Here is a 57,671-nt window from a genome sequence, read left to right as displayed (position 1 = left end):
TATTGTGTTTCTTATTGGATCCTCTTTTGTGAAACCCTCAGCAAGCAATCCTGAATCGTGCATTGTTCTGGCTGAATCATCTTCCGTAGATGAATTTCGCGAAGCAGGTGACGAGTTTATTTCAGCTGAAAAACCCACTGAATTTGGTGACGAAGAAGAATTTAAAGATTCTGCCGATGTGTTTACTCCGGTAAGTACTTCTGAAGAATTTAATAATACGGATGAGCTTTCTTCTGTAGGTGATGAGTTCTCAGCCAATGATATGAACGAATTTTCCGAAGACTTTGGTGAGTTGGCAGAGGCTAATGTTAGTTCGAACGAAGATTGGATAGGTAAAAACAAAACCCACTTAACAGAATTGGGGATTTTGCTGGCCTTGTTGATTGTAATCGGCTTTTTTATTAACAATCCCACCTTTCGTAAACTTCGTCCGCTGTTTTTGCTAGCCATGTTAGTGTGGCTTGGGTTTATGCGAGGAGGATGTCCTTGTATGATTTCATCTTTTCATAATGTGATATTGATAATATTAGGAAACGATGTTTCCTGGGTATCCATGTTATGGTTTTTGGGACTTATCCCAATCACCTATTTTCTAGGGAAGATATGGTGCGGATGGCTCTGTCATTTAGGGGGATTGCAGGAATTCCTGTTCTCAGCTACAAAAATAGAGTTCTTGAAAAGTGCCAAGCACCAAAAAATAATCAAGGGTATTCAAATAACCGTATTTGTAGTTCTGTTGTTACAACTGGCTATTACCCACAGTAATGTTTTTATCCATTATGATCCATTTAAAGTTGCTTTCAATTTATTCTCAGCTACTGTAACTGGATATGTTTTACTGGCCTTACTTTTGGTATCATCGGTGCTTGTTTACCGTCCGTTTTGTCGTGCCTTTTGTCCGGTTGGATTGGCTTTAGGTTTGGTGGCATTATTGCCCAAAGCAAAAAGAATAGTCAAGAACGAGGATTGTGTAGATTGTATCCGATGCAGTAAATCGTGTAAATCAAGGGCTATTATTTACGAAAACAAAACAAGTCAAATAAATATTCAGGATTGCATAGCATGTGGCGATTGTTTCAGCAGCTGCCATAAAAACGCACTGAAAATTTCAACTCAAAAGAGCATGATGTAAATTAGTTAAGCTACAATGGTCTCTTATCTAATATCTCTTAGTCTCTAATCTATTTTTAAAACAAATGAGAATATATTTAATCATATCACTATTAATAATTACAAGCAACAGCCTATTTGCCCAATGGGAATGCCGAAGTAAAATGGGTGCTTCTCTAAAACCGATAGGAGAATCAAACTTGATGTGGGCAGGAGAATTGGTGGGTTCAACAGGATACCTCAGCAATAGTACAATATCCAATACTATGGGGTTTCTGGGTCTGGATTATACAGGTGGGAACTCTACCCTGTATTTTGAAGGTGGTTTTAAATACTGGAATCAATACGATTTTGATACCAATTTTGAATTTGATAATTTCCGCTGGGGACTGCGCGAATTGTTTTATAGTTACCGTTGCGATTATGGGAAACTGACAGTTGGCCTGCAATCCAGCAAGCTCGGCGATCAGTATTTGCTCAACGAAAGGATATTGGGGCTCAGTTATCAGCGCAACAGCGACAATTGGAAAATAAATATTACCGCAGGAAGTGTTTCTGATGATTTTTCCAGGAACGGCACTTTTTGCAGCACCTGCTATCTCTACGATATTATTCCGGGAAGATCAATTAATAATATAGGCTCCGGTATAGGTGAAACCAATATGTTAGGTTTTACCCTGGGTTTTAACCCGGGTAAAAAGAGCAGCCAATCTCCTAATGATGAATTTGGTTCAATGGACGAATTTGAGACACCCAGTTTAATATCAGTCGATGAAGTTGGCTTGGCTATTTACTCGGAATTTGGAAGTGAGGTGAACACTTCATTCTTTACTAGTGGCTTGTATGCTAACATAAAACTACCTGGTGAAATAAATTTTAAACCGGAAGTTCTGTTCCAGTCTGCCGAAGGCAACAATGGACTTATATCCGTTTTAACATTGGATAAAAATCTACTGTGGAACAACGGACATAAAACCTCTTTAATGGCCTCACATTATGGCTTTACTGAAATTGACGATGAAGCTATTGTCTTAAACCGATTCAGTAATATTTTGGCCGGGGAAGTATTAAGACTAGATGCCACTGAAATGCCACTTTTCTTGTTGTCAGCAAAACATACCATCCCTAAGATTAAAACACATTTTAAATGTCAATACGCTTTCTCTAATCCAACCACATCCATGCAAGAATTCGATATTCAAGCGGGAAAAACATTCTTTAAACGCCTGCAAGCCAATGCAATTTTCGGTTATGTAAAGAGCGATTTAATACCTGTTGATGATTCTGCTTTATTGGGAAGGTTAGAATTAAGATTAAACTTTTAATGGTGTATTATGAATAGAAGAGAATTTTTGAATAAGATATTAATATCAGCATGTTCCGTCAGTGTGTTTGCAATGGGTATTTCATGCCACAAAGACGATCCCTATAGTATCGACCAAAGCAAGTGCACCGGATGCGGTGATTGCGTCTCTTCGTGCCCCAATGATGCCATTACTCTTTATGGTGGTAAAGCAAGTATTTCCAGCTCAGATTGTGTTGGCTGCGGTAAATGTGTGAGTCATTGTAAAGAGGGCGCTATCTCATCCTAATTATTAAAGACCATGGAATCGAATAAATTTAATCGGAGAAATTTCTTATTAACCCTGGGAAAAGCGACCAGCCTCATAGCCATACCTCCTTTGTTAAAATCGTGTAGTAACAGCATGTACAATGAATATAAGGTAGATATGGAAAGGTGTACAGGTTGTTCGATATGTGTTGGTGTATGTTATTACGATGCCATTTCTATAGCCGAACCATCGGCCTATTCTATTGATGAAGATAATTGTATCCAATGTAAATTGTGTTCTGATGTTTGTTCAGATAACGCTATTCAGGTAGCTCCGGTTACATTTAATATCAACGAAGAAAAATGTAACGAATGTAGCATGTGCAGTTCAGCCTGCACTTATGATGCTACCATGGTTGCGGTTAAACAATATAGTATTATAGACGAGAATTGTACCGATTGTGGTAATTGTGTTAGTGTTTGTGAGCAAGACGCCATCACCTTGAGTGTTTCAAATGTTTCGTACTCCGTCAATGGCAATTGTGTAGGCTGTGGCGATTGCATCGACAAGTGTGTCAACGAAGGCAACGCCATCAGTTATACTGTGGAAAGCTATTCTGTTAATACCAGTCGCTGCCATGGGTGTACCAATAAATGTTCCAGTGCTTGTTCTTACGGAGCCATTTCAAGCGTTAACGGAAAGGCGTACATCGATACTTCAAAGTGCACCAAATGTGGAAAATGCCTTGACAAATGCGACCATAGCGCCATCACCAATGCCAAGGTCAGTATAACCCAGGATAAGTGTACACAATGTGGTGAATGTTATGCGGTTTGCGATGAGAATGCCATTACTAAAAGTGGTGAATCGGGAAGTTCCGCCTCTAATATTGATGTTTCGAAATGTAACAGTTGCGGACTTTGCTTGCCTGTTTGTAACGACGATGCCATCTCTGTGGAACAGGCAGCTACTCCGGAAACACCGTATATCGATCAGGACTCATGCGTAAGTTGCGGCGACTGCTTTGATGTATGTACTTTCGACGCTGTGGACAAAGAAGTACCCGACGAAACACCATACATCGATGAAAGCCTGTGTACCAATTGCGGTGATTGTTATCCCGTGTGTAACGACGATGCGATAATCAGGGAATTGAACACGGCTGATATTATTCAGGGTAATTGTTCAAAATGCGGAAAATGTCAGGAGGCATGTCCCGAGAATGCGATTCTTAATTCATAATCTGGCTAATTGCGCTTAATTCTTTTATAATCATATGATAAAATTATTTGTTATTGGTTGTTTATTATCGGTGTGCTTAAACATAGCTACTGCCCAAAACGCACAAGCAACAATTAATTTTTGGGGAGTTAAAAAAAGTAATTATGCTATTGGCGACACGTTACGAATCAAAATTCAGGTTAATATTCCCCCTGAAATTTGTAGCGATGGCATGCAAAAAACTAAAATCTATTTATCAGGATTAGATATTATCGAACAAAGTCAATGGAACGCAATGGATAATCGTAATTGGGCAAAAGAAATGACCTTAAAGGTGAGGCCTAATAAAAAAGGCATGGGAAAGATAACTGCATTTAGAAAAGCAGATAAGGGAGAGTTTTTTATTCAGGAAAAAATAAGTATTGCAGAATGAATTCGGTTGTAAGCAATAAACTAAACCGGGGCTTTGATAAGGAGACGACATCCAAAATAATAGTATTGTCTACAATTGTATTAATGGTGGCCGACACTATTTACATGAACATCTCCGGCATACAGTACGGGCACAAAGAAAAGTGTATTTTATACCAATTTTTACCCCGTTGGGCTTTCTTTATCTACGAGCATTTCATGGAGCTGTTTATGGTGGTCATTCTGGGCATTTTCGGTGGTGTGTTAATCGAACAGCATACCAAAAAGGTAAAACGCTTTTTTCCCAAAAATCAATTTCTGGCTTTTCTTTATGCTTCCTTTCTTCCTATTTGTTCCTGCGGGGTGATTCCTGTTGTGGAATCTATGAAACAAAGGGTGAGTTTAAAAACCCTGGTGACCTTTATTATTGCAGCTCCTTTACTAAACCCATATATCGTATTTATGTCCGTTTCAGTATTGGGCGTTAGGTATGCTGTTTTTAGGATTGTGGCTTCTTTGGTATTGGCAATTTCCGTTGGTGTTATGGTAGAAATGGTAGCCCGAATATTTAAAATGGATATTAAAGGAGTATATGACAACTGCAATACCGGTTGTTCAACCTCCGGCAATAGCCCTTTTTTAAAGACAATGGAATATCTAAAAAAACTAATCCCTTATATTTTATTGGCCGGAGGATTAACGCTTGTTTTTGAATACATTCAGCCACAACGATATCTGGAAACACTAAGCTTCAGCAACCAAACCCAAGCCACTTCTCTTATGATGCTAGTTGGTATTCCTATTTACGTATGCAACGGAGCTGATGTATTGTTTCTAAAACCTCTCCTGGATTTTACCGATTTATCCTTGGCATCAGCTATGACCTTTTCATTGACCTCTTCGGCCGTTTGTATTTCTTCCATCGTAATGCTGATAAAATTCTTTGGAAAGAAAATAACCGCTGTATTGCTGCTCTCAATAGTTATAGCAATAGTACTTATAGCTATGGGCATTTCCGGTATTTTGGGATTGTCTTACTAAAAACTTAAACACAACAACGATAAGAATTATACCTGCCGGAGTTATACAGGCATATGGGCCTGCATAAATCGCATACCTCCCATACCATCATCATGAAAATGCCCGGAACCAATTGGATCACCTTAATCCCCATTTTATTTTCAGGAAAGTATACTGGCGCTCCATTTTCTTATACGTAAAAGGAGCATTCACCATGATAGCGCGACCGTTTTTTTGGAATTAATTAACCCGTATAAAGGAAAACGACTGTACTTTTCTGTTGAATGCCCGCTAAATATGCACAAAAAACGAATCTTTGAAATGAACCAATTACAGATCCTTATCGATAAATATGTTCTCTTCTCTTTTCTGCTTTCTATTGGAATACAGCTGAATGGCTTTCTTATAGTTTTTTGAACCGTGTGGCGTTATATCCCTGGTAAAACCGTTTAATTCAGGATGATGTATGCTCACCCAGTTGGTTATGTTTTTAAGTCGGCCGCTCCATTTAGTCATATCAAACCTTGCTTATTCTGTAGCATCAAGTAGCTTTATTTGTACATTCGAAACCATCGGTTTATCACGCAAATATTTAACTATTTTACCACTCTTGGCAACCACCGTCTATCTTGTTTCCCCAACCTTTTTTAGGCTACTTACCTCATACTTGAAAATAAATACGGAATCTCATTGTAAAACGGTATAAAATTGCTGACGGTTACTGCCAATTTTTAAATCGCCTTCCCTCATCACAACATCATCCGTAATGTATTCGTTTAACCCGCAATATGCATTAGAAATTCTATTACACATTGAAATTACTTTAAAACAAGACACTTCGTTGCATCACTTCAACTCACCAGAACGATGCTATGCCTCGTTTCAGTAATACCTTGTTTTATTGTACTTGCAATGCTCATGACGAACCTCCAATACATAATCCGGGTTTAAAAATGCATAATCCGAATTAGAAAATGCTTTGAAATATTCCCGGACCAATTGTTCGGGAGTATGATGGGCAATTGTTGAAGGACAGATTTGAAGCGCAACAAACGGGGCGAGATTAAATTGTAATCATTTGTTCATGACACGAGGGTTTTATTCAAATATCACATAAGACTTTAAGCTTCTTTTTTTTTCTTGCATGATAAAAACTCCATGCTGCACATGCCATAAAATGTTGAATGCAGATTGATATAGCAATTGACTGTTAATATATTATGATATATATGATAACCTGCTTACCCCTTTAAAAAATACACCCTTTCCATTTTTACCCATTCCAGTTTATGTCCTGGAATGGCTTGTTGAAAGTTAGACATCAGCTCCCCCCACTCACTTTGTCTGGGATAGGTTCCCATCTTTTTCCAGCATTCATCAAAGTCGGTAGTAGCGTCAATCTCGCAAATCATAAACATACGGTTATCCACGAGATAAATATCCATCAATTCGATGCCCGCATCATAAATGCCCTGGTTTATTTCGGGCCAATTATTCTCGGGTTTATGGTAATACTTATATTTTTCGATTAATTCCGGGTTATCTTTCAAATCGCAGGTCAGGCAAATTCTTTTTCTGCTCTTCGTACTATTTATAACAATGTGTTCCGTTTCTCTCATATTTTAAAATTGAATTGTTTTATCAAACTAATTGGCATATCCCAACACCATCCCAAAAATAACCAAGATAGCATTACAAACGTTTAAATTATAATATAAAAGTATCTCCATTAAATTCGCGCACTGCATTTACCATGGCGATAACATTTTCGGGGGGTACATCAGGAATAATATTATGCACGGCGTTAAAAACAAAACCACCATCCTTCGAAAATATTTCCAGACGTTCCAACGAATGCTTACGAACCTCATCCGGGGTTGCTTTATTTAAAACTGTTGTGGTATCAGCACCTCCACCCCAAAAGGTAACGTCCCTACCAAACTCCTTTTTTAACCTTTCCGGCTGCATATCTGTGCAATTGGTCTGCACAGGATTTAAAATGTCAAAACCGGCTTCTGCCAAATCAGGAATTAACTGGTAAATCGATCCGCATGAATGAAGGAATGTTTTCATTTCACTATGTTTCTTCACATAATCGTTTAATTGTTTATGGCGTGGTTTATAGAACTCCTGATATAATTCCTTGGGCATAAATGGCCCGCTGGTCATACCTAGATCATCCCCAAAACGAATAATATCTACCACATCCCCCACTGCCGCAACCACTTTCTCCAATGTTTTCATATGACTTTCCAACAAAGCATCCAGCAGCCCATGTACTTCGGCAGGGTACAAATAAGGGTCCATCAAAAAGTTATCCATACGTCGCAAAAAAGATCCCCATTCAAACAAGTTGCATCCCACAACTATCATTAAAGCTTTATCTGTTGTTGCTCGAAGATGTAACGCATTTTTTCTCAAAGTATCCCAAAATCCGGGATCGCTGGCATGATCCCATGGGCTGTGTGCAAATGCACTCCACAAAACCTTATCCATAGCCGGTTTTAGTCCTGAATAATCTGAAGGGAAACCATCTTGCCAGGGATAAATCGTTTGGTCGAAGAAAGTGGCACCTTGCGGCATTTTGGCAATAACTTCACCTTGTGCATCTTTAGCCACATATTCACCAGTTGGCATTAACGCTGGTTTAAACCATTTGGGGTAATATCCGATGGCACCGTTGGCCATGGTAATCGGATACCAATCTGAATCCGAAGCATTAAAGGTTCTTCCTACATCGATGATATCTATACCCAACAAATCAATAATTTCATCGTCGGGTTGCGCCAATTGCTGAACCACATCATAAATCCGGGTGTGCAAATCCGGTTTATTTAAATAATGCAACAAGTTTGAATAAGCAATGGCCGATATACCCGAACTGGGATTACTCCCTATGTCAAAGGGCACTTTATCCGGTTGTTTATGGTTAATAGCGCTTAATACTCTTTCTCTGGGTGTCATGATACATTAGCTTGTTAGTTTATAAGACTCGATATTATGATATCTTACACTCTATATTAAAATTAATTATCTCGCAAAGTTATAGCCTACGGCTTGTCATTCAATGGTAAAAAATTTAATTTTGATGGACTATTTTGTATTTTTATGAACTCAAACCAAATCAAAGATGGTTTTGCCGGACAACGATTGACATACACCCCTGGTAAAACGAAAAAAAGTATTCAAGCGGAAAGTAGGATTAATGATTTATATATTACCCATATCGGGCATTTTCCAAATGCCAAGGGACATTACAGAAACAGACCATTCGGGTGTAGTCAATACATACTCATTTATTGCAGAAGTGGTGAAGGATGGATTATATTGGATGATCAAAAATATATTTTACAACAAAATCAATATTTTATCATTCCTCCTAAAACCAAATGTTCCTATGGCGCTAACGATTCTAATCCATGGGACAATTATTGGATTCACTACACCGGAAAAAATGCGATCAACTATTCACCAACTTGTTCAAAACCAATAACTATTCCAGAGAGTAAATATTCTCGTTTGGAAGACAGGTTGATCGTGTTTGAAGAAATGCTTCAGAACATGGAACAATTCAGCAATTTTGAAAGTGTAGTGTTTGCCAATGTATCGCTTAAATACTTTCTAACTACCTTAAAACATATCGATTGTTATCGAATCTCGCAGGAGGTTTCAATAAAAGATCATGTAAATACGGCTGTTACTTATATGAAAAACAATTTAACAAAACGATTGACTTTAAAAGCATTATCAGAAGTATGTCAGTGTTCTGAATCTAATCTTTACAAAGTATTTATGAAAAAGATGCGTTGCTCCCCTATTGAATATTTTTTGCAACAAAAGATGCAACGCGCTTGCCGTTATTTATCAAGCACTCATTTAAAAATTAAAGATATTGCCTACGAACTAGGATATGATGATCCTTACTATTTTTCACGCCTGTTTACCAAGCACATAGGAAAATCGCCAACGCAATATAGAAATGATGAGGTAGGAGACTAATACTAATAATCCCCAGGTATGGATATCCTGTATTTATAATTCATTAAACCAATCACGCCTTGGGGCTCAAAGGTATTTTCTTAACAACAGAAGATATCTGACTTTCATCCCTAATGGAATATGTATACGGCCAAAGTGGATAAAACAGCCAATGCTTTTATCGATTTTCAAAATACCTCCTGCAAATAGCAAGCAAAGGTTCGGCCTGAAATGGCACCCCCCTATGTACGCGCGGCTGTAAAAAAAAGCAAGGACTGTACAGATATGGTTTCGTCAGATACAACTTTATTTCCGTTAATGTTCTTGGTACTCCCAATGTGTCTGGTTCTCTTATTGCCATTAAAAAACTTGTTTTTGAAGACAAAAAATACTCCTTGGCTGAGATGCAAATGGCCATGGAAAAAGTTTGGGAAGGAGAAGAAGTAATGCGCCAGTATTTCTTTAACTTTTCGAAGTTTGGAAATGATAAAGACGAAAGTGACAACATGACCTTCCGTGCTTCATAAAATGTTAGAGAAATATTGGAAAACAAACAAAATATCAAGGGTTCATTGTTCCGACCGTCTTTGTTCCATTATTGGTGTAACTGTAAAATCTTTTTGTAAATTGTGGACTTTAGTAAATGCCAGGGTGGTTCGTTCCAAATTGAGCTAACACCAAACTTTTTTAAAGCAGGTAGCAATTCGGCGCTATTGATGGATGCTTTCTCAAGAAATTTCTTTGTGAAAGGCGGGGTTCAGATCAATTTTAATTTAACAGATTTAAAATTGTTGGAAGATTCCGTGGAGGATAGCCGGAATCCAGCTTATCATGACATTAATGTTAAGGTTACCCGATATTCGAGCCTCTTTGTTACCATGGATAAAAAATTCCAGAAAGAATTTATTGAAAAGGAATATTATTAAAATATATTAGAGGTTATTAGATTATAGACTAGAAGCATATGACGCTTGAATGAAATCTTTCGATAAAATAATTTTTAATTATTATATTATTTAAGCATGAACTATAGACTATTGACAGCCTTGCTAATACCATTAGCTTTAATGAATTGCGGTCGTACAGATATAAAAAAGGATAACACCAGTATTCATCAAAAACGACTTGAAGATTTTGTTGACATGCGCTTTGGAATGTTTATTTGTTACAACATCATGTCGTATGGAGCTGAGTGGGGCGAAGCTAACTACGACATTAGTAGGTTCAACCCGCAAAAATTGGACTGTAACCAATGGGCAGAGTTGGCTGCCGAGGCCGGAATGAAATTTGGCTTGCTCACCACAAAGCACCACGAGGGTTTTTGCTTGTGGGATAGTAAATATACCGATTACGATGTGGCATCAACACCTTACAAAAAGGATATTGTGAAACAATATGTGGATGCGTTTAGGGCTAAAGGTTTAGAACCCGGATTATATTATTCTATTTGGGATTCGAGCAATCAGATTGATAAAGGTAAGGTTAACGAAAAGGAATTAGAATTTATAAAAGGCCAGTTAACAGAACTGCTCACCAATTATGGAGAAATAAAATATTTAGTATTTGACGGATGGTTTTGGCGCTTTGGGCACAATGAGGTTCCATATAAAGAAATAAGGGAACTGGTTCGCTCGTTGCAACCCGAATGTCTGATTACCGACCACACCCATATGCAATCAACATTTCATGTTGATATTCCTTATTTTGAAGGCCCTTTTGGTGCTTTTCCGAAACAAACGAACACAATGGCCTCCGCATTGGGACATTGCAGTGTAAAGGGCAACGGATGGTTTTGGAGTCCCAAAACACCCAATGGTTTAAAGATGGGAGAATCAGCTCCAAACATTACGCATAAACTGGAAACTTTGGAAAGCAGATACTGTAATTTTTTGCTAAACTGTATGCCTAACAGAGATGGTTTATTGGATACCATATACATAGACTTCTTGTCGGAAATAGGCACCTTATGGAAACCCGATTTTAACCGACCTAAATTACCAAAACAACACCCTCCTGTATTATTCGAGATACGCCCCGTTTCAGCCTCAGCAACCAGCGGTGAAGCAAACCACACTTTTGATGCATCAAAAATCGCAGGCAAAAACTATTACGACTGGATTCCTCATGGTTCTAATCCACAATCAGTAACTTTTGATTTAGGAAGTGTTTATAACGGAATCGAATTAATGCAGATAACTCCCAAACATCGATGTAAACCTGCTCCGGAGACCAGCTTAACAGATGGTAATATTAAACATTGCAAACTATGGGTTAGTAAAGATGGAAATAAATTTAAGCTCATTAAGGAAGAAAAATGGTTAGCCGATGGCGATATGAAAAGCATCCAATTCGAATCAAAAAACACCCGTTTCCTTAAGCTGGAAATATTAGAACACGAAGGTGCAAATCCTATTATAAATGAAGTCGTTATTGGTGCCCATTCAAAAGCGCCCGTTATCCAAATCAATGAATGAACAAAACGCTAATATACAATATACATAATATAAACACCCATATCGGTCCGGTTTTCCGCATTGTTATCTATTATAATAAAACTAGACGTATCACTAACATGCTTCAACTCACCAGAGCGTTGCCATGTCTAATTTTATCAACTCTTTGTTTTACAATTCCTTAAACACTCATTACATACCTCTAGGGTGAAAACTATAAAAAAGTCAATTCCCTAAACTAAAAATAGAGATACGGACACCATTGATTCCTGGTGTAACAGACAGCCTTGAAAACTTGCATCAAATTGCCTTATATATTTCAGTTAATTTTCCTGGTTCCGACTGGGAACTTTGCCTTTTCAATGACCTGTGTGCCGGCAAAAATCTTAAAATGATCAAAATATGGCTTCATTCGAATAAAAAGCACTCACATAAAGATTACGAAGTTTTTCGGCAAATTCAAGATGATTATCCTGGTATTAACTTGTTGATATCGGGATTTGTGGAGAGTAATACTTTTTTGATTATGGAATTAACGACAGCTATTTCCTTAATACTGCGCAACTGGTTGTCCTGAATATGTTTTGGCAATTAATAACATCGTTAAATGAACCTGTTTCGAATATTTCGGGAAAGTAAGTTTAACCTTAAACTCATTAACCAATAGGTAATAGAAGCTGCCATGGGACAGCTTCTATTACGACTAATTATTTTTCCGGAATATTAACCAACACATCGAGCAGGTGAAGCCAGAATTTATTTACCGTTTCAATGTTAATCCTTTCATCGGGCGAATGGGCGCCACGGATGGTTGGTCCGAACGAGATCATATCTAACTTTGGATATTTTTCCAGGAAAAGACCGCACTCCAAGCCAGCATGTATCGCTCTAACCACGGGAGCTTCTCCAAACAGTCGCTCATATGATTCCCTGGTGATGTTCAAAATTTCCGAATCGGTATTGGGTGCCCATCCCGGGTATCCTTCTCCATGCTTAACTTCTGCACCCGCCAATTCAAACACACTGCGCACCATGGCGGCAATATCTTCTTTGGCCGATTCTACAGAGCTTCGCTGGCTGGTGGTGATAATCATTTTATCGTCTTCCTGCTTAATTGCAGCCAGGTTAGTCGAAGTCTCCACCATTCCTTCTATTTTTCGGCTCATCTCTATTACCCCGTGCGGGCAAGCATAAACTGAGTTTAACAAGCTTTCCTGAAAGCCTTTTTCAAATACACTATCCGGGATATCACACGATTCCAGGTGCATCCTTAAATCAGGCTCCGTGACTTCAAGCTCAGAACACAATTCATCGTAAAAAATATTGAATGCTACTCTAATGGGTTCTTTTTGAGATGTGGGAACCACAGCTAAAGCGGAAGCTTCACGTGCGATGGCATTCCTCAGGTTTCCGCCACTAAACTTGTTCAACCTTAATCCGTATTCCCGGGAAGCGTTCCATAAAAAACGATTCAGTATTTTGTTGGCATTCCCAAGACCTTTATGTATATCATCGCCAGAATGCCCTCCTTTTAAACCAGAAACATCCATCTTAAAAGCAAAGCAATTAAGCGGTGTTTCTTCCATTTGGATTTCAAAAGTGGCCACCGTGTCAACACCCCCTGCGCACCCAATAAATAATTCACCATCATCCTCAGAATCCAGGTTCAGGAGTATTTTACTTTTGAAGAAGCCTTTTTTTAAGCTAAATGCTCCGGTCAGCCCCGTTTCCTCATCAACGGTAAACAAACACTCCAGATCGCCGTGTTTGATGTCATTACTTGCCAGCAAAGCCAACTGGGCAGCCATACCGATTCCATCGTCGGCACCCAATGTGGTATCGGTAGCTTTAACCCATTCACCGTCAATTTTCGGGACTATCGGGTCTTTATCGAAGTTGTGTTTTACGTGGGAATGCTTTTCGCATACCATATCCACATGCGATTGCAATACCACGGATTCCAAGTCCTCGCATCCCTTGGTGGCAGGTTTGAGAATCAGTATATTCCCTATTTCGTCCTGTTTATATTCCAACCTGTGTTCCTCGGCAAAAGATACCAGGTACGCTAATATCTTCTCTTCTTTTTTCGATGGCCTGGGGATTTGACATATCTTTTCGAAATATTTCCATACTACAGCCGGTTCTAACGATTCTAAAATATTCATTTCATTATTATTTTAACTTTTAAACACACTTGATGAAAATCAACAAGTTAACCACACCCTTCAAAGCGAAGCAGCACCACTGGCTCGTTTCATCGGTTATTTTTTTGAAGCTATAAAAATAAAACGTAAAATTAGCATATGAGATGAGCATTCTCAGCTATACTTACACCAGGAAGTCTTTGGTATATCCGAGAAAAAAAACTGACCTTAATCCGTTAAATTACATCCGATCCGCTATCAAGAGAATATGAGACTTGTTCCCTGATTATTTGAACAATTCCAATAGAAGCATAATCTCCTCCTTTTTATGTTCATTACCTTGGTTTTCGTATGCATACGATAAATTGAACAGCACTCTTTTAATAATATCCAAGTTAGCGCAAGGATTAAAGTAAGACGATATATTGTTTAATTTTTGTTGTTTAATGAAGTATTCTATTTCTTTTCTTCCCAAGATCGCCCCTTTATTTACAGGGTTAATGTAAAACATCACATTATCCTTATGCCCGGCAGACGTAAAAGGATGAATATTTTCATCCAAAAAACAAAGGATAAAATTCTTCGGTAGGTTAACACCGTATATCGGTAAACCTAATCGTTGTGCCACTACCGAGTATATGATAGACAAGGATATCGGATTACCTTTTTTAGTATCAACCACCTCATTGATATATGAGTTTTGCGGAGCAAAAAAGTTGGCACTATTCCTTACATACTTATGGATATCAAACATAACATGATTAATAATCCTAACTTTTTCCAGTGAGGTAAGGTGATCGTTCAGTTCCAGCCAAACATCTTTACGCAATTTGTTTACCTTTTCGTTTAATTCATCGTAGTTCAGTTCGGGATATTGATATTTGGCAACCAAAAACGCCCCATAAAACAAATCTTTTCCGCCCTCATTCACCCACTTGGCCATAAGACTTTTTACGTCATTCAACTGAAGTGTATGAATAATGTTTTCAACCCTTTTTTGAAAAACGTCGTCATGAGATATTTCCCAGGCTTTTTCCAACTCATCGACTACTTCAATCTCTTCTTGAAGCAACTGCTCCTCTACCGTACTAAATACCACCTCGTTAGGATCATCCAATAAAGATATTAATGCGTGTACTTTTGTCTTATCCATGGCTCCCACTTTTAATGTTGTTAAACCAAACTATCCAGTACCTTCTCTATCAAATCCTTCATAACTGGCTTATAATCGTTACTGTATTCCCCTGCTTTTCGATTTGCGATAATGGCACAAACTGTGGCTGCATTGTGCCCTAACAACTTCGACAATCCATAAATTGCCGAACACTCCATTTCGTAATTAGTTATTCTGTGCTGGTCATGTCTAAAATTACTGATTTTTTCGTTAATATCCACATCTTGAATACCTAAACGTATTATTCTTCCTTGTGGACCATAAAAACCGGGAGCCGAGATAGTAACACCCTGATGAAATCCATTTACCGAGAGTTTGTCCAACAATTCCGATGAAGCATCTACTACATAAGGGGATGCAAGCAGTGGATTCCAATTCAAACCTTCTTTAAACTGTTGCTCAAAATCCAAATCCACTACCTCATCTCTTCCTGCATAAAAATTTAGCAAACCATCGAATCCTATTGCCTTTTTGCTTAACAAACAGCTGTCCACCGGCAGGTCTTTTTGCAAAGAACCAGAAGTACCTATTCGCACCAAATTAAGGGATTTCAAAACCTGTTTGACCGTTCGCGTTTTAAAGTCTACATTGACCAAGGCATCCAATTCATTAACCACAATATCGATATTATCGGTACCAATTCCTGTTGCCACAACCGAAAATCGCTTCCTTTTATAGGTACCTGTAACAGATACAAACTCGCGGTTCCTGCGCTCAAGTTCAACCGTATCGAAAAAGGATACAACAGTTTCTACCCTGCCCGGGTCTCCGACCAAAATAATATTGTCGGCCAGTTCGCCGGGTTTTAGCTGAAGATGGAAAATACTTCCATCCTTGTTTATTATTAATTCTGATTCTTCTATTCTTCGTGCCATGCTATATTGTGATAATTTAAAGCAAGGTATATTTTTTTTGTAAAACATGTAATCTTTTATCATAAAAAAACTTTTAAAAACTTTTTATATGTTGTACCCCAAAGCCACAACCGATATAAACTTACTTTTAAATTATCTAAGGCACAAGGGTTAACCCTGTTTTGGCAAATCACTCATTGGGGTGCAGTACGAGACCAATTGAGTGATGCACTGCATCGAATCCACAACGCATACAACATCGTACCCGAGATATTGCTTCCGGATGTTGGGCCTAATAAAACCTTTTATCATCTAGGAAGAATACGACAAAAATTCATTTTTTCTTTCTATTTTTGCCCAAAATTATTGACTATGATACAAAGAATCCAGACTATTTATTTATTGATAGCATTGGCTTTTGGTGCTTCCATGTTTTTTGCACCTCAGATAACGTTTGCTGCGGATACTGAATATATATTAAACTATACTGGAATTAAAGCAGCAGCGGCAACTGAAAACACTAAAAGCATCCCCACCATTGCTTTAACCATACTATTGGTGCTTACTCCAATGGTATCGTTAATGGCAATATTTCTTTTTAAGAAAAGGATGATTCAAATTAGACTTTGTGCGGCAAATATCGGTTTGTTGTTGGGGACAACCGCTCTGATTTACTATTTCGGAACCGTTGGGTTGAAACAACTTTCTGCAACCCACTTAACTTATGGAATCAGCACGGTATTTCCTATTGCTGGTGCCATCCTTAATTTTCTGGCATTAAGAGCTATTGGCAAAGATGAGGCCTTGGTAAGATCAATGGATAGAATCAGGTAAACGTGTCTTTTAGCCGTTCCACCCATAATGTACTAGAATCCGGTTACGCAATTAAACTACTGCAAAACACGGTGTTTCACTGAGTTGCTGCAACTCTCCAGAGGGGTGCTATGCCTTATTTCAGCAACGCCTTGTTTTATGGTATTTTAAATGCTCATTACCTGCCTATAATACATATCCGGGTTTAAGGAAAATATTTTAAGCTGCAGAGATGCGGCTTTTTTTATGTGAATATTTTATAATCAGAAGAACATGTTTCTACGCACCAAAAAACTTATTCAACTTTATTTGCTTTGGCTCATCTACCTTTTAAAAACAAAACGCCCCTTCAATGCGACTGCAAAGAAGGGACGTCCTTATTTCGGTGACTAACTAGTTTTTAGTTTTTGGTCTCTTTTACAATAACGTCATGTGCACCACCTTCAATAATACTTGTTGAGGACACCAAGGTAAGTTTAGTATCCGTTTGCAATTCGCTCAACGAACCAACTCCGCTACTACACATGGTAGCTTTTATTTTACCTACGGTCACTTCTACATTATCTTTTAGTTTACCCGCATAAGGAACGTAACTATCCACCCCTTCTTCAAATTTAAGATTGCTGTTACCTCCCATATCGTAACGCTGCCAGTTGCGTGCCCTGTTAGAACCTTCGCCCCAGTATTCCTTCACGTAATTACCACCGATCAACAACTTTCGGGTTGGGCTTTCGTCGAAACGGGCAAAATACCTACCCATCATCAAAAAATCGGCACCCATGGCCAATGCCAGTGTCATATGATAGTCCTGCACGATACCACCGTCTGAACAAATTGGGATATACACCCCTGTTTTTTGGTAATACATATCTCTTGCTGCTGCTACTTCAATCAAAGCCGTGGCCTGCCCTCTACCAATTCCTTTTTGCTCACGCGTAATACAGATAGAGCCTCCGCCAACACCAACCTTAATAAAATCGGCACCTGCTTCGGCCAAATACATAAATCCATCTGTATCCACCACATTTCCAGCTCCCACTAAAACCTCCCCAAAATTACCTTTTATATACTGAATAGTTTCCTTTTGCCATTCTGAAAACCCATCTGACGAATCAATACAAACCACATCAACCCCAGCCTCTACCAAAGCGGGAACCCTTTCCTGATAATCACGGGTGTTAATACCTGCACCCACCAAAAGTCGCTTGTGCTTATCCAGCAACTCATTAGGATGTTCCTTATGGCTATCGTAATCTTTGCGAAAAACAAAATATTGCAAATTTTTATCCTCATCCAGGATGGGCAAGGTATTTAACTTATGCTCCCAGATCACATCATTCGCTTCTTTTAACGAGATACCACCTTCTCCATAAATTAAATCTTTTAATGGTGTCATAAATTCTTTCACCTTTCTACTGTGATCGTCTCTGCTCGGTCTATAATCCCTGCCTGTAACAAGTCCTTTGAAAGCACCTGTGGCAGATCCGTCCTCGGTAACACCAATGGTTGAAAACCCGGTTCTTTCCTTTAAAGCGATAACATCTTTTAGAGTGTGCTCTGGTGTCAGGTTAGCCCTGCTCTCCACAAACCCTGCCTTATGTTCCTTAACCCGTTTAACCATTTTGCATTGTTCCTCAATACCCTGCGAACCAAAAATAAATGATAATCCACCTTCCTTGGCCAAAGCTTTTGCCATTCCATCATCTGATACAGACTGCATGATAGATGATACAAATGGAATATTTAATGAAATTGCCGGTTCCTCACCTTTTTTAAACTTTACCAATGGTGTCCTCAAATTAATTTTATCGGGCGTGTGTTCCTTTGTGGTTAAACCCGGAATAATGAGGTACTCATTAAAGGTTCTTGATACTTCGTTGATGATATTTGCCATAGTAGTTCGAATGAAAAATTGCGCAAAAATATACATTTTTTTTCTATTAACCGCGTAATGACAAAAATTCACAATTTAATGAAGAAATTTGACCTTCTCCCTTTAATACAAATTATAAGTTATTTTTTAAACTTTCCGAACGTAATTCAATTGTGCCACAGCATAATTAGACCAACCAGGCAACGTATCCTAGACCCAATTCTGTATTTCTTCCTCATTAAAATAGTCACCATCAAAAATTGTATGATTAAAGTCTTATTCAAAGCACTTCGCAAAGAATTGTATTAGTGGATCTGTAACCAATGTTTCACCATAGTCGCCAATCGCATTATTTATTCCGGCATGGTCGTAAATACTTCCGTCCACCTCTGACACAGATACACCTTTTGATTTTAACGTATCAATGAATTCATCGGCATATGCTATTCGTCCGGCAGCACCTCTTTTGGCTATAAAAAATCCAGGGTATGTATTGCCGTTAGCAATATTGAACAAAGGTGATGCTTCTTTATTTATGGTTTCACCAAATCCAAATGCATTGATATACATTTCCTGATTGGTACCATTTTTTACCTGTTCGTCTACATCGTAGCTTTCGGTATCTATACAAGCTACACCTTTAATATCAAATAAGGATAACCCTACGTCATTTAAAAACATTGGGTTAGTACCTGTAAGAGCCACCAAATGCGCTCCTGCACTATGCCCTAACAGTGCAATTTTGTTTTTATCACCTCCCAACGAACCAATATGGGTGTAAATCCACAGCAATGCATCAGCAACATCAATATTGTGATCGGGATATTTTATCCTGCTTGTATTATCAATTTCAAAAGAAAAAGGGCTCAACCTGTAGTTTATACTTACAAAAACATAGTTTAAGAAGCGAAACAAATCTATTTTATTGTCTAACTGGGAAGCTTTATCGCCAATACTCCAACCACCTCCGTGCACATAGACAACTATAGGTTTTTTGTTGGATATATCGCTTGTATAATAAACATCCAAACTTAATAGATTTTTAGAAACACCGTCAATATTCTTGTATTGATAGGTATCGAACTTAATTATTACAGGTTCTACATCATCACCTTCACCTTTAGTGGTACAACTCATATTCCACCATATCAATATAAATAGTAGGTAACGCATAACTTTTTTATGCTTAGACGGATTCTTTTAGTAAAAGTTTAACCGGGCATAAGATTTATCATTTTATAGAAAATAATTCCGGAACAGGGCACTGGCTCAACGCTACGGCCAGCCATTAAATCATCATCAACATACTGCATAATAGAACTTTGAACCAACACCAACAAAAAAACAGCAAGTAAAAAACTTTGAACTTTCTACTTTTAACTCAAAACAATAAGTTTGTATTTTGTAAATTCGCAGCAAACTACATGTTACATGAGCAATTTTAAAGAGGACTTAATGAAGGTAAAGGCTTTTGCCTTTGATGTAGACGGTGTTTTGTCTGCTCAGATTATACCTATGGATTCTGAAGGTGTTCCTATGCGAACAATCAATATTAAAGATGGTTATGCCCTGCAATTGGCCGTTAAACTGGAATATCCAGTCGCAATAATTACAGGAGGTAATACCGAAGCTGTGAGAAAACGATACGAGTTATTGGGTATTGAAGATATTTACATGCGTGCCTCGGTAAAAGTTCCTCATTTTGAGAATTGGTTAAACAAAAGAAACCTAAAACCGGAGGATGTGATGTACATGGGCGACGATTTACCGGACTACCCTGTAATGGATGCGGTTGGTGTCCCTGTTTGTCCGGCCGATGCGGTTGAAGAAGTAAAGTCACTATGCAAATATATCAGCCATAAAAACGGAGGAGAGGGATGTGCACGCGATGTTATTGAACAGGTATTAAGGGCACACGGAAAGTGGGGATTGGATCATTCTTGGTAAAAAAAATACTATGATATCATTATTGCGTTTAGTTCGCCTTCCCAATCTACTGATAATAGTGTTATTGCAATGCTTGATCAGGTATGGGTTAATCATACCAATTTTAAACCATTTTGGTTATGAACCTGTTCTGTCCGATTTTCGATTTGGGTTGTTGGTATTGGCATCGGTTTGTTTGGCCGCATCGGGTTATGTGATTAACGATTATTTCGACATTAAAATCGACCGTTTAAATCGTCCTGATAAAATGATAATCGACAATGGCCTGCAAAGACGGCAAGCCATGTTTTTTCATGTTATCCTATCGTTTATTGGGGTATTTATTGGCCTGTTTATTTCCTATATCGCGCGCAAGGAAACCTGGGCGCTTATGTTTTTGTTAATACCCGTCTTTCTTTGGTATTATTCCACTACATTTAAAAAACAAGGATTTATTGGTAACTTGATTGTAGCGGGTTTAACCGCCTTGGTTACCATTGTTGTAGTTTCGTTGGAATTTGCCATGTTGGTGCGTGTTCACGGCAATGCGATTGTAAATACCGAAGCTTGTTCAACCGCATGGTTCTGGACGTTAGGTTTTGCTTTTTTTGCGTTTGTGACCACCCTTATCCGCGAGATCGTAAAAGACATGGAAGATGTTTTTGGGGACGAACAAGGTGGGTGCAGAACCTTGCCCATTGAAATAGGAATGAAATTCTCGAAAATTTTTGTGGTTATACTTACCTGCAGTACATTATTGTCCATATGGGGTTTGTATTTTACCTTCGATATTTTAAACAGCTCTATAATTACGCTTTGGTATATTGCTGTTTTAATAACAGCCCCCCTTATTTTATCCATTTATTTTTTATATAAAAGTAAAACACCAAAGGCATACCATCGTTTAAACACATTTTACAAACTGATTATGTTGTTTGGAATTTTATATATCCTGGTAGCAGGGCAACTGTTTTAATGCAATATAGCGTATGCTTCAGCAACATCTAAAAAATTATCAAATCATATTGGCGTCTAAATCTCCCCGGCGTTCGCAACTGTTGCGGGAAATAGGGGTTGATTTTTCCGTTGAAAGTAAAAGTATTGAAGAAGTATACCCGGATGGCCTAAACAAAGAAGAAATTGCCACCTATCTTTCCGAACTAAAAGCCGCACCGTTCAAACAAGAAATTCAGCATACCAATAAATTGGTGATTACATCGGATACCATCGTTTGTTTAGGGCAAGAGACTCTGGGTAAACCAAAGGATAGGACCGATGCTATTGAGATGCTCAGAAAACTTTCGGCCAATACACATGAAGTAATAACAGGCGTGACCTTGTTGAGTGCCCACAAAATGCAATCTTTTGCTGTTTCTTCAAAAGTATTTTTTAAAGCACTGAATGATGAAGAAATAGCGTTTTACGTAGATGAGTACAAACCATTTGATAAAGCCGGTGCTTATGGCATTCAGGAATGGATTGGAATGATTGGCATTGAAAAAATAGAAGGTTCGTACTTTAATGTGGTAGGATTACCCATACAAAAATTATATACTGAACTAATGAAATTTTAACTCAATAAAAATACAGATAGCTATAAAATTAAACACATGAGGAAAATTCTTACTTTACTGATTGTATCAGTTGTTTTTTGCCTTTCGTCACAAGCCAGGGAAGGTATGTGGATTCCTATCCTGCTTGAAAAATATAATATTGAAGAAATGCGGCAAATGGGCTTTAAGCTTACTGCAGAAGACATATATAGTGTAAACCAAGCTTGCATGAAGGATGCCGTGGTAATATTTGGTGGCGGATGTACGGGAGAGCTTATCTCTGATCAAGGACTCATCATCACCAACCACCATTGCGGTTTTGATGCCATTCAAAAACACAGTAGCGTAGAGCACGATTATCTCACTGAAGGATTCTGGGCCAAAGATCGCGCACATGAGCTCATCAACGATAATTTATCCGTTACCTTTCTTAAAAGAATCGAAGATGTTACCGATCGGGTTTTAAGAGGTGTAACAGAGGGTATGGAAGGCAAAACCGATACCATCCAAAAAAACATTACGACGATCATTAAAGAGGCCACCGAGGGTACGCATTACAAAGCAAACATTAAGCCATTCTTCCAAGGCAACCAATATTTCCTCTCGGTAAACGAAGTGTACAACGACGTTCGCCTGGTGGGCGCCCCACCTTCCGCCATCGGAAAGTTCGGCGGAGATACCGATAACTGGATGTGGCCTCGCCATACCGGCGATTTTTCTCTGTTTAGGATATATGCAGATAAGAACAACAGACCCGCCGATTATTCAAAAGAAAATGTACCGTATAAACCGCTCAAGCACTTTCCTATCTCGTTAAAGGGAGTCGAAGAAGGTGATTTCACCATGGTGTTTGGCTATCCAGGTTCAACGGAACAGTACGTCCCTTCTTATCACCTTAAGATGATTACCGAAAAAGTAAATCCTGAATTGATAGACCTACGTACAAAGAAACTTGATATTATTAAAAAATATCAGGAAAAAGATCCAGCTGTCCGAATCCAATATGCTACAAAGGCGGCCCGAATTTCCAACTCATGGAAAAGGTGGATTGGTGAAATCAAAGGTTTGGAAAAACTAAATGCCATTGACAAGAAGGAAAAATTCGAAGCTGATTTTCAATTCTGGGCAGATAAAAATGCCGAACAATATTCCGGTTTGTTAAAAGAATACCAATCGATTTATACAACTTATGGTGATTATCGCCTGGCAAACAATTACTTCTTGGAAGCCATATTCCGAAACGGAATGGAGGCAGTTCAAACGTCGAGCCTTTTTAATCGGTTAAAAACAGCCTATCAAAAAGATTCACTGGATCAGGAGCAAATAAAATTGATTAAATCGGACTTAAACAAGAAGCTTACTGCATTTTTTAAAGATTATTATAAACCTATTGACAAAGAAATAACGGTTGCCATTTTATCCATGTTCAGGGAAAGTGTAGACGCTAAGTTTCATCCCGAAATTTACAGTTGGATTGACAAAAAGTACAAAGGCAATATTTCGGAGTTTGTAAATCAGTTATTTGCCAAAACTCTGTTTGTTAACAAAGAATCCACAATGTCGTTTGCTGAAAACTTTACGGCCAAAGACCTGAAAAAACTCGAAAAAGATCCTGCTTATAAACTATTTAGCAGTTTTTATAACGCTTATAGGCAAAAAAATTCTGAATCCTACAGTCAGTTGACTTCCGAAATAAAAGACCTCGATCAAAAATATATGGCGGCTCAAATGGCTTTTCAATCAGACTCTGTTTTCTATCCTGACGCCAATTTTACATTAAGGGTATCTTATGGGAAAGTGAAAGGCTACAAACCAAAAGACGGTGTCGTATTTAACAACCATACTACGCTAGAGGGTATTATTGAAAAAGATAATCCGGACATTTACGATTACCGCGTTCCGGAAAAGTTAAAAAAACTTTACGAAAAAAAGGACTTTGGACAGTACACACGTAACGGTACAGTACCCGTTTGTTTTATCGCCACTAACCATACTACAGGAGGTAACTCGGGTAGCCCGGTAGTAAATGCCAACGGCGAACTAATTGGCGTAAACTTCGATCGTGCCTGGGAAGGCGTGATGAGCGATTTAATGTTCAATCCCGAACAATGCCGCAATATTTCGTTGGATATCAGATACGTTTTATTTTTGATAGACAAATTTGCAGGAGCAAGATATCTATTGGATGAGATGACTTTGATAAAATAGCTGTTTAAACCCGCAATATGCATTAGAAATTCTATTACACATTGAAATTACTTTAAAACAAGACACTTCGTTGCATCACTTCAACTCACCAGAACGATGCTCCCGAAAGTAATCGGGACAAGTGATGCCTCGTTTCAGTACTGCCTTGTTTTATGGTACTTGCAATACTCATCACGAACCTCCAATACATAATCCGGATTAAAATTAATTGAAACTTAAAAAAAGCCAGGATCGTTCATGAACCTGGCTTTTTTTATTCCTCTAATCTACTTTTTTGTCTCCCTTTAAATTAAACGCTGCAATTCTGCGCGATAGTTTACTATACAAAACTGCCAGCTCATCATCATTATCGAGCATAGCCAGATGTTTGTCAATTACGTTTCTGTCGCCTCTTATAGCCGGTCCGGTTTGTGCTTTTACGGGTGACAAAAATTCCGTTTTAAATGCTGTTTCTTTAATTAACGGTTTCATTACATCAAAGCTGACATTGTTCTTTTTCAGAATACGATCTGCTATGGCATACATATGGTTCGAAAAGTTGCAGGCGAAAACTGCAGCTAAATGTATTTGCTGACGCTGGTTTGAATCACAAGCGATCACGGTTCCCGATATTTTTCTGGCAAAATGTTCAAGTTCTTTGCTAACTTCATCTTTATTTGCTTCAATTAAAATGGGAACCTCCTCAAAATCGACTTCCCTTTCTTTGCTAAAAGTCTGAAATGGATAAAAAATACCATATTTATTAAATCGAATAAGTAAATCCACTCCCAAAGAACCAGCAGTATGAACCACAATACCTTTGACTTTTGGCATTTGTTCAATGGTAGCTAATAAAGCTGCATCTGTAACCGCAACTATGTATAAGTCGGCATCTACCTGAATTTCCTCAAAGTCATCCGTGGCATAAGCATTCAGTTGCTCTGCCAATTCTTCCGCATTTGCAAGGGTTCTACTGAAAACCTGTCGGATATTAAGTCCTTTCTTTACCAAACGATTACCTAACTGAGTGGCTAAGTTTCCTGAACCGATCAATATGATATTTCGAAGCATATTAAACTACTTTATTATTAAGATGAAGATCCATTGAACCCTAAAGATGCATTTTTTAATGCATCTTCACTTCTAAGAAGTGAAGAAATTCTTGCAATACAAGATTTTGTCAGGAATAAACCCTGACATACAAAATCATCATATTGGTGTTTGATTATTTAGCTTAACTAGCTGATTTTCTTTCATTAAATTATGCATTTATATTTTAGATGCATAATTGGGTTTATCGAGAATAAAAGTAGTAAAATAAGTGACATGTGTGGTTAACAACAATGAATATATCCAAGTTAATCCGTATAATTACTGGGCGATTTTTTCCTTACCCTCCTTAACCCTATATTCGACAAAAAATGCAAAGATATTAGCATTACGGTACTAAAACTATTATTATTTTTGCAGCTTGTTTGTGGTTGTTAATTTACAGCCCGATAATAAATACATAAGAAGTTTGTTTTTTGTATATTCTAACTATCCATGAAGAAAGAAAGGGTTTTGCTGGGAATGAGTGGGGGTGTAGACAGTTCCATGTCGGCATGGTATTTACAGGAGCAGGGGTACGAGGTAGTCGGAATTACATTTAACACAGTATCTCCACTGGCATCACCAGGTTCCCGTCAGTTTATTTTAGAAGCAAAAGCACTGGCAGCCGGGCTTCACATCGAACACCATTTGATAGATGTTTATGACGCGTTTAAAAAAGAGGTGATCGATTATTTTGTCGACGAGTACCTGCGGGGCAGAACGCCAAACCCTTGCATCCGATGTAACGAAACCATTAAATGGAAATTGTTGTTGGAAGAATCTGAACGGCTCAAATGTGATAAAATTTCCACCGGACATTATGTTAATGTAGTAAAAAAGGATGGATACTTTCATATTCTAAAAGGTTTAGACCCCGCTAAAGACCAATCATACTTCCTTTGGAACTTGCCCCAACAAACACTATCGAAATGCATATTCCCATTGGGGTCCTTGCATAAAAAACTAATAAAGGAAAAAGCCAAAGAGCTTGGTTTTAAGTCCATGGCCAACAAAAAAGAAAGCATGGGGGTTTGCTTTTTACATGGTCAGAATTACAGGTCGTTTATTGATGAAATAAAACCCGATCTAAGAGAAAACCTCGATAATGGTGAAGTGCTAAACGGCAATGGAGATAAAATAGGAACCCATGAAGGATTTCCTTATTATACGATTGGCCAAAAAAGAGGACTAAACCTGCTCAAGAACCATGGTGAATGCGTAGCTCAAATTGATGCTGAAAATAACAAGTTAATCACTGCTCCTAAAAACTCGCTTTTTTCAGACCACCTAATCATCAGCGACTACTTAACAAATAATCCTTATTTTTTAAACCGTACGCAAAAAGTCGATGTGCGAATCCGTGGCTTAGATTGTGTTCCCCCTACCCCAGGAACAGTGGAGCTCATCGACAACCAACTTCACATCCATTTTAATGAACCCGTATGGGCATTAACGCCCGGGCAATCCATCGTTATTTATCAAGATAATATTGTTGTTGGCGGAGGCATTGTGGATGATATCCAATTCAATGCCCATATTGAATCTTAGTAAGGCTATTGGTTCTTTTCGTAATTTTATACCTGTCGTCTGTTCTGTGACCAATCACCCAAATAATATCATCTCCCGAAATCAACAACCAGGTATCTTCTTTGTCTTTTAAAGAAAACTTTTCATCGATGAAAAAGTCGCTCAGCTTTTTGAAATTTTTCATGCCCAGTGGACGGAACTGGTCGCCTTGTTGCCATTTGCGTATCGCTAAGGGGTAATTGAGCAATTCTTCATCAAACTGAGCCACCTGACTGCTTTTGTCAATTTTATATCCATTGGCCTCAATACCCTTATCTAACTTGAGTTTTATGGGAAGATCGATCTCGTTTTGGTCGATTTCAATATAAAAACGTTCATTGTGATCATTTTCCTCCTTAGGCAGAAGAATCACATTAAATCGATCTTTTATCAGTCGATATTCTTTTGAATAAAACTGCTTTCCAGAAACATTGTTCTCGATACTTTCCACCAACTCATTTACAATAGCCCCGTTAAACCCATAAGGATGCAGAATTTCAAATAGAACCAAATTCTTATCCACAAAGCGATGGATATGCTGCAACGATATTAGCATCTGACCATCCTGTTCCACCACCAACTCCTTTTTAATTTCCTCCACAGAACCCTTAACAAACCTACTTACCTGATCCAGATGCTTCATGTTAGTCTCCATGGTATCCATAAAAGATGGATTTAATTCCATCAACCGAGGAAGGATTTGATGCCTTACCTTATTTCGCAGATAAACAGACTCCAGGTTGGATGAATCCGTTCTGTAACTTAGATTATGCACTGAACAATATTGCACTATTTCACTTCGCGAGAACTGCAATAACGGGCGAATAACATGGCCGTGAACAGGTCTAATACCAGACAAACCTTTAATGCCAGTTCCCCTGGCAAGATTTAAAAAGAAGGTTTCTATACTATCGTCTTTATGATGACCTGTTGCAATCCAGTCGAACTGTTCTGCTTCTTTTAGTTTTTCGAACCAGGCATATCTCAAATCCCTAGCTGCCATTTCAATGGAAATTCCATTTTCCGTCGCATGCCCTTTTGTGTCAAAAGACTTTTGAAATAGTTTTACACCAAGCGACGCACATAAATCCACAACAAAATGCTCATCCCCATCCGATTCATCGCCTCTTAAATTAAAATTACAATGTGCCGCACAAACACCTACCTTCAACGAAACTAATTGATGTAACAAAACAACAGAATCAGCACCTCCACTCAACGCCACCAATACCCTTTGCCCGGATTTGTATTTGCATTTATCTATTAAGTAATTTAAAAAACGATTATTCATAGGGTATTATTTTATCCTGATTAAACAACTGTAAAATAGCCTTTGCTTTTAACAGGCACTCTTCATATTCCTTTTCGGGTATACTTTTTTCGGTTATGGCACCTCCCACCATAAACGACAGATATTTATTTGTTGAGTTATAAAGCAAACTACGAATCACCACATTAAAATCGAAATCACCTTCTGGCGTAAAATACCCTATCGCACCTGAATATACGCCTCTTTTGGTTTCTTCATATTTCTCGATAAGTTTCATCGCCCTAACCTTAGGTGCCCCGGTCATTGAACCTGCCGGAAATGAAGACCTGATAGCATCCATTCCTGTTTTATCTTTGTCCAACTTTGCGGTTACGGTAGAAATCATCTGAAATACCTGTCGGAAAGGGTAAATACCGCAAAGTTCCTCTACTTTTACCGAACCTTTTTCTGCCACCCGGGATAAATCATTACGCACCAAATCAACAATCATTATATTCTCCGATCGTTCTTTTATACATGATGCCAAATCCTTTTTTAAATTATCGTCTTCAATAGAATCGGCTCCTCGCTTGGCGGTTCCTTTAATAGGTTGACTGATAATTTTATTTTTTTCCATTTTAATATATCTTTCCGGAGATGCACAAAGAACATAATGGTGCTTCGTTTTTAATAAACCGGAAAATGGTGTTGGGGAAATTTCCACCAATGTATTGTATATTGCGAATGGGTTTATTTCCGTATTTTCAGCAAAAAATTCCATGCAATAATTCAACTCATATATATCACCCTTATGTATATGTTCCAAAATAGATTTAATTGACTGACAATACTTATTCTTGCTTACCCTTGCCGTAAACTGCACCTTGTCAACTATTCTTTCTCCGTTGTTTTGTGAAAAAATGGACGAGATTATTTCCCTTGCCTCCTCTTCTTTATTTATGTCAGCCAAATAACCGATAGTCCATTTATTGCCTATGCACCGGATCACATAGCGCGGTTGAAAAAAAACAGCTTTATCGAAATTTAATCCGTCGTGATTGACCGAATACAATTTCTCTAAGTCATCCTTTAAATCATAACCCCAATAACCACACATCCAATCGTTAATCTCCGATTGAAATTTTTGAACTGCTTCAAATCCACCAATCACCTTATCTATGTGATCAAGTCCTACCATTAAATCCGCTGTATGATAATCCACTTCTGATTCGCGATTCCGATAGTAATCACAACTATCATAAACGGCACCGTATTCGAATTTTCTGCAATATAGAACTATCTTCTGTTTGAAATCGGTTGAATCTTCAACGTGAAAAGAAAAATACCTACGCATGGCGCAAATTTAATTCAAAATGGTATAACCGAACCTATTCATATCAAAAAAGCACCCACAAATTAATGTAGATGCTTTTAATCATATTTTTAACCAGCTTTAATCTCGTTTTCCTAAATAATCAGAAATACCTTCCTGCGAAGCGATTAATCCTTCATCACCAGCATGCCAATCTGCAGGACAAACCTCACCGTTCTCCTCGAAGAATTGCAACGCGTCAATCATTCTTAATGTTTCTTCAACGCTACGTCCCAGCGGCATATCATTTACCACTTGATGACGCACAATACCTTCTTTGTCAATTAAAAACAGTCCTCTGTAGGCCATTGGTGTGCCTTCAAATACCATTTGTCCTTCTTCGTTATAATCATACTCCCCAGCCAACACATCATAGTTTTCGGAAATAGTCATCGCATTATCTGCAACCAACGGGAATTTCACTCCTTTGATACCGCCTTCTTTTTTATCTGTTTGCAACCATTTCCAGTGAGAAAAAGCAGAGTCAACAGATACGCCAACTACCGCAACGTTTCTTTTTTCAAACTCAGAAATCTTGTCCTGAAAAGCAATAATCTCGGTTGGACAAACAAATGTAAAATCCGCCGGATAAAAGAATAATATAACACTCTTTTTACCTACGAATTGATCCAGAGAGTAATTCTCCACTATTTCACCACCGTTAACAACTGCTTCCGCTTTAAAAGCCGGTGCTTTTTTTCCTACTAGTACTGCCATAATTTTCTTATTTGTTTATTTAATTCTGAAATATTATTGATTACACACCTCAAACAAAAGGATATAAATATTGTTCTCATAAATTAGAAATTTTTTTTCACCTTGTCAATACACTCAGTCTACTTTATTTGATATCAATAGACTCATTTATATTTTTTAGGTCTACAGATTGGAAGATGAAGTGGCTTACCAATATTTATATTGTTCAGAAATCTGTTGATTCTGCGGACACCTCTTTTCCATTGTCAGAATTGAAGGATTAAAATTAATCCGCGTACGATTTTATTTCGCGGATAGCTCAACTATTTTTATGATTACTTCAACTGCCTTTTCCATACTTTGAAGTGGGACAAACTCGAACCTTCCATGAAAATTATGCCCTCCGGCAAAAATATTAGGCGTTGGCAAACCCATAAAAGACAAACGAGCCCCATCGGTTCCGCCGCGAATTGGCTTTATATTTGGCGTCACCCCCACTTCTTCCATGGCTTTTTTAGCTTGGTCAACAATATGTATTACCGGCTTTACTTTTTCGCACATGTTATAATACTGATCCTTTATTTCTATGGAGACGGTACCACTGCCATATTCGCTGTTTACTTTACTGGCCAGGTGTGCCATTTCCTTTTTACGGTCTTCGAACCTTTCGCGCTTAAAATCTCTAATAAGATAAGTGAGTTCACTTTTCTCCACCTCACCTTTAAATGACATCAAATGATAAAAACCCTCATATCCGGATGTATGTTCGGGAGTCTCGACCCTTGGCAGCATGGAAATAATTTGATTGGCGATACGTATCGAATTTCGCATTTTGTTTTTTGCATACCCAGGATGCACGTTTCTGCCGGCTACTGTTATTTTAGCTATTGCGGCATTAAAGTTTTCATATTCCAACTCCCCTATTTCACCGCCATCCATGGTATAGGCATATTCAGCCCCGAATTTTTCCACATTAAAATGATCGGCTCCTGCCCCTATTTCTTCATCCGGCGTAAATCCAATCCTTATTTTTCCATGTTTAATTTCAGGGTGATTGATCAGGTGTTCAGCCGCAGTCACTATTTCGGCCACTCCAGCTTTGTCATCCGCACCAAGTAACGTTGTTCCATCTGTGGTTATTAGTGTCTGCCCAACATATTTCTTTAGTTCGGGAAAATCAGATGTTTCCATAATGATATGGTCCTCTTTGTTGAGATCAATATCGTTGCCATCGTAATTTTCTATTATTTGAGGGTTCACATGTTTCCCTGTAAAATCGGGACTGGTATCTACATGAGCAATAAAACCCATTACAGGCACTTCCTCTTCAACATTAGCGGGAACTGTTGCCATCACGTACCCGTTATCATCCAACTCAACCTCCTGCAAACCAATTTCTTTAAGCTCTTCTACCAATTGTAGCGAAAATTTCATCTGTCCCGGGGTAGACGGGGTCAGTCCTGTATCCGTATCCGATTGGGTATCAATACTCACGTATTTTAAAAACCTGTCTTTTATGTTTGTCATATTATTTATATAATTTTAAAACTAAAACAAATATTCTTTCTACCGAAGTTAAAAATGCAATGCTAACTGATAAAAGTAGGTGTTAATAAAATAAATACAAAAAGGGGAAGCTAATAAAAAGCCTCCCCTGACAAATATCATAAAGAAATTCCGCTACTAAATCTTAATAAGATTTCGCAAATAAAACCTTTTGTGCCGAAGGTTTACCAGTAACCATACATTTTCCCGGTGTTTTATCTCCGTTTAAAGGAATACAACGAATGGTTGCTTTGGTTTCGTCCTTTATTTTTTGCTCTGTTTCAGAGGTACCGTCCCAATGCGCTACAACAAACCCACCTTTTTCGTTTAAGACCTTTTTAAACTCCTCATATGTACCTACCTCTGAGGTCATTTCCTCCCTAAAGTCCAACGCTTTTTTAAAGATGTTTTCCTGGATAGTATCTAACAGCGCTGCAACATATCCATCCACACCATCAATAGAAACCACTTCTTTAGTCAAAGTATCGCGACGGGCCACTTCAACCGTATTGTTCTCAATGTCGCGGGGGCCAACAGCCAAACGGACCGGTACACCTTTCAATTCATACTGGGCAAACTTCCAACCTGGCTTGCGGTTATCGCTGTCATCGAACTTTACGGAAATTCCTCGTTGCTTTAATTTAACAACTACATCATCAACTACAGCCGAAATTTTATCGAGATCTTCCTGACTCTTATAAATAGGAACAATGGCCACCTGAATTGGCGCCAATTTTGGAGGTAATACCAAACCAAAATCATCGGAGTGCGCCATAATTAACGCGCCCATCAAACGAGTTGAAACTCCCCACGAAGTAGCCCAAACATAATCCTCTTTTCCTTCCTTATTCGCAAATTTCACATCGAACGCTTTTGCAAAGTTCTGTCCTAAAAAGTGCGACGTTCCCGACTGCAATGCTTTACCATCTTGCATTAAGGCCTCTATTGTATAGGTTTCCAACGCTCCGGCAAACCTTTCGTTCGCAGTTTTACATCCTTGCACGACCGGCACGCCCATAAACTTTTCAGCAAAATCGGCATATACCTGAATCATTGTTTCAGTTTCTTCCATAGCTTCTTGCTGGGTTGCATGGGCCGTATGCCCTTCTTGCCACAAAAATTCGGCTGTACGCAAAAACAAACGCGTTCTCATTTCCCAACGGACCACATTGGCCCATTGGTTACATTTAATGGGAAGATCGCGATAGGATTGAATCCAGTTTTTATACGTATTCCAGATAATAGTTTCCGAAGTAGGACGAACAATCAACTCTTCCTCGAGTTTAGCATCCGGATCAACCACAACCCCGTTTCCATCAGGATCATTCTTAAGTCGGTAATGCGTAACGACTGCACATTCTTTTGCGAAACCCTCAACATGATCTGCTTCTTTACTAAAAAATGACTTCGGGATAAACAAGGGGAAATAAGCGTTTTCATGTCCTGTTTCTTTGAACATTTTATCCAGTTGTTGCTGCATCTTTTCCCAGATAGCGTAACCATAAGGTTTAATTACCATACATCCGCGTACTGCCGAGTTTTCTGCCAAATCGGCCTTCATTACTAACTCGTTATACCATTGTGAGTAGTCAACACTCCTCTTTGTTAATCCTTTTGCCATATGTTTGAATCAATTTATATCTTAGCCACTAATAGTAAGTTATTTTAAATCGATTATGTCGACGAATAATATTACTATTTGATAACATCTTTATCTGTTTTTTAGAGTGCGCAAAATAACAAAAAATCAGGCACATATTTAAGCGTAGTCTAAGAAAAAGTAATGCATTAACTCCTTCCTTCCTTCCTGTATTCTGCCAAAAAATAGCGGAATACTGGAAGGAAGGTAGGTAAACAGAATTTTAAATTCTTTAGTCTTAATACATATATACCTGATTATCTATTAATTAATAATATTTATCAATTATTTCACCCACTAACTTGGGCAAGCTATAAACCTGTTTGTCTATAGCTTTCCTGGTTAGGATATTATAAAAACAGCACTACATTCCAGTAAAGAATTAACTTTTATTATTGTTAATTTTTGTAAATAATAATTGCAAAATAACAAAAGTATGGTACGTTTATTGTTGTTATCAAACCAGTTGTAACCTTTATTAGGGTATTTAGACCTTTTATGATTTAGAATTGTTATTTTGGTAGCGTTTTTTATCGTTTCAGGTCAATATCCCGATCATAACTAAAAGCGTACGCCATGAAAAAGTTTATATTTTTTATATCCGTTGTCACCTTTGTTTTAAGTGGATGTACAACTCAAAGGTCATACACTTCCGACATTTACGAAGATGATATTTACTACACACCTTCAGACAAACCTGTTGCTGTTGCCCAAAAATATTCGGCTTTACCCAAACCGGATAAAATGATAAAAAAAGAAGATAACAAACGAATTTCAAACTTAAAAAGCGAATATAACAGATCCGAGAGAGCTGAACAGCAGGAAGATCTGAGAGATTTTTCGCAAATTCAACAAGAATATACCAGCTTATTGACCAATGACACGATTCAAGAAGTGGATTCTTTGTTGTACTATGACGAAAACACCGGATATTGGGTGAACGAATTTGAAGGTTCGGAAATGGACAGGGATTATGCGGAAAGACTAGCGCGTTTCCATGGGCCTTTCAGAGGCATTCCATACTGGTCGCCTTTATACCAAGATGTCATATTTAACAGTGGTTTTGACTATAACGTATACATAGATGGTGATTATGCATTTGTTGTACCGAAATGGCACAGCCGTTATTATTACGATTGGCGATTTGGAAGAAGTTACAACAGATTTGGATACTATGGCGGTTACGGTTTCTACGACAGTTGGTACGGTTTCAACTCGCCATACTATTCTTCTTGGGGATACCCTTATTTTGGATGGGATTTCGCCTGGGGATTTGGCGGATATTATAATCCTTACTATAACCATCACCACCATGGAGGTTATTATGGTGGCCATGGAGGCACTTACAAAAATAGACCAGTTTATTCTAGCAGCAGACAAGCGGCGGGACAATCTACGTCTACTTCAAGCAGTGCGACACAAGGCAAGTTAAGCTCAGGATCCTCAAGAGCCGCAATGCAATCACGATCTAATACCAGCAGAAGCACAAGAGCATCTTACACCCCTACCACCAAAAGCGCGACTACCAGTAGCAGAGCAACCAGTAGCAGTAGGACAACAAGAAGCTCTTATACACCTATATACAACAACACCAAACAATATTCAACAACTACAAGAAGTAGTTACAACCGAAGCAGCAGTACGCCAAGTTCCAAATCGAGTAGTGGAACCAGCCGTACTTATAGCAACAATAGTTCAAGCAGAAAATATTCAAGTGGTAGCAGTACTAAAAGCTCCGGCTACAGCACCTCTCCAAGTAGAAGTTCTTCCAACCGAAGTACCAAAAGTTACAATACAGGAAGTTCCAGTAGCAGAAGTTCGAGTTATAGAAGCAGTGGCAGTTCGTCATCGAGATCCTATAGTCCCTCATCCAGCAGCGGATCCCGATCATCAGGATCATCATCCAGCAGCTACTCCGGTTCAAGTAGCCGATCTTCCAGTTCCGGTAGCAGCAGTCGATCAAGCAGCGGTAGCAGTAGCCGATCGAGCCGAAGTAGGTAAAAATATCATATAATTGCAAGCATATTTTTAATTGTTTAACCTTTTCACAACTATAACGATGAACAATATAAAACATTTAACAGCATTGCTTCTGTCATTTATAGTCCTCTCCTTAAATGCTCAGAACTACGAAGACATGTTACGGTATTCCCAACCCCAGTATAGCGGAACGGCTCGTACCATGGCCATGGGAAATGCATTTGCTTCAGTTGGAGGCGACTATGGTTCCCTTGCCATCAACCCCGCAGGTATAGGAGTATACCGCTCATCGGAATTCACTTTTACACCTTCGGTGATCATGAACTCGACATCCAGCACATTCCTGGATAATAAAACGGATGAAACAAAACTCTCGTTTGCACCCAGTCAAATTGGTTTTGTAGGAACCTACAAACCCATGAGAGACGTAAAAAAAGGGCTGGTCAGTTCTCACTTTGCCATAGGGTACACACGAAACAACAACTTTAACTATAAATCACTGGCTGCAGCGCGCAATACAAGCCAATCACTGGGCGGCTACTTCGAACATAACGCCAATGATGCAGACGGTTATTGGAGTCAACTAACCAGCCTTGCCTTTGATGCTTATATTATTGATGAGATTGATGATGGCAATGGCGGTTCTTATTATTCTTCGTTTATGAATCCTGGAGATATGGTTCACCAAACCAATATTCTCGAAAAAGAAGGTTATTCCGGAGAAATAAACCTAACCGGCGGCGTTAACATCAGTAATTTTTTAATGGTTGGAGGTAGCGTTAATATTGTTACCATGCGTTACAAAGAAGAAGCTAACTATTACGAGGAATACAGTTTGGACAATGGTCAGGTAAACAGTTATGATGTATTTGACAGGTTTTCGGTAAGAAACTATTTAGATGTTTCCGGCGTAGGGGTTAATTTAAAAGCCGGGTTTATTTTAAAACCTGTAAATTTTTTTAGAATTGGTGCCGCATACCACACCCCAACATGGTACAATATAGAAGAAGAATTTGGTACCGGGATAGATGCCGTTTTCTTTAACGACATTGATGCCGTTGGGGGCAATTCTACTTATGCATATGACTATGAAAACGTGTTTGAATATAAGGTGATTACTCCTGAAAAACTGGTTGCTGGTGCATCTTTTGTAATAGGAAAATTTGCCATATTGAGCGCCGATTATGAATATATCGATTATGCAAACGGCAAGTTCAAAACAAACTCAACCAACTACGAAGATATTCTTGCTATTAGAGATGCGAGTGATGCTTTAAAATATGATTTAACCAGTACTCATAATTTTAGAGCCGGAGCGGAGTTCAAGTTAGGAAAACAAGTTAGTTTAAGAGGCGGTTATTCTTGGCAGGAGTCTCCATATAAAGTAGGGGAAAAGGATAGAGAAATTACTAGTTATTCTGCGGGCCTTGGATTCAGAAACAAAAACTATTTTATTGATTTGGCCTACAAACTATCGTCATTCGACAACCGTTTTTTTAACTACAACTGGGATGCAGAATATGATCAGGATTTAGGTGTACCCTACGAAACCGTTGCTAAAACCAATGACCATTTCGTGGCGTTAACGATGGGCTGGAAGTTCTAAATATTAAAGAATAATAATATCTAAAATCCCTGGGACAAATTGTATTAGGGATTTTTTTATGCTTTGTTGGACAGTGCTTCCCGGTAAAAAAAATGTAATCACCTCAATTTAAGATAGAGACAAGTGCAATATCCTTATTATATACCATTAAACAAAAAACACCCGATGCTCAAAAAGAACATCGGGTGTTTTTGTATATGGTTGTATCGTTATTAAATAATCATACCAGCTGCAACCGTTTCGTTGGTTCCCTCATCTACCAAAATTACACTTCCTGTAATTCTGTTGGTATTATATGAATCCACATGCAATGGTTTAGTTACCCTCAAATTTATCTTAGCAATGTCGTTCATTCCCACGGTTAAATCTTCGGTATTTTTCTCCAGGGTATTAATGTTCATTTTATGTTGAACACCAGTAACCATGCAACGTGCATCAGCAGAGGTATGTTTTATTACGTATTTGCTCCTTGGAACCAGGTTACGCTCGTTAAACCAACATATCATCAACTCTAAATCTTGTGTTGTAATAGGCAGGTCATCCGATTTCACCAACATATCGCCACGGCTGATATCAATTTCATCCTCCAATGTTATAGTTACCGATTGCGGTGCAAAAGCTTCTTTTAAGGAATCCTTAAAGAAATCTATTGTTTTCACTTTTGAGGTAAAACCGGAGGGCAATACGGTAATCGGGTCGCCCACTTTTACTGCTCCACTAGCAATTCTACCACCATAACCCCGGTAGTCAGGAAATTCTGCTGACTGTGGACGCACCACATACTGCACCGGAAAACGGAAGTCGGTATGGTTTATATCGCTACTGATGTGAATATTCTCTAACAAGTGCAACAAGGTAGGACCCTGATACCAATCCATTTTCTCGGAACGGTCTACCACGTTATCCCCATTAAGAGCACTAATAGGTACATAACGAATATCCTTAACGCTTAACTTTGAAGAGAAAGCATCAATATCACTTTTAATACTTTCAAAGGTATCCTCGGCATATTCCACCAAGTCCATTTTGTTAACACAGAAAATAACGTGAGGGATTTGCAACTGAGAAGCAATATAAGAATGCCGCAACGTTTGTTCCAACACCCCGTGACGCGCATCTACTAAAATAATAGCCACATTCGCGGTACTTGCACCGGTCACCATATTGCGTGTATACTGAATATGTCCCGGAGTGTCGGCAATAATAAATTTACGTTTTGGGGTGGCAAAATAACGGTATGCCACATCGATTGTAATACCTTGTTCGCGCTCGGCTCGCAAGCCATCGGTTAAAAGAGCCAGATTAACCTCTTCGTTACCAATTCGTTCACTGGCCTTTTCGATGGCTTCCATCTGATCTTCAAAAATGGCTTTACTATCGTACAACAATCGCCCTATTAAAGTACTTTTACCGTCATCAACACTGCCCGCAGTGGTGAAACGCAAAAGTTCCATATCTAAATATCCTGAATTTTTATCGCTCATAATAATTTGATGCTAGCTAAAACACTGATTTAAAAGTACCCCTCTTTTTTACGGTCTTCCATGGCCGATTCGGAACGTTTGTCATCCGCACGGCCACCACGCTCTGTTGTTCTGGTTGCGGCCACCTCTTGAATAATGTCCTCCAGGTTATCCGCTTTTGAAAGCGTCAAACCAGTACAGGTAATATCACCTATGGTCCTGCACCTTACATCCATCTCAACCAATTCTTCACCTGGTTTTAGCTGCATAAACGGAGCCTTAAACATCCAAACCCCATCGCGGTTGAAGACCTCGCGCCTATGCGTGAAATATAAGTTTGGCAAATCGATGTTTTCCATGTAAATATACTGCCAAACATCCATCTCAGTCCAGTTACTTATTGGGAATACCCTAAAATGCTCGCCCATATTTTTGCGACCGTTGAAGATGTTCCAAAGCTCGGGACGCTGATTTTTAGGATCCCATTGACCAAATTCGTCCCTGTGCGAAAAGAAACGTTCTTTGGCACGTGCTTTTTCCTCATCACGTCGACCACCACCCATAGCAGCATCCGTTTTCAACTCCTCCAATGCATCAAGTAGCGTTACAGTCTGCAGCTTGTTCCGGGAAGCATTCACTCCTTTCTCCTCAACCGCTTTTCCTTGATCAATTGAATCTTGCACGTATCTAACAATACATTTAGTCCCCGTCTTGGCCATTAGATTGTCGCGGTAATCCAATGTTTCCTGAAAATTGTGTCCGGTATCTATATGTAATAGCGAAAACGGTACTTTAGCCGGATAAAAGGCTTTACGGGCTAAGTGAAACATTACAATTGAATCTTTCCCTCCGGAAAAGAGCATCACCGGTTTTTCGAACTGTGCCGCCACTTCACGAATAACGTAAATAGATTCAGCCTCCAGCTCCCTCAGGTGATTAATCTGGTATTTATCCATAGTTACTTTAATGATTTTAACCTAGTAGGTTACTAAAAACGCAGCCAAAGTTAATGTTTTTAATCATACTTTAAAACTATACTACGTTGCCTAAAAACAAAAAGTCCTACCATTACTGGTAGGACAAAAAAAGCACCAGTTTAGATGCCAACATTTTTTATCTAGTCAAGGGTACTGATATCGTCTACATCAAAGCTCTTGTTGTACTGCGTCATTGCCCTTAAACTCATTCCTACATTAGAGAATCCTCCATCGTGGAATAGGTTCTGCATGGTTACCTTCTTGGTAAGGTCGGAGAACAAGGTAAGGCAATATCCGGCACATTCGTCAGCGGTTGCGTTTCCGAGTGGCGACATTCTTTCCGAGAAATCCATCAATCCATCAAACCCCTTCACACCGCTTCCTGCGGTTGTCATGGTAGGCGACTGTGATATAGTGTTTACCCTAACTTTCTTTTCTCGGCCATAGATATAACCAAAACTGCGGGCTATCGACTCAAGCAGTGATTTGGCATCGGCCATATCGTTATATCCATAAAAAGAACGCTGAGCTGCAACATATGACAATCCAACAACTGAACCCCATTCGCTGATTGCATCCATTTTAAAACCTACTTGCAGGAGTTTATGAAACGAAATAGCAGAAATATCCAAAGTTTTGTTCAGATAACTATAGTTAAGGTCGTGATATACTCTTTTTTTGCGAACATTAAGCGACATACCGATAGAGTGCAATACAAAATCGATTTTTCCGCCAAGCACTTCCATCGATTTAGCAAAAACGTTTTCTAAATCCTCTACACTGGTAGCATCTGCGGGAATAACCTCCGCATTACATTTTTCCGAAAGTTCGTTTAACGTACCCATTCTGCATGCGACCGGAGTGTTGGTCAACGTAAAAGTGGCTCCTTCGGCATGTGCCATTTCAGCAACTTTCCATGCAATAGACATATCATTCAATGCCCCGAAAATAATCCCTCTTTTTCCTTTTAATAAATTATATCCCATTGTTATATTCTATTTTGAGCGTACAAATATATATGATTAAGCCTTTCGACGATACTTTATAGTACAATTAATTAAAATTTCACAATATCCAGGTTGCATATTCGATAAAATGCCTAATCATTTGAAAGAGAAAACTGACAAGTAATTGTTGACATCAATATTCGAAATTGGTCTTTCCAGTATTAAAAATATTAATACAGGATTAGCTAAGCCGATGCTCCCAAAAGTTCTTTTGCATTGGAAAGTGCAGCATCGGAAAGATTACTACCACTCAACATTTTTGCGATTTCCGTTACCCGCAGATCATAGTCCAATTTTTCAATACTCGAACGTGTATCCGTTTTGCTATCTTTTTTATATACTTTATAATGATGCTTACCTTTAACTGCAATTTGCGGCAAATGGGTTATACTGATCACTTGTATGTTTTTAGATATGTCCTGCATTATACGACCCATTTTATCCGCCACCTCACCGGAAACCCCTGAGTCTATCTCATCAAAAATAATAGTAGGCAAGCCTTTTGATACAGACAACAATGCTTTTATGCACAACATCACCCTCGACATTTCACCTCCTGATGCTACCTTTGGAATAGCCGAAAGTTCTCCCTTTTTGTTGGCCGAAAACAGGAAATTGATATCATCAAATCCGTTTTCGGAAAATTCATTAAGCAACTTGCAATCCACCACCAATCTGGCATTGGGCATTCCCAGTTCCACCAGCTGATCTACAATTTGTTTTTCGATAGCAGGTATTACCTTTTTACGGGATGCTGACAATCTACTACCCGATTGTTTCAGTACCTTAAACGCAGCTTCTATTTCTTTGTTCAACTCCATTAAATCGGTGTCGAACGAGGAAATCTTTTGCAGCTTCGCGGCTAAGTTATCCCTTATTTCGATGAGTGCGGATAAATTATCCACCCTGTGTTTCTGCTGAAGAGCATATATCTGATCCAATCTGGAAGAAACAAAATCGAGACGTGAAGGGTCATGATCTATGCCTTCCATCTTGTCCTCGAGCTCTTTTACCAGATCATCCAGGTCGATAAAAGCGGATTCAGTTCTTTTCACCCACTCCTCCCCTTCCGGAATAAACGAAGCAATTTTATCCATGTTCCTGCTTACCTCTTTTAAGGCAGACAGCACCGGGCTGGCTTCACCATTTAAAATTTCAACATTCGCAAAAAGGTTTCCTTTAATTTCCCCGGCATGTGAAAGCATTTCCCTTTCCTGCTCCAACTCCTCCTGCTCACCTTCAATTAATTTCATTTGATCCAGCTCGTCAACCTGGAACCGCATATAATCAGCCTCTTCAGCTAACTTTGAATTTTGAGATTCCAGCTCTTTTTTTCTTTTTACCAATACATGATATGTACTGTAATCGTTGAGGTATTTATCTTTTAGAGCCATATTCTTGGCCACGGTATCAACTACGTTAAGCTGAAAACCGCTTTCACCTAGAAGCAAGTTTTGATGTTGCGAATGTATATCGATTAAGCGCAACGAGACACTTTTTAAAAATCCCAGGTTTACGGGTGTGTCATTCACAAAGGCCCTGGATTTTCCTGAAGATAACACTTCCCTTCTAATGGTAGTTTCTACTTCAAAATCCACATCCTCCTCCTTGAACAATTTTTCAAAACCATATCCCGACACATTAAAGACTGCTTCTACAACACTCTTTTTCTCTTTGTCTTTTAGAACGGAAACATCACTACGCTGCCCGAGAACTAACGAAAGTGCCCCTAAGATAATTGATTTTCCTGCCCCGGTTTCTCCTGTTATCACCGAAAAACCGTTGCTGAAATCTATTTCTACCTGATCTATTAATGCGTAATTTGAAACAAATAACGATTTTAGCATAATCGATTCAATAATTATTGATTACCCGATAATGATTTACTGTAATTTGATGCGTTGGCAGGATCAACCTCAGATAAAACTTCAATTGCCCTGGCCTTCTCCATTGAGAAAGATTCCGAAAAAATGTTGATCAATTCTTCCGACTTAGCATCGAAAAATACCTGCATGGCAAAAGAACCCGGTTTGTTCCTGTGCACTTTCTGAAGTCTTTCAATCGCCGACAGCACTTCTTTTCGTCCGTCCTCTGGTTTATCGCTCATCTTATCCAAACCCAGGCGATGATATTGATACATACATTCGCGCAACGGTCGGTGATGCTCATTCAAATAATTCTCCACCAACCAATAACGGTTGCGGGTACTTTCGTATGAACGCCAACCTTTTTGTGCCGAATTTTGAGCCTGATTAACGATATCCTCGGCTTTCTCCATATATTTTGTACCTCCCATTTTTGCAAATGAATCATAATCAAGAGCCAATATTACGTTGGCATAATATGCCAAAACACCTACCAGATTCGATTTAAATGAATTGGGATTATAAATCAAGGGCTCAAATTCCACATACTGAAAATCAAAATCCTGATCGAGATAATTTAGGATCATAGAGCTGTAAGCCGAATTGTATATCGGACGACGCACCTGCACCTGAATAGTGCCTGAAAAATCATCTACAGAATTGATTTCCTTAATATTGATCATGATACTGCACTTTATCCTTTCCTCGGGACTGAAAACATTGTCTGTCCATTTTTGTCCATTCATAAACTCGATAATGGCAGTTTGCATGGTTTCAAAAACCTGCTTATTGGTACCCTGAACACTAGGGGAAACCACAGAGACCGAACACTGTAGTTCCTGGGAAACAGAAACTCTTGCCAGCAATAACAAAAGGAATAATACAATATGGTTTTTCACGGATTTGATGATTTAATTATAATGACATTATCTTATCCACAATATCGACAGCCACTTCACGCTTACTTTTTAACGTAAACTCTTCTGTATTATTTTCCCGGTCTATAAGGGTTATTTTATTGGTATCCACACCAAAGCCCGCGCCTTCGTTCTCCAGGGAGTTTAACACAATAAAATCCAGATTTTTTTCGGCAAGTTTTTTCCCTGCATTTTCTATGGCGTTTTCCGTTTCCAAAGCAAATCCAACCAGTAGCTGTCCCTTTTTCTTCATTCCGCCCAGTTGCCGGGCAATATCCTGGGTAGCCTTTAACGACAGAACCATTTCTTTCTCCTTGCTCTTTATCTTTTGGTCGGCTTGTATATTTGGCGTATAATCCGCAACTGCGGCGGACAAAACAGCACCATCGCATTCGGGAAAGTACTTTACGCATGCGTCGCTCATTTCTTTTGCCGAAGTTACCGATACCACCTTCACTTTTGGGTGCTCCGTTTTCACCGATACGGGGCCGGAAACCAAAGTGACATCTGCACCTTTCCCAGCTAGAACCTCGGCAATCTGATACCCCATTTTACCGCTCGAAAAATTACCGATATATCTAACGGGGTCAATTTTTTCGTACGTAGGCCCTGCGTTTACCAGAAATTTTCGTCCCGACAGTGCCCCCCTCTCCTGCTCTAATGTTTCCTGAAAATAAGATTCCAGTTCATCCACAATCGTTTCAGGTTCTGCCATTCTGCCCTTACCGCTTAAGCCGCTGGCTAACTCTCCGGTCTGTGCTTCAATCAAACGAACACCATCTCCCTGAAGTGTTTTCATATTCCTTTGATTGGCCGGATGAAGGTACATGTCCAGATCCATGGTAGGTGCCACAAAAACAGGACATCTGGCAGACAAATAAGTGGTAACCAACAAATTATCTGCTATTGCGTTGGCCATTTTACCCATCGTATTTGCTGTTGCCGGGGCAATAACCATGGCATCGGCCCATAAACCTAAATCGACATGACTATTCCAGTCGCCATTTTCAGGGTTATAAAAATCGACTAGAATGGGATTCTTGGATAAGGTTGCCATGGTCAGCGGAGTAATAAACTCCTTAGCTTTTTCCGTCATCACTACCTTAACCTCAGCGCCCTGTTTCACAAAAAGCCTGGTCAACACAGCCGATTTATAGGCCGCAATACCAGCCGAAACCCCCAGAATGATTTTTTTGTCCTTTAATATCATAATACCGAAAATAAAAAAAGATAAAAGAAATATGCAAAACCTCCTTTATCTTTTTATAAATGTATCTGTCATTGCCGATTCGACAAAAGGTTCCTGCCGAATTTTGAATAAGCGCTAAACGTCCTTGTCCGCGTTGCGGTAATACACTTTTTTTTCCACAAATTCTTGCGTGGCAATAGAAGATGGTTTTGGCAATCTTTCGTAGTACCTTGAAATCTCTATTTGCTCACGATTTTCAAATACCTCTTCCAAATTATCGGTATAAGATGCAAACTCCTGAAGTTTTTTATTTAACTCCTCTTTCATCTCAACACTAATCTGATTCGCTCTTTTGGCAATAATATTTACCGACTCATAAATATTCACGGTATCCTCAGAAAGCTTTTGAGTATCCCAGGTAATTGTGGTGCCCGGAGCATTTGTCTTTTTATAATCCATGATGAATTTATAGTTATCTATTTCTAATTTGTTTCTTCAAAATTAATACTCTTAGAGGCGTCATTATATATTTTAACGGCCTTTTTCATGTAATCACTTTCAGGAAATTCGTTAATAAACGAGAAATATTCATCTATCGCGTCCCTCATCCTGTCCTCTTTCTTCTCAATCACACTGTTTACCGCTTGAATATACTTAGCCTCTAAAATCAGGTAGGACAATTCTTCCCGGTATTTGGTATCCGGAAAATCCTTTAAGCTATTTTGTGCCGCAATAACTGCCGACAAATAATTATTGCCCATATAGTTACCTAAATCGAAATACAATTTGGCACTTAAATATGATTTATACACTAACTTGTCTCTCAACTCATCCATCAACCGATTAGCTTCTTCCACCCTTGAACTGGTAGGATATAAGTTTACGAAAAGTTGAAATTCGTTGATGGCGCTGTAGGTATCCGTTTGATCCAATCTGGGCTTAGGGGACAGCATGTAATAACAGTATCCGCTCATAAACTGACATTCCTCGTTCTGCTCACTGGAAGGGAATGTTTTAAGAAACTGACGATAATAATGGCCTGCCATCATATAATCATCAAGTCCGTACAAACAACTTGCATACGTGTAACTAATGGTTTCCGATTTATCGGTACCTCTGTAAACACCTTGCAATTCGTTTAATAGTGTTGCGGCCCGCATAAAGTCTTCCTTCTCGTAATATTCCATCGCTTTGGAATATTTGAGCTCATAATCGGTGCTTTTTAACACTTTTTGGTACTGGCTACAACTAAATAAAAGTGGGAGAATGGATAATACAACAAGAATTTTTCTCATTAAAGAATTGATGTTTTATATGTACAAAAATTTATAACCATCTAAAAATAAAAGGCCTACCAAAAACAAACATACCAAATACCATCTCATAACACGTACTAGAAACCATAAGTATTTGATGAAACCCGCTTAAAACAATCCTTTCTGGGGCAAAGATTTTTAAATGGTTGTTCCATAGGCTTATTCATAATAACGTGCAAAGATAATCTTTTAAAGCCAAATAAAAAAAAATTAGTAGCCGAACAACATATTTTTATATTTTCATTTTTTCGTATTCATTAACTATCACGATTATTAAAAAATATTACCTTTGCCCCGTTAATTCATAAAAAGATATACAACGTGGATATTTTTGACAAGATAAAGAGTATGGGACCACTTGGTCAATATGGAAAAGCCGCTCACGGTTATTTCATATTCCCTAAATTGGAAGGCGAAATAGGTCCTAAAATGAAATTTAGGGGCAAGGAAGTTCTTACCTGGAGTTTGAATAACTATTTAGGTTTAGCTAACCACCCGGAGGTTAGAAAAGCTGATGCAGATGCCGCCGCGGAGTACGGTTTGGCATACCCCATGGGTGCGCGTGCAATGTCCGGTCATACCAGCATGCATGAAGAACTGGAATCCAACTTAGCTGAATTTGTAGGAAAAGAAGATTCATATTTACTCAACTTTGGGTACCAGGGAATGGTTTCCATTATTGACACCTTGTGTACGAGAAATGATGTAATCGTTTACGATTCCGAATCACATGCTTGTATCATGGATGGTATTTTTTTACATAAAGCCAAAGGAGGAAAAAGTTTTGTTTTTCCGCACAATGATATTGAGCGTTGCGAAAAAATGCTTACTACTGCAACTAAAAGAGCCAAAGAATCAGGTGGTGGTATCCTGGTTATTACCGAGGGTGTTTTCGGTATGGCGGGAGACCTTGGAGCGTTGGATAAAATTGTTGCTTTAAAAGAAAAATTCGACTTCCGTTTACTGGTTGATGATGCCCACGGTTTCGGTACCATGGGAAAAACAGGAGCAGGTACTGCCGAGCACTTTGATGTAATCGATGGTGTTGACGTATATTTTAGCACATTTGCCAAATCAATGGCAAGCATTGGTGCTTTTGTGGCGGGTGAAGAGGAAGTAGTGAACTACCTTCGTTATAACATGCGTTCTCAAATATTTGCAAAATCGCTTCCTATGCCATTGGTTATTGGTGCCTTAAAAAGACTTGAGCTATTAAGAACACAGCCGGAGCTAAAGGATAATCTTTGGAAAGTTGTTCATGCGTTGCAAAAAGGTTTAAGAGCGGAAGGGTTTGATTTAGGTGATACACAATCGCCTGTAACTCCAGTATTCTTGAACGGTTCGGTTCCAGAGGCTACCCAGCTGACCATGGATTTGAGAGAAAACTACAACATCTTCTGCTCTATCGTGGTTTACCCTGTTATTCCAAAGGATCAGTTGATGTTAAGAATTATACCAACCGCTGTTCACACATTGGAGGATGTTGAATATACCATTAAAGCTTTTGCTGAGGTAAAAGAAAAATTAGTTGCCGGAAACTATAAAAGCGATAAAATTGCCAATATTCTGTAAATTGGTATTCGATAAACTTAAAAGGCAGCCCTATTGAATTAAGGCTGCCTTTTTTATGATTTAAAAAATTGTCGCAAAATTGTCATTTGACTTCATCTAAATGCCAATTCGACGAACATTAGCGTTAATAATGCTTCGCATTTAACACTATAATTAATCTACCGGCATTATACCCAGTGCTAATTTCATAGCCAAAGTGGTATAAATTCTATCTCGATAGCTATCGGGACAGCCGATGCCTGCTGACATGAAGGAATTTTTCAAATTCCTAATGACAGCTCTCGGATGAAAACAGTCAATATTGCTTCTCTAAAATAAACCCGGGCAAATAATGGTCTAAAATATCCTTCATAGACTTGCCTTGTACCGACATTGCCATTGCCCCAACATTGCAAATTCCTTCCGCGGTTCCCATACCTGCCCCGTTTATTTCGAGGGTGGCCTCTTCCTCTTCCAGATTCTCTTCCACCACAAAAGACCTGCTTGGCAAATCCAATAATACAATCAAACGATCCAAATCGCCTTCTTTTAAAACCACTTCATCGGCATCGCCAAACACCGAAATGCTTTTAACAGCGCCGGAAGTACCTCGTTCTGTAATTTCAACCCCTTTAAAGTTTCCAACATTGATATCGAAATTATTTCGGAGCAATGAGTTGAAATAGACGACTTCAACGTTCCTTTTCCATCTGTGGGCTTGAGACAAATCAATCCCACTTCCGGCAACAAGATCGTCCATTGCTGCTATATCTTCATGCTTACAATAACTGTCGGAACCGGAAAATACCCATTGTTCGATATTATCGTTATTGCTTAAATCAATGTTGTTATTTTGCACCGAATCACAAACACGATCCAGCAAACCGGTCACCTGTTCGGTGACTCCACCGCAACAAAGTGTTTGCGGAATATAGCTCAACGAATCATGAGAAACCAAAGCCAGCCCCTCGGTTTCTTTAACGGCATCATGTGCAAGTTGATTGCAGACTTTTGAAACTCCTGTATACTTTTTTATAAGGTGCTGCGGTCGTAAATTTAATATTTTACAATAATCAGATTCTTCAAAAACAGAACCATTCCTCTCGGAGTATTGATTTATGGCTAATATGATAGAGGAATTTCTCAGTGCAACAGCCTGAACCTTTAGATACTCTATTTGTGTGTTATTGGGAAACCTATTGCACATTATACTGGCTACGAAACTTTCAACATCTACCTCGTTTACAACAACTACATCTTCCCCCTCTCGTTTAAGGAGAATGATGCCTTTAAACAAATGTTTACTGTACTTACTGTCTCCCTGATCCAACTCAAAAACACATCCTCCCATCTCTTTATTTACAGGAGACAAATAAACATCACTCGAAGACATTACGATTTCAATCTCGTCTTCGAGAAAAATTTTGTCATCGCTAATGTATATATCCCATTTTCCAGAAATCCGTCTTTGTGATTCCCCAATGAAATAATCACCCTTCATCTTCAGAGTTATCTTGGAACCGTCAAACAGCTTGACTTTTATGTTTTGTTTAGTAAACATTATTATTCAAATCGAAAAATATATTATCATAACACCCCGAACCCCACTCTCCAAAGTGAGCGTTCGTTACTGGGGTAACTTATTACATTCCCGGAAGATTTGAAGGTGCAGCCATTTCTTCTCTTTTCTCTTCCCGGTGATAATTTATTACCACACCTAAACAGCCCTCCTGCCCGTTAAATTTTTCCGGATTCTCAGCTGTTATCTCTAAAAAAACACGCTTTGTTGAACCAAAACTGATGTTGATTTTATCGGTAAAGTTATCTTCACCATTATCCCAAAAAACATTCCCGTTTTCATAGTCTATTACTTTTAGGCGGAAATCCCCCAATCGATCAGGCTTACAAACACTGATTTGATATGCCGTACTCCCATAAAATACATGGACGATCTTAAGCTTTTGGGTCGGCTTCACCTTATAAGTTCGAGCCATGGCTTTTTTATTGTAAAGCTTGTCAACAGGCGAACATAACTTAAGGACATCGGCACACGACTGAGCCCGGGTACTATTTGCAACAACAAATAGCAATATAACGGCAAGTATAACTTTCGAAGTAAAATTTATCATATTCTTCATCTATATCATATTAAACAACCAGTTTTCGGTAGGTAATGATTCCTTTTTACTAAAGTTATTAAACTTACGTACTTCGTGGAATAAAGTTTCTTTTTTATGAGTCGATTATTTTTATGAAGACCGGATCTATACAACTGAACGATTTACGATCATAAACAAAATGCATGGAGGGCCCTATCTATCAAAACACTAAAAATTTCCTGCATCTATTTATTATCCAATCCTATTTACATCAGAACTTATTTCTTTTAAGATGGACATAAGTGGCAGCATAAAAAAACAAGGCAAAAACTACCATTATTGCTAAATTATACACCCATGTTGCAACAAGCATTTTCCCTATCCTTTTTCTTGGCGCATAGTAATGTGATCTTCCAAAAGTATTGTCCGAAACATAATATCCGGGCTGAAATTTCCTGATCATTTCCCCATCGGAATACACATATTTTACGTAATCGCTACTTTTTAATATAAAATCAGACAGCTTTTGGTTAAAGAAATCCTTTTTTACAATATTGTTCGGCTTTGTTTTTCTTTGCTCTTCCACCTTCTCATATAAGTGATTCAAGTTGAGTCTCAACCATTTTTTCACCTTTGAAACAACCTGTTGTATCTCCTTTATATTATCCTGATCCACCTTTACTTTACTCACCTCTTTTTTAAGCTTCGGAAACTGTGTCATTAGTTCCTTTAACATCAATTCCACCTCCTCATTTACATCTGCGGTTTGATTAAAATGAGATAACAATGTTTCTATTTTAGGCACGAAGAAGTTGGCATGATAGCTCATTTTACTCTGCTTAACCAATAAGTCTGTCAGTCCTTTGTCATATTCATTTTCGGTAAATTGAAGAACAACCAGTGCCTCATATGCCCATCTTGAAATATTTATATTGGCGTAAACAGGAACATATTTTTTGGAAGCCAGGGAGTGATGTACTTTGTCAAAATCTAAAATGGCGCCCGCCAATAAAATCTGGGGAATCAACAAAAACGGAATTGTAATGTAAATGGATAAAATGGATTTAAATTTGGCCGATATGTAAAGCCCCATCATGCTGGACGAAAAGGCAGTTAACCACAGCACAACAAAATAGGGCAAATATAACCCTTTAATTTCCATAATGGAGTTACCTGCCAAAACATACAATGATATTTGTACGGCATTTACCAAAGCCACATACACAACTTTTGAGTTTAAATAGGATGATGGGCTTAAATTGAGAAAACCCTCCCGTTTAATCACTTTTAGATCCCGGTAAATTTCGCCTGAACTTAAAATTAATCCCAGAAAAAGAGAGACCACCACACTGATAAACAGGTACACCGGCAGATTCTCGTTGTCGATAAAACGATATGTATGGGTTTCCAGATCAGTTGACTTAAGAAAGAAAGCCATTATGCATGCCAATACCGGCGAGCCCAGAAATATCATGGCCAAGTACTGTGTGTCTGATTTTCTGATTTGAACATTTCGTTTTAGATAAATCCAAAACTGCTTTATTCTATTGGGTATTGTTGTGAGCGAAACATCCAATTCATTATATTTCAGACTGGCATCATCCTGTACCTCTTGGGTAAACAAACGGTGCCATTGCGTACTTTCATACACTCTATCCCCGGTTGGTTCCCCGTTATCCGACAGATTCTTGTATTCGAGAAGATTGATCACCTGTTCTGGGTTGCATTGCCCAAATTTCAAACTATCGTCGTTGATAGAATCAACAAACTCAAGGTGCTTTTTAAAATAAGACGAAGCAGAAAAAGGATTGCCGTAAAATGCCGCATATCCGTTTTCGTCGAGAATCAACAACTTATCAAAAAGCATAAACAAGTCAGAAGGTGGCTGATGAATATTGATAATGACAATATTCCCCATTCCCGCAATTTGCTTGAGTAATTTAATCACCAGTAAGGCATCCGACGAAGACAGTCCCGATGTTGGTTCATCAACAAAAAGCACATCGGGCCTTCTGATAAGTTCCAGGGCAATATTTAACCTTTTTCTTTGACCTCCACTAATTACTTTGTCCAATGGGCTACCTACTCTAAGATTCTTGATATTGTGCAATCCGAAATCGAACAAAGTTTTTAGTACCAGGTCTTCGATTTCGTTTTCCGACAGATCGTCCCTACATAATTGAGCACCAAATTTTAGGTTCTGAAAAACAGTCAACTCTTCTATCAACAAATCCTCCTGCGGCACATAACCCAAATGTCGTTTAAGTTTGTCAATATTCTCGTGCAGATTATGTCCGTTCAGAAATACGTTTCCACTATTAGGCTTTGCAATACCACTTAAAATATTGAACAGGGTTGTTTTGCCGGTACCACTGCGTCCCATTACCGCCATCAATTGCCCCGATTTTACTTTGAAAGATAGTTTTTTAACCCCTAAATTAGTATCCCTAAAGTTCTTTTCAACCCCCTGCGCAACCAATTCCAGGCGATCTGTATCCTCCTTCCGAAAATCAGCGAATAAATCGGCAAAATAAATTGGCGACATACCTTTTGCTTCAATCACCCCCCCCAATGCAAACTGGTACACTCTTTCGGGAAATAATATCTGCTTGTTGAGGTGAAGTTCATGGGATCCGCTATACCGGATTAAAAAAGAAGAAATGGATGGCACATACAAAGCAACTATCTTCCCCTTTATATCCTTTTTGTTATACATTCTAAAGGATCTTAATTTTACGCGGTTAAAATTCCCAATTACAATTAACCGTTTAGAATCTTTTTCCATGGACAAGTTGTCCCCAATAAAGTGGGCCAGACTTTCCATCCTGCTTTCCTCGAGTTTAAATATATTGGCAACTATTTTCAATCGTTCATACAATATGCCTATGTATTCCTTTCTGTTGGAAACCTTTTCTGTATCGATGGTATAATTTAGCAGAACAATATAGAACTCAACTTTTTGGTTTTTGGAAAGTTCATCGCTCAAATAGTTTAGATGTTTATTGAAAGTCGCTTTCTGTTGATCTTCATGGGTTCCCTCCCCTAAAGTAGCAGCATAGTCTTTGTAATAATCAAGCATCTCCATACGTACCCTTTGCGCAAACCGAGAACCCATATACTGGTCAAGATATGAATAGTTCACCATTTCGTGGGCTTGCTTCTTATAGCTTATAAAAAGCCCAAACAGTTCCACGGCACTTTTTAAAGTGTCATATTTAAAATATTGCTCCATATTCAATCATTTCCTTTTTTATACCCTTACTATCTATCTGTCAACGCCTTGCACTTGCGTTTATTGCACTACTTTGGGGTTATACGTACCATCCGCTTTTTTGTTGGGTTCAATTGATTTAAAGCCGCCATATCCAACCCGTTTCTGTTTATAGGGGCCAACTCCTTTACTTCCGGGGAACCTGACTGATACAACTCTGATTATCGGCGAATCGGTAAAAATGAATCTTGCCAGGGACGATATTAAAAAACATTCCCGGGTAGGTATTGGTAATATTTCCTGTACATCCTGTCCGGGTTCAACTTTATTCCCGTTAGAAACAACAAATTATTCAATTTCAGGAACAGACTCCCGTGACCGCTTTCGTACTGAATATCAACCGAAAATAACCTTTATTAAAAAGTGTTTGGTAGATGTAACACCCGTTTTTACCCCAAATAGGGATAACCTAAACGACACAATTCACGTAAGAGGATGGGGAATTAAAAAGTTAATTTACTTTAGGGTGTTTAACCGATTGGGTCATGTGATTTAAGAATCAACAGATTTAGGCCACGGTTGGAGCGGGAATTAGAAGGGCAAACCTCAAGCTTCGGACGCGTAAAATTATGTGGTAAAAGTGGCCACTTACGGCGATGAAACAATTGGAGAATAAAGGTAGCCTAAAACTGATAAGGTAACCATAAAAAATGGACAGAAAAGGTAAAGTATTAGTTGTCGACGACAATCCCAAAAACATACAAGTTTTAGGAAATATTCTTAACGACAACAATTATAATGTCGAAGTGGCACTGGGTGGAAAAGAAGCGATAGAATGGATCAAGGAAGAATCTTTTGACTTAATGCTTCTGGATATTATGATGCCCGAGATCAACGGTTTTGAGGTATGTCAGACCATACGAAAAGACCCCAAATACGACATCATGCCCATTATTTACCTATCCGCAAAAAACGACAAAGAGAGCACTGTACTCGGTTTTAAGGCAGGGGGTCAGGATTTTATTACCAAACCTTTCGATACTGCCGAATTATTGGCCCGGGTAAGCACACATATTGAGCTTAAAAAAAGCAAGGAACAAATTTTAGCGGCTAACAATCAGTTGGAGGAAAAGGTACATCAGAGAACCTTTGAACTTGAAGCTTCCAACGAAAAGTTAAGATCTATAACCCAAACGAAAGATAAATTCCTATCATTTATTGGCAAGGAAATTACTTCTCCCCTTAATTCTTTGAATAAGGCTGTTAACCTAATAAAACATTCCGCAGAATCTTCTCGCCTATCCGAAATGGTCAGGTTATTGGAAGAATCTGTCGACAACCTTGATTTTATCACTAAGCTGGCCAGTCAGATAACCCAGATAAACAACAAGGAGGAACTCGGTTATCAGGAATTCTATCTAAACGGTATTTTGGAACATTTGCTGATTCACAACGACGAATTAATAGAAAATAAAAACCTTGAGTTGAATTGTGACGTAGACGATTCTATAATGATAAATGGAAACAAGGAATTAATTAAAAACTCCATACTGGGTATTTTGGAGACGGTACTGAAACATACAGAGGAAAACTCCTTTATCAATATTAATTTGGACAGCTATGACAAAAGAAATGAGTTAAGTATTTCATTTGATCCGCCCAATTGGGATTACAACAACATTAACACTATGCCCGACGAAACGGTTCTATATTTTTCTTATGCGGATATAGTGATGGATTTTCACAACGGTTCGTTTATAATTAAACAAGACAGCAGCGATTTAATAACTTTTAAATGGTTGTTCAATTAAAATCAGATCGAATAAACAAAAAAGAAATAAACTACATTCCAATGATAAAAAAAATTTTTATGCCAACAATGGCGGCGTTCATCATCATTTTTAGCAGCTGCACCAGTTGCAGTGACAACACAAAAAAGGATGCCACAAAAGAAGATGCTTCACTGGATTTTGAGTCCATTAGTGTAATCGATTCTATCGACGCTGTTTTTTACGCACTTCCTTCGCCTGAAGAAATTATCTCATATATAAACGACAACAAGGTAAGTTTTGACCCAAAGCTTATGCATAATTATAAAGAGTCGAAATTGTATGATGGTTTGGAGAAAAAAGCACTGGTTTGTGGTGTTTATTTTGCCGATTTGGCTTATATCTCAGCTTTCAACAAATCTGATTTCTCGGCGGAATATATTTCTACGGTCGATTATTTATTGAAGGAATTGAATATTCACCCGCAGTTTAGCAAGGAGCAGCAAGCAAGAATCATCAATGCATCCATGGAGCCGGATTCTTTATATGCTATTTCCAGAGAGCTTTATGATACGGTGATTAGCTACCTGCAAGAGTATGACGAGGGAAAAACATTATCTCTTCTTTCGGTTGGAACTTTTATCGAAAGCCTTTATTTGACAACCCGTCTGCACAACGACTTTGAAAAACAAAAGGATGCCATCAACAGAATTGCGGAACAGAAACTGTTATTCGAAGATATTGTTACCATGGCTACTACCTATAAAAGCAACCCAACCATATCGGATATAATAAACGATTTAAAAGTGCTGGAACATTCATATAACAACCTGAATGTTACGCTTGGCGAAAGTGAAGCAAGAAGGCTTGCGGATGGATCGTTGCGTATTGAGGGAAAAAGTGAGATAACGCTTACGGAAGAAAACTATTTTATCTTCTCAGACAACATCCAGGATTTCAGAACAAAAATGATAAAACAATAGCAAAATTACCACGGCGAAATCCCACATTAAAACATATTGTTAGAAGACTAATTAAGCTGTAATTTGCCCGGCTGCTGAAATATGTATTCTTAACTTTTGTTGGGCCATATGGGTATAACTGTGAAACGATGGTAACTTATGAAACGAATTTTATTTTTGATAGCACTTGTGAGCGGTTTAAATGTTGGCACCAACACATCGCTTGCTAATGTCTGCTCAAACACCTACAAAAAATGCCAATATCCGGATAAATCGTTTCAAATAAGTTCCTCTTCAAGATCGATCAAATTACGGAAGGGGAAAAAAGCCCGAATTGTTTTAAACGCATTGGGTGGAAAGGAATATTATTTTTCCACTTATCCCAAACCCAAGGTAGGCGCATTGCAGTTTAAGATAATTAACACTAACGGCAACAAGGTATTATACGACAACGCTTCCGAGGGATTAATCGACCACAAAACCTTTGGAGTTGAAAACACGCAAAAACTTTTTATTGAAATATTTGCTCCTAACTGGAAGAGCAATAACACTTATGAATGCTCAGGATTTATGATTGGTTATAGATAAAAACCCGTGCTTTATGTTTCAGACCGGAAGCAAAAAGCAGGGCATGTGCCAATAGAACTATAGAAAGAAAACTTAATAGATGAATGTACGTTTATGCCGGAAATCTACCCTTCAAAAAACAATAGAAATCTAGAACTAAGCTTTGAGATTTTCAATTCTTCGGAAATGGGATTTGTTGCCTTCGACAAAAGCGGTACGATATGTGCTGTCAACAGGCAACTGTGTTTATTTTCGGATTTAACCAAAAGTGACCTTGTATACAAAAATATAAACGACGTATTAAATTTTTATGATAGTTATAGTGGTGAGAAAGTAAATTTTATTTCTCTTTCAAAAACCAACAATAGTGGTCATACCAAAAATATTGTCCACTCCTTCATCTTCATCTCCGAGAAAGGTGTAGAGTACAAGGTTTCGGCCCAAATTAACCCAACCGAGGACAGCAGTTCCGGGTTTACAGGATACCTATTGAGTATTGAAGACCAGAGCAATCATTATGCTACCAATTCTGAAAATGCCGACCGGGATTACATGTTGTCGTTGGCCACAAAAAACGGTAAGATAGCCATTTGGAAGTATGATATGGGCATCCAACAATTCAAAATAGATCCGTTTTTTAAAACTATTATCGAGCACTCTAACATTGATGTTCAGCATTTCAATGTTTCCTGGCTCATTAATTACATTCATCCAGAAGACAAAGAAAAGGCTGAGGCAGAATTTATTGATTTTACGATTGGTAAAAGTCCGAAGTACGAATCTACCTTCAGGATAGTTATAGACGACCATAAATATAAATGGGTATTGTGCACCGGCATATTTTCCGAATGGGATTTAGAAGGTAATCCAGTTAGTATTGTGGGCTACTTTCAGGATATTACAGAACGGAAAAACAGAGAAATTGACACACTCAAGCAAGGGTCGCTGCTGAAAGCAACCATTGAATCAACTGCATCAGGCATCATCGTAATCGACAACAGCAATCAAGTTGTTCTTCATAACAAAAAGCTTTATGAGCTATGGAAAATCCCGTATAAAACTGAATTAAAATCAAAAAATGATTTTGAATACTATGTGCAAAGTCAAACCGTAAATGGTTGTGTTTGTCAAAAGTTGATTGAAGAAAATGTAAACATAAACGACAACCAGGTTTGTTCCGAAATATTGTTGAACGATGGTAGATATCTGGAATGCTATTCCGGTCCTCAAATTATGGACAACACCATTATAGGCCGTATTTGGAGCTTTACGGATATCACGGAAAGAAAGCTATCCGAGATAGAACTTCAGAGGGCGAAAGAGCTGGCCGAGGCAGCCAACAAAACCAAAAGCTCATTTTTGGCCAATATGAGCCACGAAATACGTACACCCTTAAATGCCATATTAGGTTTCTCCGAAATTCTGGAAAAGAAGATCTCGGATAAAAGCATGCTGAACTATATTTCCTCTATCACCAAAAGTGGTAAAACGTTGCTGTCATTATTGAACGAAGTATTAGATCTATCGAAGATTGAAGCTGGCAAACTTAAACTTCAACTATCCGAGGTAGATGTGATGCAACTAATAGCCGAAACCACCAAAATATTTCAGGTACAGGCACAGGAAAAGGGACTCGTATTTGAAACGATAGAAAAAAGTGAAATCCCCGAAACCCTTTTAATTGATAGTGTAAGGCTCAAGCAAGTCTTAATCAATTTAATTGGCAACGCCATTAAGTTTACCTCTTCCGGTTTTGTTCAGGT

49 protein-coding genes and 1 pseudogene (2 of these 50 only partly in view) are annotated in these 57,671 nt (G+C 38.5%); 24 read left to right on the top strand and 26 right to left on the bottom strand.

What is annotated here, in order from left to right; genetic code table 11:
• The 6 genes from ACT29I_RS02410 to ACT29I_RS02385 all read left to right on the top strand — a co-directional run.
• Positions 1-1,132, top strand: the 3' portion of a protein-coding gene (locus ACT29I_RS02410) for a 4Fe-4S binding protein (protein WP_430934969.1). Its footprint begins 269 nt before the window's first position; the window shows 1,132 of its 1,401 coding nt (coding positions 270-1,401); its start codon lies off the left edge, out of view; the stop codon is at positions 1,130-1,132.
• Positions 1,133-1,196: 64 nt separating this feature from the next.
• Positions 1,197-2,435 (top strand): hypothetical protein, encoded by a 1,239-nt coding sequence (locus tag ACT29I_RS02405; protein ID WP_430934970.1) that lies wholly within the window; start codon positions 1,197-1,199, stop codon positions 2,433-2,435.
• Between the two features lie 9 nt (positions 2,436-2,444).
• Positions 2,445-2,702 (top strand): indolepyruvate ferredoxin oxidoreductase subunit alpha, encoded by a 258-nt coding sequence (locus ACT29I_RS02400; protein WP_430934971.1) that lies wholly within the window; start codon positions 2,445-2,447, stop codon positions 2,700-2,702.
• Positions 2,703-2,714: 12 nt separating this feature from the next.
• On the top strand, positions 2,715-3,905 hold the full coding sequence (locus ACT29I_RS02395; protein ID WP_430934972.1) for a 4Fe-4S binding protein: 1,191 nt from the start codon (positions 2,715-2,717) through the stop codon (positions 3,903-3,905).
• Between the two features lie 34 nt (positions 3,906-3,939).
• Positions 3,940-4,317 (top strand): hypothetical protein, encoded by a 378-nt coding sequence (locus ACT29I_RS02390; protein ID WP_430934973.1) that lies wholly within the window; start codon positions 3,940-3,942, stop codon positions 4,315-4,317.
• Positions 4,314-5,336, top strand: coding sequence for a permease (locus tag ACT29I_RS02385; RefSeq protein ID WP_430934974.1), 1,023 nt, complete (start codon positions 4,314-4,316; stop codon positions 5,334-5,336). The genes ACT29I_RS02390 and ACT29I_RS02385 overlap by 4 nt, the downstream gene beginning before the upstream one ends.
• A gap of 309 nt (positions 5,337-5,645) precedes the next feature.
• Here ACT29I_RS02385 and ACT29I_RS02380 read toward each other — a convergent pair whose 3' ends face one another.
• The 4 genes from ACT29I_RS02380 to ACT29I_RS02365 form a co-directional block, all read right to left on the bottom strand.
• The gene (locus ACT29I_RS02380; RefSeq protein ID WP_430934975.1) at positions 5,646-5,831 is read right to left on the bottom strand and encodes a hypothetical protein; all 186 of its coding nucleotides are present in this window, start codon (positions 5,829-5,831) and stop codon (positions 5,646-5,648) included.
• A gap of 171 nt (positions 5,832-6,002) precedes the next feature.
• A complete protein-coding gene (locus ACT29I_RS02375) occupies positions 6,003-6,128 on the bottom strand; it encodes a hypothetical protein (RefSeq protein ID WP_430934976.1) in 126 nt (41 codons plus the stop codon).
• Between the two features lie 428 nt (positions 6,129-6,556).
• Positions 6,557-6,934 (bottom strand): L-rhamnose mutarotase, encoded by a 378-nt coding sequence (locus tag ACT29I_RS02370; protein WP_430934977.1) that lies wholly within the window; start codon positions 6,932-6,934, stop codon positions 6,557-6,559.
• An 88-nt stretch (positions 6,935-7,022) separates the two neighbouring features.
• Positions 7,023-8,279, bottom strand: coding sequence for a uroporphyrinogen decarboxylase family protein (locus ACT29I_RS02365; RefSeq protein ID WP_430934978.1), 1,257 nt, complete (start codon positions 8,277-8,279; stop codon positions 7,023-7,025).
• A 144-nt stretch (positions 8,280-8,423) separates the two neighbouring features.
• On the opposite strand from ACT29I_RS02365, the gene ACT29I_RS02360 reads away from it, so the two are divergent.
• From ACT29I_RS02360 to ACT29I_RS02345, 4 genes and pseudogenes are all read left to right on the top strand, one after another.
• On the top strand, positions 8,424-9,314 hold the full coding sequence (locus ACT29I_RS02360; protein WP_430934979.1) for an AraC family transcriptional regulator: 891 nt from the start codon (positions 8,424-8,426) through the stop codon (positions 9,312-9,314).
• Positions 9,315-9,553: 239 nt separating this feature from the next.
• Positions 9,554-9,820: pseudogene (locus ACT29I_RS02355) on the top strand (pyruvate formate lyase family protein); the annotation flags it as partial.
• A 102-nt stretch (positions 9,821-9,922) separates the two neighbouring features.
• Positions 9,923-10,219, top strand: a complete 297-nt coding sequence (locus ACT29I_RS02350; RefSeq protein WP_430934980.1) for a hypothetical protein — start codon at positions 9,923-9,925, stop codon at positions 10,217-10,219.
• Between the two features lie 96 nt (positions 10,220-10,315).
• Positions 10,316-11,767, top strand: coding sequence for an alpha-L-fucosidase (locus tag ACT29I_RS02345; RefSeq protein ID WP_430934981.1), 1,452 nt, complete (start codon positions 10,316-10,318; stop codon positions 11,765-11,767).
• A 686-nt stretch (positions 11,768-12,453) separates the two neighbouring features.
• Here ACT29I_RS02345 and ACT29I_RS02340 read toward each other — a convergent pair.
• The 3 genes from ACT29I_RS02340 to ACT29I_RS02330 form a co-directional block, all read right to left on the bottom strand.
• A complete protein-coding gene (locus ACT29I_RS02340; protein ID WP_444792615.1) occupies positions 12,454-13,911 on the bottom strand; it encodes an aminoacyl-histidine dipeptidase in 1,458 nt (485 codons plus the stop codon).
• A 265-nt stretch (positions 13,912-14,176) separates the two neighbouring features.
• Complete coding sequence (locus ACT29I_RS02335; protein WP_430934983.1) at positions 14,177-15,043, bottom strand: transglutaminase-like domain-containing protein; 867 nt, start codon at positions 15,041-15,043, stop codon at positions 14,177-14,179.
• Positions 15,044-15,063: 20 nt separating this feature from the next.
• The gene (locus ACT29I_RS02330; protein WP_444792614.1) at positions 15,064-15,939 is read right to left on the bottom strand and encodes a nucleoside phosphorylase; all 876 of its coding nucleotides are present in this window, start codon (positions 15,937-15,939) and stop codon (positions 15,064-15,066) included.
• A gap of 351 nt (positions 15,940-16,290) precedes the next feature.
• Between ACT29I_RS02330 and ACT29I_RS02325 the strand changes: the two genes are divergently transcribed.
• The gene (locus tag ACT29I_RS02325; protein WP_444792613.1) at positions 16,291-16,752 is read left to right on the top strand and encodes a DUF4293 domain-containing protein; all 462 of its coding nucleotides are present in this window, start codon (positions 16,291-16,293) and stop codon (positions 16,750-16,752) included.
• A 379-nt stretch (positions 16,753-17,131) separates the two neighbouring features.
• On the opposite strand, the gene ACT29I_RS02320 is transcribed toward ACT29I_RS02325, so the two are convergent.
• Positions 17,132-18,625 carry an IMP dehydrogenase gene (locus ACT29I_RS02320; RefSeq protein ID WP_430934986.1) on the bottom strand — a complete coding sequence of 498 codons (1,494 nt, stop codon included), beginning with the start codon at positions 18,623-18,625 and terminating at the stop codon, positions 17,132-17,134.
• Between the two features lie 255 nt (positions 18,626-18,880).
• The gene (locus ACT29I_RS02315; RefSeq protein WP_444792612.1) at positions 18,881-19,777 is read right to left on the bottom strand and encodes an alpha/beta hydrolase; all 897 of its coding nucleotides are present in this window, start codon (positions 19,775-19,777) and stop codon (positions 18,881-18,883) included.
• Between the two features lie 258 nt (positions 19,778-20,035).
• On the opposite strand from ACT29I_RS02315, the gene ACT29I_RS02310 reads away from it, so the two are divergent.
• Genes ACT29I_RS02310 through ACT29I_RS02295 form a run of 4 tightly spaced genes read left to right on the top strand, consistent with a single transcriptional unit; the run spans position 20,036 to position 24,291 of the window.
• The gene (locus ACT29I_RS02310) at positions 20,036-20,551 is read left to right on the top strand and encodes a KdsC family phosphatase (protein WP_430934988.1); all 516 of its coding nucleotides are present in this window, start codon (positions 20,036-20,038) and stop codon (positions 20,549-20,551) included.
• 10 nt (positions 20,552-20,561) lie between these two features.
• Positions 20,562-21,506, top strand: a complete 945-nt coding sequence (locus ACT29I_RS02305; protein ID WP_430934989.1) for a geranylgeranylglycerol-phosphate geranylgeranyltransferase — start codon at positions 20,562-20,564, stop codon at positions 21,504-21,506.
• Positions 21,507-21,519: 13 nt separating this feature from the next.
• Positions 21,520-22,104 carry a Maf family nucleotide pyrophosphatase gene (locus ACT29I_RS02300; RefSeq protein WP_430934990.1) on the top strand — a complete coding sequence of 195 codons (585 nt, stop codon included), beginning with the start codon at positions 21,520-21,522 and terminating at the stop codon, positions 22,102-22,104.
• Positions 22,105-22,140: 36 nt separating this feature from the next.
• A complete protein-coding gene (locus tag ACT29I_RS02295) occupies positions 22,141-24,291 on the top strand; it encodes a S46 family peptidase (protein ID WP_444792611.1) in 2,151 nt (716 codons plus the stop codon).
• Between the two features lie 261 nt (positions 24,292-24,552).
• Here the strand turns inward: ACT29I_RS02295 and ACT29I_RS02290 are convergent, their stop codons facing one another.
• Positions 24,553-25,341, bottom strand: coding sequence for a Rossmann-like and DUF2520 domain-containing protein (locus ACT29I_RS02290; protein WP_444792610.1), 789 nt, complete (start codon positions 25,339-25,341; stop codon positions 24,553-24,555).
• A 474-nt stretch (positions 25,342-25,815) separates the two neighbouring features.
• On the opposite strand from ACT29I_RS02290, the gene mnmA reads away from it, so the two are divergent.
• Positions 25,816-26,910: a tRNA 2-thiouridine(34) synthase MnmA gene (mnmA, locus tag ACT29I_RS02285; protein WP_444792609.1), complete on the top strand. Its 1,095-nt coding sequence runs from the start codon at positions 25,816-25,818 to the stop codon at positions 26,908-26,910.
• Here mnmA and tilS read toward each other — a convergent pair.
• From tilS to proS, 5 genes are all read right to left on the bottom strand, one after another.
• Positions 26,888-28,219 (bottom strand): tRNA lysidine(34) synthetase TilS, encoded by a 1,332-nt coding sequence (tilS, locus tag ACT29I_RS02280; protein WP_444792608.1) that lies wholly within the window; start codon positions 28,217-28,219, stop codon positions 26,888-26,890. The genes mnmA and tilS overlap by 23 nt on opposite strands.
• The gene (locus ACT29I_RS02275; RefSeq protein ID WP_430934995.1) at positions 28,212-29,531 is read right to left on the bottom strand and encodes an anthranilate synthase component I family protein; all 1,320 of its coding nucleotides are present in this window, start codon (positions 29,529-29,531) and stop codon (positions 28,212-28,214) included. Before ACT29I_RS02275 ends, tilS begins: the two co-directional genes overlap by 8 nt.
• 99 nt (positions 29,532-29,630) lie before the next feature.
• The gene (locus ACT29I_RS02270) at positions 29,631-30,266 is read right to left on the bottom strand and encodes a peroxiredoxin (RefSeq protein ID WP_430934996.1); all 636 of its coding nucleotides are present in this window, start codon (positions 30,264-30,266) and stop codon (positions 29,631-29,633) included.
• A gap of 282 nt (positions 30,267-30,548) precedes the next feature.
• Complete coding sequence (gene pepT / locus ACT29I_RS02265; RefSeq protein WP_444792607.1) at positions 30,549-31,772, bottom strand: peptidase T; 1,224 nt, start codon at positions 31,770-31,772, stop codon at positions 30,549-30,551.
• 163 nt (positions 31,773-31,935) lie between these two features.
• Entirely contained in the window at positions 31,936-33,411 is a 1,476-nt protein-coding gene (proS, locus tag ACT29I_RS02260; RefSeq protein ID WP_430934998.1) for a proline--tRNA ligase, read from the bottom strand.
• 594 nt (positions 33,412-34,005) lie between these two features.
• Between proS and ACT29I_RS02255 the strand changes: the two genes are divergently transcribed.
• Complete coding sequence (locus ACT29I_RS02255; RefSeq protein ID WP_430934999.1) at positions 34,006-35,430, top strand: hypothetical protein; 1,425 nt, start codon at positions 34,006-34,008, stop codon at positions 35,428-35,430.
• Between the two features lie 58 nt (positions 35,431-35,488).
• Entirely contained in the window at positions 35,489-37,015 is a 1,527-nt protein-coding gene (locus ACT29I_RS02250; protein ID WP_430935000.1) for an OmpP1/FadL family transporter, read from the top strand.
• A gap of 212 nt (positions 37,016-37,227) precedes the next feature.
• Here the strand turns inward: ACT29I_RS02250 and cysN are convergent, their stop codons facing one another.
• The 8 genes from cysN to ACT29I_RS02210 form a co-directional block, all read right to left on the bottom strand.
• Positions 37,228-38,499, bottom strand: a complete 1,272-nt coding sequence (gene cysN / locus ACT29I_RS02245) for a sulfate adenylyltransferase subunit CysN (protein WP_430935001.1) — start codon at positions 38,497-38,499, stop codon at positions 37,228-37,230.
• Positions 38,500-38,528: 29 nt separating this feature from the next.
• Entirely contained in the window at positions 38,529-39,434 is a 906-nt protein-coding gene (gene cysD / locus ACT29I_RS02240; protein ID WP_430935002.1) for a sulfate adenylyltransferase subunit CysD, read from the bottom strand.
• A gap of 161 nt (positions 39,435-39,595) precedes the next feature.
• Entirely contained in the window at positions 39,596-40,441 is an 846-nt protein-coding gene (locus ACT29I_RS02235) for an enoyl-ACP reductase FabI (RefSeq protein ID WP_430935003.1), read from the bottom strand.
• 206 nt (positions 40,442-40,647) lie between these two features.
• Positions 40,648-42,309: a DNA repair protein RecN gene (gene recN, locus ACT29I_RS02230; RefSeq protein WP_430935004.1), complete on the bottom strand. Its 1,662-nt coding sequence runs from the start codon at positions 42,307-42,309 to the stop codon at positions 40,648-40,650.
• A gap of 14 nt (positions 42,310-42,323) precedes the next feature.
• Complete coding sequence (gene porD, locus ACT29I_RS02225; protein ID WP_430935005.1) at positions 42,324-43,226, bottom strand: type IX secretion system protein PorD; 903 nt, start codon at positions 43,224-43,226, stop codon at positions 42,324-42,326.
• A 16-nt stretch (positions 43,227-43,242) separates the two neighbouring features.
• Complete coding sequence (gene coaBC / locus ACT29I_RS02220; RefSeq protein WP_430935006.1) at positions 43,243-44,454, bottom strand: bifunctional phosphopantothenoylcysteine decarboxylase/phosphopantothenate--cysteine ligase CoaBC; 1,212 nt, start codon at positions 44,452-44,454, stop codon at positions 43,243-43,245.
• 114 nt (positions 44,455-44,568) lie between these two features.
• A complete protein-coding gene (locus ACT29I_RS02215; RefSeq protein ID WP_430935007.1) occupies positions 44,569-44,892 on the bottom strand; it encodes a DNA-directed RNA polymerase subunit omega in 324 nt (107 codons plus the stop codon).
• 23 nt (positions 44,893-44,915) lie between these two features.
• Positions 44,916-45,728, bottom strand: coding sequence for an outer membrane protein assembly factor BamD (locus ACT29I_RS02210; protein WP_430935008.1), 813 nt, complete (start codon positions 45,726-45,728; stop codon positions 44,916-44,918).
• 342 nt (positions 45,729-46,070) lie between these two features.
• Here ACT29I_RS02210 and ACT29I_RS02205 point away from each other — a divergent pair, with 342 nt between their 5' ends.
• Positions 46,071-47,321, top strand: a complete 1,251-nt coding sequence (locus tag ACT29I_RS02205) for an aminotransferase class I/II-fold pyridoxal phosphate-dependent enzyme (protein ID WP_430935009.1) — start codon at positions 46,071-46,073, stop codon at positions 47,319-47,321.
• Between the two features lie 295 nt (positions 47,322-47,616).
• Here ACT29I_RS02205 and ACT29I_RS02200 read toward each other — a convergent pair whose 3' ends face one another.
• The 3 genes from ACT29I_RS02200 to ACT29I_RS02190 all read right to left on the bottom strand — a co-directional run bounded on the left by ACT29I_RS02200 (position 47,617) and on the right by ACT29I_RS02190 (position 52,631).
• Positions 47,617-48,861 carry a SpoIID/LytB domain-containing protein gene (locus ACT29I_RS02200; RefSeq protein ID WP_444792606.1) on the bottom strand — a complete coding sequence of 415 codons (1,245 nt, stop codon included), beginning with the start codon at positions 48,859-48,861 and terminating at the stop codon, positions 47,617-47,619.
• A gap of 82 nt (positions 48,862-48,943) precedes the next feature.
• Complete coding sequence (locus ACT29I_RS02195) at positions 48,944-49,438, bottom strand: hypothetical protein (RefSeq protein WP_430935011.1); 495 nt, start codon at positions 49,436-49,438, stop codon at positions 48,944-48,946.
• A 232-nt stretch (positions 49,439-49,670) separates the two neighbouring features.
• Complete coding sequence (locus ACT29I_RS02190; protein ID WP_430935012.1) at positions 49,671-52,631, bottom strand: ATP-binding cassette domain-containing protein; 2,961 nt, start codon at positions 52,629-52,631, stop codon at positions 49,671-49,673.
• 220 nt (positions 52,632-52,851) lie between these two features.
• On the opposite strand from ACT29I_RS02190, the gene ACT29I_RS02185 reads away from it, so the two are divergent.
• The 5 genes from ACT29I_RS02185 to ACT29I_RS02165 form a co-directional block, all read left to right on the top strand.
• Positions 52,852-53,166 carry a hypothetical protein gene (locus tag ACT29I_RS02185; protein WP_430935013.1) on the top strand — a complete coding sequence of 105 codons (315 nt, stop codon included), beginning with the start codon at positions 52,852-52,854 and terminating at the stop codon, positions 53,164-53,166.
• A gap of 154 nt (positions 53,167-53,320) precedes the next feature.
• Positions 53,321-54,421: a hybrid sensor histidine kinase/response regulator gene (locus ACT29I_RS02180; protein WP_430935014.1), complete on the top strand. Its 1,101-nt coding sequence runs from the start codon at positions 53,321-53,323 to the stop codon at positions 54,419-54,421.
• A gap of 41 nt (positions 54,422-54,462) precedes the next feature.
• Positions 54,463-55,362, top strand: a complete 900-nt coding sequence (locus ACT29I_RS02175) for a hypothetical protein (protein WP_430935015.1) — start codon at positions 54,463-54,465, stop codon at positions 55,360-55,362.
• Positions 55,363-55,500: 138 nt separating this feature from the next.
• The gene (locus ACT29I_RS02170) at positions 55,501-55,929 is read left to right on the top strand and encodes a hypothetical protein (RefSeq protein ID WP_430935016.1); all 429 of its coding nucleotides are present in this window, start codon (positions 55,501-55,503) and stop codon (positions 55,927-55,929) included.
• 93 nt (positions 55,930-56,022) lie between these two features.
• Positions 56,023-57,671, top strand: the 5' portion of a protein-coding gene (locus ACT29I_RS02165; protein WP_430935017.1) for an ATP-binding protein. It continues 1,036 nt past the right edge of the window; the window shows 1,649 of its 2,685 coding nt (coding positions 1-1,649); the start codon lies at positions 56,023-56,025; its stop codon lies beyond the right edge, outside the window.

It is taken from the genome of Saccharicrinis sp. GN24d3 (assembly GCF_052400645.1).
Classification (GTDB): domain Bacteria; phylum Bacteroidota; class Bacteroidia; order Bacteroidales; family Marinilabiliaceae; genus Saccharicrinis.
Note: the sequence above shows the minus strand (reverse complement) of the source record. Positions and strands in the feature narration are given on the sequence as shown.

Excerpts from the sequence above, each read along its gene's own strand:
- ACT29I_RS02405 (WP_430934970.1), top strand. The coding sequence starts at position 1,197 with ATGAGAATATATTTAATCATATCACTATTAATAATTACAAGCAACAGC.
- ACT29I_RS02400 (WP_430934971.1), top strand. The coding sequence starts at position 2,445 with ATGAATAGAAGAGAATTTTTGAATAAGATATTAATATCAGCATGTTCC.
- ACT29I_RS02395 (WP_430934972.1), top strand. The coding sequence starts at position 2,715 with ATGGAATCGAATAAATTTAATCGGAGAAATTTCTTATTAACCCTGGGA.
- ACT29I_RS02390 (WP_430934973.1), top strand. The coding sequence starts at position 3,940 with ATGATAAAATTATTTGTTATTGGTTGTTTATTATCGGTGTGCTTAAAC.
- ACT29I_RS02385 (WP_430934974.1), top strand. The coding sequence starts at position 4,314 with ATGAATTCGGTTGTAAGCAATAAACTAAACCGGGGCTTTGATAAGGAG.
- ACT29I_RS02380 (WP_430934975.1), bottom strand. The coding sequence starts at position 5,831 with ATGACTAAATGGAGCGGCCGACTTAAAAACATAACCAACTGGGTGAGC.
- ACT29I_RS02375 (WP_430934976.1), bottom strand. The coding sequence starts at position 6,128 with ATGTGTAATAGAATTTCTAATGCATATTGCGGGTTAAACGAATACATT.
- ACT29I_RS02370 (WP_430934977.1), bottom strand. The coding sequence starts at position 6,934 with ATGAGAGAAACGGAACACATTGTTATAAATAGTACGAAGAGCAGAAAA.
- ACT29I_RS02365 (WP_430934978.1), bottom strand. The coding sequence starts at position 8,279 with ATGACACCCAGAGAAAGAGTATTAAGCGCTATTAACCATAAACAACCG.
- ACT29I_RS02360 (WP_430934979.1), top strand. The coding sequence starts at position 8,424 with ATGAACTCAAACCAAATCAAAGATGGTTTTGCCGGACAACGATTGACA.
- ACT29I_RS02345 (WP_430934981.1), top strand. The coding sequence starts at position 10,316 with ATGAACTATAGACTATTGACAGCCTTGCTAATACCATTAGCTTTAATG.
- ACT29I_RS02340 (WP_444792615.1), bottom strand. The coding sequence starts at position 13,911 with ATGAATATTTTAGAATCGTTAGAACCGGCTGTAGTATGGAAATATTTC.
- ACT29I_RS02335 (WP_430934983.1), bottom strand. The coding sequence starts at position 15,043 with ATGGATAAGACAAAAGTACACGCATTAATATCTTTATTGGATGATCCT.
- ACT29I_RS02330 (WP_444792614.1), bottom strand. The coding sequence starts at position 15,939 with ATGGCACGAAGAATAGAAGAATCAGAATTAATAATAAACAAGGATGGA.
- ACT29I_RS02325 (WP_444792613.1), top strand. The coding sequence starts at position 16,291 with ATGATACAAAGAATCCAGACTATTTATTTATTGATAGCATTGGCTTTT.
- ACT29I_RS02320 (WP_430934986.1), bottom strand. The coding sequence starts at position 18,625 with ATGGCAAATATCATCAACGAAGTATCAAGAACCTTTAATGAGTACCTC.
- ACT29I_RS02315 (WP_444792612.1), bottom strand. The coding sequence starts at position 19,777 with ATGCGTTACCTACTATTTATATTGATATGGTGGAATATGAGTTGTACC.
- ACT29I_RS02310 (WP_430934988.1), top strand. The coding sequence starts at position 20,036 with ATGAGCAATTTTAAAGAGGACTTAATGAAGGTAAAGGCTTTTGCCTTT.
- ACT29I_RS02305 (WP_430934989.1), top strand. The coding sequence starts at position 20,562 with ATGATATCATTATTGCGTTTAGTTCGCCTTCCCAATCTACTGATAATA.
- ACT29I_RS02300 (WP_430934990.1), top strand. The coding sequence starts at position 21,520 with ATGCTTCAGCAACATCTAAAAAATTATCAAATCATATTGGCGTCTAAA.
- ACT29I_RS02295 (WP_444792611.1), top strand. The coding sequence starts at position 22,141 with ATGAGGAAAATTCTTACTTTACTGATTGTATCAGTTGTTTTTTGCCTT.
- ACT29I_RS02290 (WP_444792610.1), bottom strand. The coding sequence starts at position 25,341 with ATGCTTCGAAATATCATATTGATCGGTTCAGGAAACTTAGCCACTCAG.
- mnmA (WP_444792609.1), top strand. The coding sequence starts at position 25,816 with ATGAAGAAAGAAAGGGTTTTGCTGGGAATGAGTGGGGGTGTAGACAGT.
- tilS (WP_444792608.1), bottom strand. The coding sequence starts at position 28,219 with ATGAATAATCGTTTTTTAAATTACTTAATAGATAAATGCAAATACAAA.
- ACT29I_RS02275 (WP_430934995.1), bottom strand. The coding sequence starts at position 29,531 with ATGCGTAGGTATTTTTCTTTTCACGTTGAAGATTCAACCGATTTCAAA.
- ACT29I_RS02270 (WP_430934996.1), bottom strand. The coding sequence starts at position 30,266 with ATGGCAGTACTAGTAGGAAAAAAAGCACCGGCTTTTAAAGCGGAAGCA.
- pepT (WP_444792607.1), bottom strand. The coding sequence starts at position 31,772 with ATGACAAACATAAAAGACAGGTTTTTAAAATACGTGAGTATTGATACC.
- proS (WP_430934998.1), bottom strand. The coding sequence starts at position 33,411 with ATGGCAAAAGGATTAACAAAGAGGAGTGTTGACTACTCACAATGGTAT.
- ACT29I_RS02255 (WP_430934999.1), top strand. The coding sequence starts at position 34,006 with ATGAAAAAGTTTATATTTTTTATATCCGTTGTCACCTTTGTTTTAAGT.
- ACT29I_RS02250 (WP_430935000.1), top strand. The coding sequence starts at position 35,489 with ATGAACAATATAAAACATTTAACAGCATTGCTTCTGTCATTTATAGTC.
- cysN (WP_430935001.1), bottom strand. The coding sequence starts at position 38,499 with ATGAGCGATAAAAATTCAGGATATTTAGATATGGAACTTTTGCGTTTC.
- cysD (WP_430935002.1), bottom strand. The coding sequence starts at position 39,434 with ATGGATAAATACCAGATTAATCACCTGAGGGAGCTGGAGGCTGAATCT.
- ACT29I_RS02235 (WP_430935003.1), bottom strand. The coding sequence starts at position 40,441 with ATGGGATATAATTTATTAAAAGGAAAAAGAGGGATTATTTTCGGGGCA.
- recN (WP_430935004.1), bottom strand. The coding sequence starts at position 42,309 with ATGCTAAAATCGTTATTTGTTTCAAATTACGCATTAATAGATCAGGTA.
- coaBC (WP_430935006.1), bottom strand. The coding sequence starts at position 44,454 with ATGATATTAAAGGACAAAAAAATCATTCTGGGGGTTTCGGCTGGTATT.
- ACT29I_RS02215 (WP_430935007.1), bottom strand. The coding sequence starts at position 44,892 with ATGGATTATAAAAAGACAAATGCTCCGGGCACCACAATTACCTGGGAT.
- ACT29I_RS02210 (WP_430935008.1), bottom strand. The coding sequence starts at position 45,728 with ATGAGAAAAATTCTTGTTGTATTATCCATTCTCCCACTTTTATTTAGT.
- ACT29I_RS02200 (WP_444792606.1), bottom strand. The coding sequence starts at position 48,861 with ATGTTTACTAAACAAAACATAAAAGTCAAGCTGTTTGACGGTTCCAAG.
- ACT29I_RS02195 (WP_430935011.1), bottom strand. The coding sequence starts at position 49,438 with ATGAAGAATATGATAAATTTTACTTCGAAAGTTATACTTGCCGTTATA.
- ACT29I_RS02190 (WP_430935012.1), bottom strand. The coding sequence starts at position 52,631 with ATGGAGCAATATTTTAAATATGACACTTTAAAAAGTGCCGTGGAACTG.
- ACT29I_RS02185 (WP_430935013.1), top strand. The coding sequence starts at position 52,852 with ATGAATCTTGCCAGGGACGATATTAAAAAACATTCCCGGGTAGGTATT.
- ACT29I_RS02180 (WP_430935014.1), top strand. The coding sequence starts at position 53,321 with ATGGACAGAAAAGGTAAAGTATTAGTTGTCGACGACAATCCCAAAAAC.
- ACT29I_RS02175 (WP_430935015.1), top strand. The coding sequence starts at position 54,463 with ATGATAAAAAAAATTTTTATGCCAACAATGGCGGCGTTCATCATCATT.
- ACT29I_RS02170 (WP_430935016.1), top strand. The coding sequence starts at position 55,501 with ATGAAACGAATTTTATTTTTGATAGCACTTGTGAGCGGTTTAAATGTT.